56 protein-coding genes and 2 pseudogenes (2 of these 58 only partly in view) are annotated in these 55623 nt (G+C 72.8%); 28 read left to right on the top strand and 30 right to left on the bottom strand.

Annotation, left to right across the window (positions count from 1 at the left end; genetic code table 11):
- The 3 genes from OIU81_RS32905 to OIU81_RS32895 form a co-directional block, all read right to left on the bottom strand.
- On the bottom strand, positions 1-285 hold the 5' end (the start) of the coding sequence (locus OIU81_RS32905; protein WP_329153682.1) for an NHLP family bacteriocin export ABC transporter peptidase/permease/ATPase subunit. 2004 nt of this gene lie to the left of the window's left edge; the window shows 285 of its 2289 coding nt (coding positions 1-285); its start codon is at positions 283-285; the stop codon falls past the left edge of the window.
- Positions 282-1088 carry an HlyD family efflux transporter periplasmic adaptor subunit gene (locus OIU81_RS32900; RefSeq protein WP_329153680.1) on the bottom strand — a complete coding sequence of 269 codons (807 nt, stop codon included), beginning with the start codon at positions 1086-1088 and terminating at the stop codon, positions 282-284. Before OIU81_RS32900 ends, OIU81_RS32905 begins: the two co-directional genes overlap by 4 nt.
- A 172-nt stretch (positions 1089-1260) precedes the next feature.
- Positions 1261-1488, bottom strand: a complete 228-nt coding sequence (locus OIU81_RS32895) for a type A2 lantipeptide (RefSeq protein ID WP_329153679.1) — start codon at positions 1486-1488, stop codon at positions 1261-1263.
- A gap of 792 nt (positions 1489-2280) precedes the next feature.
- On the opposite strand from OIU81_RS32895, the gene OIU81_RS32890 reads away from it, so the two are divergent.
- Both OIU81_RS32890 and OIU81_RS32885 read left to right on the top strand, forming a co-directional pair.
- On the top strand, positions 2281-3312 hold the full coding sequence (locus OIU81_RS32890; protein WP_329153677.1) for a PHP domain-containing protein: 1032 nt from the start codon (positions 2281-2283) through the stop codon (positions 3310-3312).
- A 249-nt stretch (positions 3313-3561) separates the two neighbouring features.
- Positions 3562-4758 carry an IS110 family transposase gene (locus tag OIU81_RS32885; protein WP_329142155.1) on the top strand — a complete coding sequence of 399 codons (1197 nt, stop codon included), beginning with the start codon at positions 3562-3564 and terminating at the stop codon, positions 4756-4758.
- 8 nt (positions 4759-4766) lie between these two features.
- On the opposite strand, the gene OIU81_RS32880 is transcribed toward OIU81_RS32885, so the two are convergent.
- The 4 genes from OIU81_RS32880 to tdh all read right to left on the bottom strand — a co-directional run bounded on the left by OIU81_RS32880 (position 4767) and on the right by tdh (position 9507).
- Entirely contained in the window at positions 4767-6128 is a 1362-nt protein-coding gene (locus tag OIU81_RS32880; protein WP_329153675.1) for a chloride channel protein, read from the bottom strand.
- A 162-nt stretch (positions 6129-6290) separates the two neighbouring features.
- Positions 6291-7199 (bottom strand): LysR family transcriptional regulator, encoded by a 909-nt coding sequence (locus OIU81_RS32875; protein ID WP_329153673.1) that lies wholly within the window; start codon positions 7197-7199, stop codon positions 6291-6293.
- Positions 7200-7234: 35 nt separating this feature from the next.
- A complete protein-coding gene (locus tag OIU81_RS32870) occupies positions 7235-8428 on the bottom strand; it encodes a glycine C-acetyltransferase (RefSeq protein ID WP_329153671.1) in 1194 nt (397 codons plus the stop codon).
- A 50-nt stretch (positions 8429-8478) separates the two neighbouring features.
- On the bottom strand, positions 8479-9507 hold the full coding sequence (gene tdh, locus OIU81_RS32865) for an L-threonine 3-dehydrogenase (protein ID WP_329153669.1): 1029 nt from the start codon (positions 9505-9507) through the stop codon (positions 8479-8481).
- 587 nt (positions 9508-10094) lie between these two features.
- On the opposite strand from tdh, the gene OIU81_RS32860 reads away from it, so the two are divergent.
- Positions 10095-11714 carry a S1 family peptidase gene (locus OIU81_RS32860; RefSeq protein ID WP_329153667.1) on the top strand — a complete coding sequence of 540 codons (1620 nt, stop codon included), beginning with the start codon at positions 10095-10097 and terminating at the stop codon, positions 11712-11714.
- Positions 11715-11802: 88 nt separating this feature from the next.
- Here OIU81_RS32860 and OIU81_RS32855 read toward each other — a convergent pair whose 3' ends face one another.
- Positions 11803-12522 (bottom strand): VOC family protein, encoded by a 720-nt coding sequence (locus OIU81_RS32855; RefSeq protein WP_329153665.1) that lies wholly within the window; start codon positions 12520-12522, stop codon positions 11803-11805.
- Between the two features lie 206 nt (positions 12523-12728).
- Here OIU81_RS32855 and OIU81_RS32850 point away from each other — a divergent pair, with 206 nt between their 5' ends.
- The 3 genes from OIU81_RS32850 (at position 12729) to OIU81_RS32840 (ending at position 16161) form a co-directional block, all read left to right on the top strand.
- Positions 12729-15149 (top strand): SpoIIE family protein phosphatase, encoded by a 2421-nt coding sequence (locus OIU81_RS32850; protein WP_329153663.1) that lies wholly within the window; start codon positions 12729-12731, stop codon positions 15147-15149.
- A 111-nt stretch (positions 15150-15260) separates the two neighbouring features.
- Positions 15261-15449 (top strand): hypothetical protein, encoded by a 189-nt coding sequence (locus OIU81_RS32845; protein ID WP_329153661.1) that lies wholly within the window; start codon positions 15261-15263, stop codon positions 15447-15449.
- Between the two features lie 205 nt (positions 15450-15654).
- Positions 15655-16161 carry a DinB family protein gene (locus tag OIU81_RS32840; RefSeq protein WP_329153660.1) on the top strand — a complete coding sequence of 169 codons (507 nt, stop codon included), beginning with the start codon at positions 15655-15657 and terminating at the stop codon, positions 16159-16161.
- Between the two features lie 25 nt (positions 16162-16186).
- Here OIU81_RS32840 and OIU81_RS32835 read toward each other — a convergent pair whose 3' ends face one another.
- The 3 genes from OIU81_RS32835 to OIU81_RS32825 all read right to left on the bottom strand — a co-directional run bounded on the left by OIU81_RS32835 (position 16187) and on the right by OIU81_RS32825 (position 19186).
- Positions 16187-16393 carry a hypothetical protein gene (locus OIU81_RS32835; protein WP_329153658.1) on the bottom strand — a complete coding sequence of 69 codons (207 nt, stop codon included), beginning with the start codon at positions 16391-16393 and terminating at the stop codon, positions 16187-16189.
- Positions 16394-16569: 176 nt separating this feature from the next.
- Positions 16570-18021 (bottom strand): amino acid permease, encoded by a 1452-nt coding sequence (locus OIU81_RS32830; RefSeq protein WP_329155527.1) that lies wholly within the window; start codon positions 18019-18021, stop codon positions 16570-16572.
- Between the two features lie 208 nt (positions 18022-18229).
- A complete protein-coding gene (locus tag OIU81_RS32825; RefSeq protein ID WP_329153657.1) occupies positions 18230-19186 on the bottom strand; it encodes a hypothetical protein in 957 nt (318 codons plus the stop codon).
- An 866-nt stretch (positions 19187-20052) separates the two neighbouring features.
- On the opposite strand from OIU81_RS32825, the gene OIU81_RS32820 reads away from it, so the two are divergent.
- Positions 20053-20589 (top strand): winged helix-turn-helix domain-containing protein, encoded by a 537-nt coding sequence (locus OIU81_RS32820; RefSeq protein WP_329153656.1) that lies wholly within the window; start codon positions 20053-20055, stop codon positions 20587-20589.
- A gap of 72 nt (positions 20590-20661) precedes the next feature.
- On the opposite strand, the gene OIU81_RS32815 is transcribed toward OIU81_RS32820, so the two are convergent.
- Complete coding sequence (locus OIU81_RS32815; RefSeq protein ID WP_329153654.1) at positions 20662-21096, bottom strand: hypothetical protein; 435 nt, start codon at positions 21094-21096, stop codon at positions 20662-20664.
- Between the two features lie 135 nt (positions 21097-21231).
- On the bottom strand, positions 21232-22941 hold the full coding sequence (locus tag OIU81_RS32810) for a hydrogenase maturation protein (RefSeq protein ID WP_329153652.1): 1710 nt from the start codon (positions 22939-22941) through the stop codon (positions 21232-21234).
- Between the two features lie 381 nt (positions 22942-23322).
- Here OIU81_RS32810 and OIU81_RS32805 point away from each other — a divergent pair, with 381 nt between their 5' ends.
- From OIU81_RS32805 to OIU81_RS32770, 8 genes are all read left to right on the top strand, one after another.
- Positions 23323-23478, top strand: a complete 156-nt coding sequence (locus OIU81_RS32805; RefSeq protein WP_329153650.1) for a hypothetical protein — start codon at positions 23323-23325, stop codon at positions 23476-23478.
- Positions 23479-23622: 144 nt separating this feature from the next.
- The gene (locus OIU81_RS32800) at positions 23623-24894 is read left to right on the top strand and encodes a hypothetical protein (RefSeq protein WP_329153647.1); all 1272 of its coding nucleotides are present in this window, start codon (positions 23623-23625) and stop codon (positions 24892-24894) included.
- Positions 24891-25406 (top strand): hypothetical protein, encoded by a 516-nt coding sequence (locus OIU81_RS32795; protein ID WP_329153645.1) that lies wholly within the window; start codon positions 24891-24893, stop codon positions 25404-25406. Before OIU81_RS32800 ends, OIU81_RS32795 begins: the two co-directional genes overlap by 4 nt.
- Positions 25407-25437: 31 nt before the next feature.
- Positions 25438-26757 (top strand): MFS transporter, encoded by a 1320-nt coding sequence (locus OIU81_RS32790; protein ID WP_329153644.1) that lies wholly within the window; start codon positions 25438-25440, stop codon positions 26755-26757.
- A gap of 121 nt (positions 26758-26878) precedes the next feature.
- Positions 26879-27328, top strand: coding sequence for a hypothetical protein (locus tag OIU81_RS32785; RefSeq protein ID WP_329153643.1), 450 nt, complete (start codon positions 26879-26881; stop codon positions 27326-27328).
- Positions 27329-27425: 97 nt separating this feature from the next.
- Positions 27426-28028 (top strand): carbonic anhydrase, encoded by a 603-nt coding sequence (locus OIU81_RS32780; RefSeq protein WP_329153642.1) that lies wholly within the window; start codon positions 27426-27428, stop codon positions 28026-28028.
- Positions 28029-28045: 17 nt separating this feature from the next.
- Entirely contained in the window at positions 28046-29500 is a 1455-nt protein-coding gene (locus OIU81_RS32775) for a SulP family inorganic anion transporter (protein WP_329153641.1), read from the top strand.
- Positions 29501-29704: 204 nt separating this feature from the next.
- Entirely contained in the window at positions 29705-30151 is a 447-nt protein-coding gene (locus OIU81_RS32770) for a nitroreductase family deazaflavin-dependent oxidoreductase (protein ID WP_329153639.1), read from the top strand.
- A gap of 18 nt (positions 30152-30169) precedes the next feature.
- Here the strand turns inward: OIU81_RS32770 and OIU81_RS32765 are convergent, their stop codons facing one another.
- The 3 genes from OIU81_RS32765 to OIU81_RS32755 form a co-directional block, all read right to left on the bottom strand.
- A complete protein-coding gene (locus OIU81_RS32765; RefSeq protein WP_329153637.1) occupies positions 30170-32149 on the bottom strand; it encodes an ABC transporter permease in 1980 nt (659 codons plus the stop codon).
- Positions 32150-32230: 81 nt separating this feature from the next.
- On the bottom strand, positions 32231-33034 hold the full coding sequence (gene modA / locus OIU81_RS32760) for a molybdate ABC transporter substrate-binding protein (RefSeq protein ID WP_329153635.1): 804 nt from the start codon (positions 33032-33034) through the stop codon (positions 32231-32233).
- A 145-nt stretch (positions 33035-33179) separates the two neighbouring features.
- Complete coding sequence (locus OIU81_RS32755; protein WP_329153633.1) at positions 33180-33575, bottom strand: TOBE domain-containing protein; 396 nt, start codon at positions 33573-33575, stop codon at positions 33180-33182.
- A 294-nt stretch (positions 33576-33869) separates the two neighbouring features.
- Here OIU81_RS32755 and OIU81_RS32750 point away from each other — a divergent pair, with 294 nt between their 5' ends.
- Both OIU81_RS32750 and OIU81_RS32745 read left to right on the top strand, forming a co-directional pair.
- Entirely contained in the window at positions 33870-34289 is a 420-nt protein-coding gene (locus OIU81_RS32750; protein WP_329153631.1) for a TOBE domain-containing protein, read from the top strand.
- 82 nt (positions 34290-34371) lie between these two features.
- Positions 34372-34734, top strand: a complete 363-nt coding sequence (locus OIU81_RS32745; protein WP_329153629.1) for a GNAT family N-acetyltransferase — start codon at positions 34372-34374, stop codon at positions 34732-34734.
- Positions 34735-34757: 23 nt separating this feature from the next.
- Here the strand turns inward: OIU81_RS32745 and OIU81_RS32740 are convergent, their stop codons facing one another.
- On the bottom strand, positions 34758-35276 hold the full coding sequence (locus OIU81_RS32740; protein WP_329153628.1) for a molybdopterin-dependent oxidoreductase: 519 nt from the start codon (positions 35274-35276) through the stop codon (positions 34758-34760).
- A gap of 223 nt (positions 35277-35499) precedes the next feature.
- Positions 35500-35643, bottom strand: a pseudogene (locus OIU81_RS42430) (hypoxanthine oxidase); the annotation flags it as partial.
- A gap of 96 nt (positions 35644-35739) precedes the next feature.
- Between OIU81_RS42430 and OIU81_RS32735 the strand changes: the two are divergent.
- Positions 35740-37260 (top strand): PucR family transcriptional regulator, encoded by a 1521-nt coding sequence (locus OIU81_RS32735; protein WP_329153627.1) that lies wholly within the window; start codon positions 35740-35742, stop codon positions 37258-37260.
- Positions 37261-37293: 33 nt separating this feature from the next.
- Here the strand turns inward: OIU81_RS32735 and OIU81_RS32730 are convergent, their stop codons facing one another.
- The 3 genes from OIU81_RS32730 to OIU81_RS32720 all read right to left on the bottom strand — a co-directional run bounded on the left by OIU81_RS32730 (position 37294) and on the right by OIU81_RS32720 (position 38611).
- The gene (locus OIU81_RS32730) at positions 37294-37701 is read right to left on the bottom strand and encodes a TOBE domain-containing protein (protein ID WP_329153626.1); all 408 of its coding nucleotides are present in this window, start codon (positions 37699-37701) and stop codon (positions 37294-37296) included.
- 71 nt (positions 37702-37772) lie between these two features.
- Positions 37773-38303 carry a MarR family winged helix-turn-helix transcriptional regulator gene (locus OIU81_RS32725; protein ID WP_329153625.1) on the bottom strand — a complete coding sequence of 177 codons (531 nt, stop codon included), beginning with the start codon at positions 38301-38303 and terminating at the stop codon, positions 37773-37775.
- On the bottom strand, positions 38303-38611 hold the full coding sequence (locus OIU81_RS32720) for a hypothetical protein (RefSeq protein ID WP_329153623.1): 309 nt from the start codon (positions 38609-38611) through the stop codon (positions 38303-38305). Before OIU81_RS32720 ends, OIU81_RS32725 begins: the two co-directional genes overlap by 1 nt.
- 461 nt (positions 38612-39072) lie before the next feature.
- Between OIU81_RS32720 and OIU81_RS32715 the strand changes: the two genes are divergently transcribed.
- Genes OIU81_RS32715 through OIU81_RS32695 form a run of 5 tightly spaced genes read left to right on the top strand, consistent with a single transcriptional unit; the run spans position 39073 to position 42913 of the window.
- Positions 39073-39258, top strand: a complete 186-nt coding sequence (locus OIU81_RS32715; RefSeq protein ID WP_006606533.1) for a hypothetical protein — start codon at positions 39073-39075, stop codon at positions 39256-39258.
- 16 nt (positions 39259-39274) lie between these two features.
- Positions 39275-39976, top strand: coding sequence for a hypothetical protein (locus tag OIU81_RS32710; RefSeq protein ID WP_443074080.1), 702 nt, complete (start codon positions 39275-39277; stop codon positions 39974-39976).
- Positions 39973-40956: a DUF6895 family protein gene (locus OIU81_RS32705; protein WP_329153619.1), complete on the top strand. Its 984-nt coding sequence runs from the start codon at positions 39973-39975 to the stop codon at positions 40954-40956. Before OIU81_RS32710 ends, OIU81_RS32705 begins: the two co-directional genes overlap by 4 nt.
- Positions 40953-41876, top strand: a complete 924-nt coding sequence (locus tag OIU81_RS32700; RefSeq protein ID WP_329153617.1) for a DUF6895 family protein — start codon at positions 40953-40955, stop codon at positions 41874-41876. Before OIU81_RS32705 ends, OIU81_RS32700 begins: the two co-directional genes overlap by 4 nt.
- Positions 41873-42913: a serine hydrolase domain-containing protein gene (locus tag OIU81_RS32695; protein ID WP_329153615.1), complete on the top strand. Its 1041-nt coding sequence runs from the start codon at positions 41873-41875 to the stop codon at positions 42911-42913. The genes OIU81_RS32700 and OIU81_RS32695 overlap by 4 nt, the downstream gene beginning before the upstream one ends.
- Before the next feature lie 21 nt (positions 42914-42934).
- Here the strand turns inward: OIU81_RS32695 and OIU81_RS32690 are convergent, their stop codons facing one another.
- Positions 42935-44965, bottom strand: coding sequence for an ATP-binding protein (locus tag OIU81_RS32690; RefSeq protein WP_329153613.1), 2031 nt, complete (start codon positions 44963-44965; stop codon positions 42935-42937).
- A gap of 95 nt (positions 44966-45060) precedes the next feature.
- Positions 45061-46887 carry an alkyl/aryl-sulfatase gene (locus OIU81_RS32685; RefSeq protein WP_329153611.1) on the bottom strand — a complete coding sequence of 609 codons (1827 nt, stop codon included), beginning with the start codon at positions 46885-46887 and terminating at the stop codon, positions 45061-45063.
- Positions 46888-47310: 423 nt separating this feature from the next.
- Between OIU81_RS32685 and OIU81_RS32680 the strand changes: the two genes are divergently transcribed.
- Positions 47311-47604: a hypothetical protein gene (locus tag OIU81_RS32680; RefSeq protein WP_329153610.1), complete on the top strand. Its 294-nt coding sequence runs from the start codon at positions 47311-47313 to the stop codon at positions 47602-47604.
- 87 nt (positions 47605-47691) lie between these two features.
- Here OIU81_RS32680 and OIU81_RS32675 read toward each other — a convergent pair whose 3' ends face one another.
- Both OIU81_RS32675 and OIU81_RS32670 read right to left on the bottom strand, forming a co-directional pair.
- A complete protein-coding gene (locus tag OIU81_RS32675) occupies positions 47692-48132 on the bottom strand; it encodes an SPW repeat protein (protein WP_189100882.1) in 441 nt (146 codons plus the stop codon).
- A gap of 137 nt (positions 48133-48269) precedes the next feature.
- Positions 48270-48842 carry a histidine phosphatase family protein gene (locus OIU81_RS32670; protein WP_329153607.1) on the bottom strand — a complete coding sequence of 191 codons (573 nt, stop codon included), beginning with the start codon at positions 48840-48842 and terminating at the stop codon, positions 48270-48272.
- A 309-nt stretch (positions 48843-49151) separates the two neighbouring features.
- Here OIU81_RS32670 and OIU81_RS32665 point away from each other — a divergent pair, with 309 nt between their 5' ends.
- Both OIU81_RS32665 and OIU81_RS32660 read left to right on the top strand, forming a co-directional pair.
- A complete protein-coding gene (locus OIU81_RS32665; RefSeq protein ID WP_329153605.1) occupies positions 49152-49370 on the top strand; it encodes a CbtB domain-containing protein in 219 nt (72 codons plus the stop codon).
- Positions 49371-49385: 15 nt separating this feature from the next.
- Entirely contained in the window at positions 49386-50138 is a 753-nt protein-coding gene (locus OIU81_RS32660) for a CbtA family protein (protein WP_329153602.1), read from the top strand.
- 105 nt (positions 50139-50243) lie between these two features.
- Here OIU81_RS32660 and ribA read toward each other — a convergent pair whose 3' ends face one another.
- Positions 50244-50924, bottom strand: a complete 681-nt coding sequence (gene ribA / locus OIU81_RS32655; RefSeq protein WP_329155524.1) for a GTP cyclohydrolase II — start codon at positions 50922-50924, stop codon at positions 50244-50246.
- A 114-nt stretch (positions 50925-51038) separates the two neighbouring features.
- Between ribA and OIU81_RS32650 the strand changes: the two genes are divergently transcribed.
- A complete protein-coding gene (locus OIU81_RS32650; protein ID WP_329155522.1) occupies positions 51039-51794 on the top strand; it encodes a creatininase family protein in 756 nt (251 codons plus the stop codon).
- Positions 51754-52425: pseudogene (locus OIU81_RS32645) on the top strand (RibD family protein); the annotation flags it as partial. The gene OIU81_RS32650 and the pseudogene OIU81_RS32645, both read left to right, overlap by 41 nt.
- Before the next feature lie 102 nt (positions 52426-52527).
- On the opposite strand, the gene OIU81_RS32640 reads toward OIU81_RS32645, so the two are convergent.
- The 4 genes in view from OIU81_RS32640 to OIU81_RS32625 are tightly spaced (each overlapping or abutting the next) and all read right to left on the bottom strand, a layout consistent with a single transcriptional unit that may run on beyond the window.
- The gene (locus tag OIU81_RS32640) at positions 52528-53535 is read right to left on the bottom strand and encodes a lysylphosphatidylglycerol synthase transmembrane domain-containing protein (RefSeq protein ID WP_329153600.1); all 1008 of its coding nucleotides are present in this window, start codon (positions 53533-53535) and stop codon (positions 52528-52530) included.
- Positions 53535-54401, bottom strand: a complete 867-nt coding sequence (locus OIU81_RS32635; RefSeq protein ID WP_329153598.1) for an SAM-dependent methyltransferase — start codon at positions 54399-54401, stop codon at positions 53535-53537. Before OIU81_RS32635 ends, OIU81_RS32640 begins: the two co-directional genes overlap by 1 nt.
- The gene (locus OIU81_RS32630; RefSeq protein ID WP_329153596.1) at positions 54398-55519 is read right to left on the bottom strand and encodes a glycosyltransferase family 4 protein; all 1122 of its coding nucleotides are present in this window, start codon (positions 55517-55519) and stop codon (positions 54398-54400) included. The genes OIU81_RS32635 and OIU81_RS32630 overlap by 4 nt, the downstream gene beginning before the upstream one ends.
- Positions 55516-55623 carry the 3' end of a 6-pyruvoyl trahydropterin synthase family protein gene (locus OIU81_RS32625; RefSeq protein ID WP_329153595.1) on the bottom strand. 291 nt of this gene lie beyond the right edge of the window, so the window shows 108 of its 399 coding nt (coding positions 292-399); the start codon falls outside the window, past its right edge; it ends in the stop codon at positions 55516-55518. Before OIU81_RS32625 ends, OIU81_RS32630 begins: the two co-directional genes overlap by 4 nt.

Raw genomic sequence — 55623 nt, 5'->3', positions numbered from 1 at the left:
GCGCGAGCCGTCACGGGAGACGCCGCAGGCGATCCGCAGCTCCTCCAGCGGCACATGCCGTCCGAAGTGGGCCAGCACCATGGCCAGGGACGCGGCGCCGCACTCCACGGCCTCCATCTGGAGGACGGTGGGGGTGCGGACGGTCCGGGTCTTCCTGGGCCTGGGGGCGGGCGGCGCGGCGCGGCGGGTGCGGCGGGGGCCGGGGGCGGGCTCGGGGCGGTGGCGTCCGCGGCCGGGCGGCGGCAGCTGCGGCTGGGGGGCGGCGGAGTCGTGCGGTGCGGTCACGGCAGCAGCCAATCGATCGGGTGCTGTGCGGCCAGGTGGACGGCGCCGTCGGTCAGGGTCATGGAGCCGACGGCGTACGGGGGGCCGTCGGAGGTGGACCAGGCGTAGCCGGACTTGTTGTGCGGGGCGGGGTCGAGCTGTACGAGGACCGCCACCGGCTGGCCGTGCCGGGAGAACTGCTCGCCGAGCTGACTGCTGCCCAGGAAGGTGTTGATCCGCTGGCGGGTCTGCGCGGTCCGGCCGACGGCCTTGACCCGGCCGCGCAGCACGCCGTACTGCTGGCTCGGCACGGACTGGACGGTGAGGTCGACAAAGGCGCCGACGGGCACCGTGGCGCCGCTCTCGGCGGGTACGTAGAGCATGGCCGTCAGCGGGTCGCGGTCATGGGCGACGCGCTCCACGGCGGCCACCTCCGCGCCGGTCGTGACGACGGCGCCGACCGTGGCGGACAGCGAGGTCAGCCGGCCGGCGGCGAGGGCGCGCACGACGGTGGTGCCCCGCGCGGTGCGGACCTTCAGCACAGGGGTGTTGGTGGCCACCCGGGTGCCCTCTTCGGCGAGCACGGCGGTCACCTGGCCGGCGACCGGGCTCTGCAGGACGTAGCTGCCCTGGCCGTGGGTGAGGATTCCGGGGGCGTTCAGGGTGGACGACACGGTGCCGGTCACCGCCCATACGGAGGCGGCGAGCACGAAGAGGACCGTGACCGTCAGCACGAGCCAGCCCTGGGGCCGGGCGAACCGCACCGGCAGATCGATGTCCTCGGGCGACTGCAGCTTGGAAAGGGCCTGTTGGCGGAACTGCACGACACTCTTCCCTCAACTGCAATGGTCTGTCAGACGGTGGCTGCCGGGTACCCCGGGGCCGGGCAGAGCCTGGCGGTTCCGGGGCACCCGTCGCGGCATGTCGGCAAGGAGGGGACGCCGACCTGCCGTTGTCACCTTGAGCCGGCTGTGCCGCTAGCGGCACAGAAGGGGCTCAGAGACCGGCGACCAGGCCGGTCGCGGTGCCCACAACGCCGGAGGTGTTGACGCCGGTGGCGCCGTCGACCAGGCCGGTCGCGGTGCCGACGGCGCCCGAGACCGGGGCGATGTGGTCAACGGTGCTGGTGGCGGTGCCGGCCAGGCCGCCGAGGAGGCCACCGGACACGTTGTCCAGGTCGCTGTCGGAGATTTCCTGAGTCTGGACCTGGGGGGTGGAGTTCATGATGTTTCCCTTCGGATGAATAACTCTAAAAAACTGCGTCCGTACCGTCCGGTGGGGTGGTCCGGGCGCGGCAGCGGCAGTCGGGTACCCGAAATCGGGAACCGATGGTGTGACTCCCGCAGTGCGAAGGATCAAAGCACGCGGGCGCGTTGCGCTGCTAATCGGAGGACCGCAGATCCGGACGCCAACGCTCCGTCGAATTACCTGACGTGCACGCGCGTCCATGACTTGGTGGCAGCTTCTTCACATCCTCGCCGGTTTCCTTTCCGGCGTCCGGACATTCGCCCGTTCGCCGAACGGGACATTCCCGCCCCAACCCGCTTATGCGCAGGTCAGCGTGGTGACGCGGCGCGGGAGAGGCTGTGCCGACTGCGCATTCGCTGTGCAGATTCCTTGAAGACCTATGGTTTTTACGGCACGCGGCCGTGACGGCGCCGCAGAACGCGTGCGCGCGGTGATGGCGAGCGGTTGCAAATGTTGCACAAGCATGAACTGCGCCCGATTCGCCCGGACTTGTTGAGCGATATCGCGCGTACGGAACGCATGGAAGGGAATCATCCGCGCTCTCCCTATCCTATTCGCATGGAAATGGATCGAGTGACCGGAGAACGGACATAACCGCATAACGGCGGGGCTTCGGCCCGGCGGGAACCGGCGGCTGCCCCCGGCCGCCCCGGTCCCACCCCGGTCCCACCCCGGTCCCACCCCGGTCCCACCCCGGTGGCAGCCGCCCACGGGCTGGGGCACCGTGAAAGGACGCTGCGGGGCCGGCGCCCCGGGAAGGAGCCGTGCGTGGAGCCCGTCGAGGCGCTGGAGCGGATCGCCTTCCTGCTGGAACGGCAGGGGGCGGTGCCCTACCGCGTCCAGGCGTTCCGTACGGCCGCTGCCGTCATCGGCGCGCTGCCCCCCGACGAGGTCCGGCGGCGCGCCCGCGACGGCGCGCTGGGGCGGGTCAAGGGGCTGGGCCCCAAGACCACCCGGGTGGTCGAGGAGGCGCTCGCGGGCGTGCGGCCCGAGTATCTGTCAGGCCTCGAGGAGGAGGCCGGCGGTCCGCTGGTCGACGGGGAGCGGGGGCAGCGGCTGCGGCGGGCGCTGCGCGGCGACTGCCATCTGCACTCGGACTGGTCGGACGGCGGCAGCCCGGTCGAAGCGATGGCCCGTACCGCCCGTGACCTCGGCCATGAGTGGTGTGTACTGACCGACCACTCCCCCCGGCTCACGGTCGCCCGCGGACTGACCGCCGAACGGCTGCGCGCGCAGCTGGCGCTGGTGGCGGAGGTGAACGAGCAGCTGGCGCCGTTCCGGCTGCTGACCGGGATCGAGTGCGACATCCTCGACGACGGCTCGCTCGACCAGGAGCCGGAGTTGCTGGCGCAGCTCGACCTCGTGGTCGCCTCGGTGCACTCCAAGCTCCGGATGGACCAGGGCCCGATGACCGAGCGGCTGCTCGCCGCGGTCCGCAATCCCCTCGTGGACGTCCTCGGCCACTGCACCGGGCGGCAGATCACCGGCAAGCTGCGCCCGGAGTCCCGCTTCGACGCCGGGGAGGTCTTCGCGGCCTGCGCCGAGCACCGCACCGCGGTGGAGATCAACTGCCGCCCCGACCGCTTCGATCCCCCGCGCCGGCTGCTCCGCCAGGCGCTGGCGGCGGGCTGCCTGTTCGCGATCGACAGCGACGCCCACGCCCCCGGCCAGCTGGACTGGCAGCTCTACGGCTGCGCCCGCGCCGAGGAGTGCGGCGTCCCGGCGGACCGGATCATCACCACCTGGACGGAGCGCCAACTGGCCACCTGGACCCGGACCGGCCGGGCCCCGCACCGGTGAGCGGACGCGGGGTCAGGCGGCTCTACCTTCTTGATCGGGTTGATCGAGCCATTCGTAGGGTTGGGTCGCCCAGGGGTGCTGGGTGTGGCTGTCAGGCGGCTGCCACCTTGTGGCTTGCGAGGCTTCGCCGCCCGGCACCCCACGACGACTCGGCCGCCGATTAGGAAGTGCGAACAAGTCGCTGCGTAGAGCAATGCCGGCGAAGTCGTCCGTGGCACGAACAGTACGAACACGAACGTCAGGAGCACGATGAGCCGGATATGGGCGGGGATCGACAGCGGCAAGGGCCACCACCACGGCCTCGCCTTGGACACCGACGGCAAAACACTGCTGTCGCGGCGGGTCGCCAACGACGAGCCCGAGCTGCTGAAACTGCTCGGTGACGTCCTCGACCTGGCCGACGGGCGTCAGGTCACCTGGGCCATCGACATGACCGGCGGAGAACCCGCACTGCTGCTGGCCCTGCTGGTCAACCACGGCCAGGAGATCCTGTACATGCCCGGCCGGCTGGTGAACCGGGCCTCCGACGGCTACCGCGGCGAGGGCAAGACCGACGCCCGCGACGCCTACGTGATCGCCGACCAGGCCAGGATGCGCCGCGACCTGCGGCCCATCCGCCCCGGCGACGAAGCCGCCATCGAGCTGAAGCTGCTGACCGGACGCCGCGCCGACCTGGTCGAGGACCGCACCCGCACCGTGAACCGCCTGCGCGGCACCCTGCTGAGCATGTTCCCCGCCCTGGAACGGGCCCTGGACGTGACCAACACCGGCCCGCTCAAGCTGCTGACGGGGTACCAGAGTCCGGCCTCGATCCGCCGCGCCGGGGTCACACGGCTGACCAAGTGGCTGGCCAACCGCACCGTCCGCAACGCAAGATCCCTGGCCGAAGCAGCCGTTGAGGCAGCAGAGCGGCAGCACACCGCCATCCCCGGGGAGAAGACCATAGCCAAGCTGGTCCACACCCTGGCCGGGGAGGTGATGACCCTCAACGAGCAGATCTCCGAGATGGACAAGCTCATCGAGGGCCGGTTTCGCGAGCACGAACTCGCCGACATAGTCCAGAGCGTCCCCGGCATCGGTGCCGTGCTGGGAGCGGAATTCCTCGCCGCTGTCGGCGGCAGCCTGGACGACTTCGACTCTCCGGACGCCCTGGCGGCCTTCGCCGGCGTTGCGCCCGCGCCTCGCGACTCGGGCAAGGTCAGCGGCAACCTCCACCGGCCGGTCGCCTACCACCGAAGACTCCAGCGCGTCTTCTACACCTCCGCGCTCGTCAGCGTCCGCTGCGACCCCAACTCGCGGAAGTTCTACGACCGCAAACGCGCCGAGGGAAAGAAGCACGTCCAAGCCGTGCTCGCCCTCGCCCGCCGCCGCGTCAACGTCCTGTGGGCCCTGATCCGTGACCGACGGTGCTACGAGGTCGCACCCCCAGTGGCTACAGCGGCTTGACAACTTCATTAGGAAGCCCCGGGCGCGGACGCGGGCGGCGCGGACGGCGCGGCGGTGGCCGGCGTGAGCCGCAGCGCCACGACATAGGCGACGACCACGGCGACGATGACCAGCGGCATCACGGTCAGTCCGCTGCCGCCCAGCAGCAGGGTGGCCAGCAGCACCGAGGTCATCGGGAGCCTGAGCATCGCGACGCACATCGCGCCGACACCCATCGCGAAGGCAGCAGTGAGCGACAGGCCGGGCAGGTGGGACAGCACGACACCGCCCGCCGCGCCGAGGAAGAGCGCGGGAAAGATCGGGCCGCCCCGGAAGGCGCTCAGCGACGCGCAGTACGCCAGGCCCTTGCACAGGATCAGCAGCAGCAGTGCCGTCACCGTGTAGCCGGTGCTGTCCCGGAACAGCGAGCCCAGCGCCGACTGGCCCGAATAGAGCATCTCGGTGGCGGACTTGCCGGTGGCCGCGGCGAACGCCACCGCCAGTGCGCCCACCACCAGTCCCGCCAGCATCGTCGCCGGCACACGATGGCGGACGACACGGCCCTTGAGGTACACCGCGAGCCGCCGGACACCGGTCGCCGCGAACGCCGCGAGCACCCCGATGACCAGGGCCCAGCCGAACTCCGGGATCGTCGGCCCGGCGGCCTTGGGGACGTCGTGCAGCGCCAGCGAATACGTCCCCAGGCCGGTCCAGTCCCCCAGCCCGGTGAAGACGAGCGCACCGATGCCGGCCGCGAGCAGCCCGGGCACCAGCACGATCCCCAGCATCGGGCCGCCCAGCCCCGACACCTCCATCAGGAGGAACGCGCCCAGCAGCGGGGAGCCCAGCAGCGCGCTGACCGCGGCGAAGCTGCCGGCGGCACCCACCGCGGCGGCCGCCTGGGCGGGCATCCCCCGGTGCAGCAGCCGCGCGGCGCCCGCGGCCAGGCCGCCGCCGAGGGCGATCAGCGGCGCCTCCGGTCCGAGCACCGCACCGAAGCTGAGGGAGACCAGGGCGGCGAGCACGACGCCGGGGAGCACGGAGAGCGGGGGCGCGCCGTGGAGCGCCAGCCCGTCGGCCGGCTCATGACCACCCTGGCCCGGCAGATGACGGATAGTCAGCCCGACGAGAAGGCCCGCCACCACGAGCAACGGGACCGGCCACCAGATCGGTGTGCCGGCGAAGCCCAGCGCCCGCGGGAGGTCTGTGTAGAGCAGCGGTTCCAGCGCGTGGACCAGCGCGAGAAAGCCGAAGGCGACGGCGCAGACCGGGAAGCCGACCACCGCCGCCACCAGCAGGAGCTTGAGATATCCGCGGTCGCGCACCGGCGCGTACGGATCCTGCGGCACGGTGGCCGCTGGGCCGGTCGGGCCGGCCGGACCGACCGACATGCGCCTCGCCTCCTCGGAACCGGGGCTGCGCCGGCGCCCGCCCGGGCCGCCGCCGTGATGAGCCTGCCACGGCCGGCGGGGGCCGGCATCTTCGGCGCGGCCGGGCGGGTTTCGGGACGGGCGGCGGGCGCGTCGGTGGCGGGCCGGCGCGCGGTGGCTCCGTCACCCCTGCGGCTCCGCCGCCTCCCGCAGGGCGGCCAGGACCGGGCGGAGCAGCGGATGCTCCCCGGCTCCGCGGCGTACCGCGGCGAAGACCCGCCGAGTGGGGGCCACGCCGTCGACGGGCCGGACCACCACGCCCGTGAGGTCCATGTCGCGCAGGGCCGAGCGGGGGACGAGGGCCACCCCGGCGGCGGCCGAGGCGAGCGAGACGACCGCGCGGAAGTCGTCGGAGGAGTGCTCCAGGCGTGGCTCGAACCCGGCGTATTCGCAGGCCAGGACGACCACGTCATGGCAGGGGTTGCCCGGGTAGGGGCCGATCCAGTCATCGCCCGCCAGGTCGGCCACGGCCACCTGTGCCGCGTCGGCGAGTCGGTGGCCGGGCGGCAGGACCGCGTCGAACGGCTCGGCGTAGAGCGGGACGCGGGTCAGCCGCGGGTCGTCGGCGCGGGGCGCGCCCCGGTACTCCACGGCCACCGCCACATCGACCTGCCGGTCGAGGACCATCAGCAGGCTGGCGTCGCCCTCGGCGTCCTGGACGCGGACCCGGATGCCGGGGGCGGTACGGGCCAGCGCGGTCAGGGCGGGCGCGACGACCAGGCCGATGCCGGTGGCGAAGGCCGCGACGGTCACCGTGCCGGCCTCGCCCGAGCCGTAGGCGGCGAGCTCGGACTCGGCGCGCTCCAGCTGGGCCAGGACGGCGTTGGCGTGGGTGAGCAGGATGTCGCCCGCGGCGGTCAGCCGGACGCCGCGGGCGCTGCGCTCCACCAGTCGGTGGCCGGTCTCCTGCTCCAGGGCGGCCAGCTGTTGGGAGACCGCCGAGGGGGTGAGATAGAGCGCGGCGGCCGCGGCGGTGACCGTACGGTGGTCGGCCACCGCACGCAGGATGTGCAGCCGTCGTGCTTCGATCATGCTTCCAGTCTCGCAGGAGCGGCCCGGGGGCCGCCTCAGCCGCCGAGCGCGGCCCTCGCGTCGACGAACGCGTCGACCGCGCGGTGGACGTCCTCGGTGGAGTGGGCGGCGGACAGCTGGACCCGGATCCGTGCCTGGCCCTGCGGGACCACGGGGTAGGAGAAGCCGATGACGTACACCCCGCGCTCCAGGAGCAGCTCCGCCATCCGGGCCGCCTCGGCCGCGTCGCCGATCATGACGGGGGCGATGGCATGGTCGCCGGGGAGGACGTCGAAGCCCTCCGCGGTCATCCGGGAACGGAACAGCGCGGTGTTGTCGCGCAGCCGCTCGCGCAGCTCGCCGGCCGACTCCAGCAGGTCGAGCACCTTCAGCGAGGCGGCGGCGATCACGGGGGCGAGCGAGTTGGAGAAGAGGTAGGGGCGCGAGCGCTGGCGCAGCAGGGCGACGATCTCGGCGCGGGCCGCGACATAGCCGCCGGAGGCACCGCCGAGGGCCTTGCCGAGGGTGCCGGTGATGATGTCGACGCGGTCCATCACGTCGTGGAGTTCGGGGGTGCCGCGGCCGCCGGGGCCGACGAACCCGACGGCGTGCGAGTCGTCGACCATCACCATGGCGCCGTACTGTTCGGCCAGGTCACAGATCTCGCGCAGCGGTGCCACATAGCCGTCCATGGAGAAGACGCCGTCGGTGACGACCAGCTTGCGGCCGGCGCTCCCGGCCTCCTTCAGCTGGCGCTCCAGATCGGCCATGTCGCGGTTGGCGTAGCGGAAGCGGCGGGCCTTGGACAGGCGGATGCCGTCGATGATCGAGGCGTGGTTGAGGGCGTCGGAGATGACCGCGTCGTCCGGGCCGAGCAGGGTCTCGAACACTCCGCCGTTGGCGTCGAAGCAGGAGGAGTAGAGGATCGTGTCCTCCTGGCCGAGGAAGCCGGAGATCCGCTGCTCCAGCTCCTTGTGGACCTCCTGGGTGCCGCAGATGAAGCGGACCGAGGCGAGGCCGTAGCCCCAGCGGTCGAGCGCCTCGTGCGCGGCCGCGACGATCTCGGGGTGGTCGGCGAGGCCGAGGTAGTTGTTGGCGCAGAAGTTGAGGACCTCGCCGGGGTTGCCTCCCGCGGTGACCGCGACGGTGGCGGACTGCGGGGAGCCGATGACGCGCTCGGGCTTGTGCAGTCCGGCGGCGCGGATCTCCTCGAGGGTGCCGCGCAGTTCCTCGCGTACGGAGTCGAACATCAGGGTTTTCTCCTGGAGTTGGGGTGGGACGGACGGGCCGGAGAGGCGGGTCAGCTGGTCCAGTCGAGGATGATCTTGCCGCTCTGGCCGCTGGCGGCGTCGTCGAAGGCGGCGTCGAAGTCCTGGTACGGATAGCGTCCGGTGATCACGGGCGCGAGGTCGAGACCGCCCTCGAGCAGCACGGACATCGCGTACCAGGTCTCGAACATCTCCCGGCCGTAGATGCCCTTGATCGTGATCATGGAGGTGACGATCCGGGCCCAGTCGACCGGGAACTGCTCGGCGGGCAGGCCGAGGACGGCGATCCGGCCGCCGTGCGTCATGTTGGCGATCATGTCGCGCATCGCCTCGGGCCGGCCGGACATCTCCAGTCCGATGTCGAAGCCCTCGCGCAGGCCGAGCGCGCGCTGGCCCTCGGCGATCGTCGTCTCGGCGACATTGAGGGCCAGGCTGACGCCGACCTTGCGGGCCAGGGCGAGGCGCGGCTCACTGACGTCCGTGATCATGACATTGCGGGCGCCGGCGTGCCGGGCGACGGCCGCGGCCATGATGCCGATCGGTCCGGCGCCGGTGATCAGCACGTCCTCGCCGACCAGCGGGAACGACAGCGCGGTGTGCACGGCGTTGCCGAACGGGTCGAAGACGGCGGCGATATCGAGGTCGACGGGGACGCGGTGCACCCAGACATTGCCGGCGGGCAGCGCCACCAGCTCGGCGAAGGCGCCGTCGCGGCCGACGCCGAGGCCGACGGTGGAGCGGCACAGGTGGCGGCGGCCGGCCTGACAGTTGCGGCACTTTCCGCAGACCAGATGGCCCTCGCCGCTGACCAGATCGCCGGTCTTGATGTCGGCCACGTCGCGGCCGGTCTCCACCACCTCGCCGACGAACTCGTGGCCGATCGTCAGCGGGGTGTCGATCGACTGCTGGGCCCAGCCGTCCCAGGCGCGGATGTGCAGATCCGTGCCGCAGATGCCGGTGCGCAGCACCTTTATCAACACATCGCCCGGGCCGATGGCCGGTTCCGGCACGTCCATGAGCCAGAGCCCCGGCTCTGCTTTCTGCTTGACCAGCGCCTTCACGGATCGGCTCCCGTACGTGAGTGTGACCTGCCGGGGGCCCGCCGCGGCCGCCCGATCTTCGTCAGGAAATCTTCCCTACCTCGGCCGCCGGGTCCATCGAGGTTTTCTTAAGCGCGGTCACAGCTGCCCTTTACGCCCCACTGTTTCCGGGGGTCACAGGCGACACAGGGGCTCGGGAAACCGCAGGAAATCGGCCATCGGATTCGCCATGTGCAGGTCAGTGGGTCCGGCGGCGCCGGTGACCGGCCGGCCCGGGGGCGGCCCGGCCGGTCACCGGAACCACTCGGACGGCAGGCGTCGGGCTGCTCCGGACGGGCGGGGTGGACGCCGCGGTGCCGGCACGGCGGGACGGCGGCGCGGATGTCCGGCGGGCGCGCGGCGCCGGTCGGGCGTGCGGGGCCCGGGAGTGTAAACGTTCGCCACCGCAAGCGTCGGAATTCATCACAGGGTGAGTGGCCGTGAGACGGGGGTGCACGGCGCTACGTAGGACTGAGTGCAACCACACGGGCGCCGATGCGACGCACCCCGGCCCCCGTGTGCCTGGTTCCTGTGCGTCCCTGGAGGTCAGTGAATTGAGCCACCGACATGTGAACAAGCGGACCGGTGCCATCGCCGGCGCCGCTGCGGCCGCGATCGCGGGCGCAGCGATCCTGCTCCCCAACGCCCACGCGAGCACGGATCAGCCGGCGGCCCCGAAGACGCTCAGCGCCCACTCGGCCACCCAGCTGGCCGCGTCCCTGAAGGCAGATCTCGGGGACCAGTCCGCCGGGTGGTACCTGGACGGCGCCAATGGCCATCTGGTCATGAACGTCCTGTCGAAGGACGACGCCGCGAGCGTCACGGCCAAGGGCGCGGTCGCCAAGGTCGTGCAGAACAGCATGACCGCGCTGAAGTCCGGCGCGGCGACGCTGCGTACCAACGCCTCGATCCCCGGCACCGCGTGGTCGATCGACCCGAAGACCAACAAGATCGTGGTGGTCGCCGACAGAACGGTCACCGGCGCAAAGATGGCCAAGCTGAGCACGACCACGGACGGCATGGGCGCCGGCATGGTCACCGTGAAGCGGTCGCAGGGTGAGTTCAAGCGATATGACGGAGGGGAGGCCGGGGACGCGGGGAGCGCGGCCGGCGGCGACGCCGGGCAGGCCGCGGGCGGTGCCGGGGACGCGGCAGCCGGCGGGGCGGGCGACGCGGGAGCCGGCGGGGCGGGAGCCGGCGGCGCGGGTAACGCCTCGTCCGGCGGCGCCGCGGCATCCGGTGGTGGCGGCGGCGCGGGCGGTGCCGGCGGCGGACAGGCCGCGGGACCGGTCGGCGGCAGTGCCATCTTCGGCGGCAACGCACGCTGCTCGCTGGGCTTCAACGTCACGGTCAAGGGCGCACCCGCCTTCCTGACGGCGGGTCACTGCGGCAACGACTCCAAGACCTGGACGGCCGACCAGGGCGGCGGGCAGCCGCTGGGCACGGTCGCCGACTCCAAGTTCCCCAAGACCGACTTCGCGCTGGTCAAGTACGACGATGCGAGCGCCAAGCCGGAGAGCTCGGTCGACCTGGGCAACGGCAGCACCCAGAAGATCACCAAGGCGGCGGAGGCCGCCGTGGGCATGAAGGTGCAGCGCTCGGGCAGCACCACCGGCGTCCATGACGGCACCGTCACCGGCCTTGACGCGACGGTGAATTACGGCAACGGCGACATCGTCAACGGCCTGATACAGACGGATGTCTGCGCGGAGCCCGGCGACAGCGGCGGCTCGATGTTCTCCGGTGACTCGGCGGTCGGCCTCACCTCGGGCGGCAGCGGCGACTGCACCCAGGGCGGCGAGACCTTCTTCCAGCCGGTGACCGACGCGCTCAAGGCCACCGGAGCGGAGATCGGCGCCGGCGGCGCCGGAGGCGGCGGTGCCAACGGCGCCGGGGGCGACAACGGCGCGGGCAGTGCCAACGGCGCAGGTGGTGCCAACGGCGCAGGCGGCGCCAACGGCGCGGGCGGTGCAGGCGACGCGGGCGGTGCAGGCGACGCGGGAGCGGGAAACGCCGGTGCCGGAAGCGCCGGCGCGGGATCGCAGGACCCGGGAACCGGTGCGCAGGACCCCGGTACGGGAGCACAGGACCCCGGAGCGGGCGCCCAGGACCCCGGTACCGGTGCCCAGGACCCGGGAGCCGGTGGCAGCAGCGACTCCGGTGCGGGCAGCGGTGATTCCCTGAACTGACCTCCGCACGGCCTGTCGTGTCCCGGCCCCGCCCCCTTCCGTCGCGAAGGGGCGCGGGGCCGGGGCGCGCCGTGGTCCGGCCGGGGTCTCAGGGCGAGGTGATGGTGAAGAAGCCGCCGTCGGGGTCGCGGATGACGGCCTGGCAGCCCCCCTCCTCGGTCGGTGTCACGGGAGTGACCGTCCCGCCGGCCGCCACCGCGGCGGCCGCCACCTTCTCGACGTCACCGACCGGGAAATGAACGTGCCAGCGGGGACGCACCCGCGGGTCCGGGGCGGACTCCACCCCACCGCCGCGCAGCGTGGCGACGGTATGGGTGCCGTCGCGGACGATCACCTGGTCGTGTTCGTAGGTCACATCGCAGCCGCCCGGTTTGCCGGAGGCCCAGTCGAAGACCTCCGCGTAGAAGATGGCGGCGGCGAAGGCGTCGCGGGTGCGCAGTTCCAGGCAGGCGGGCGCATTGCCCTGCCCCACCGACCAGGCCATGGTCTGGCCTTCCCAGAAGCCGAAGGCGGCGCCGTCGCGGTCGGCGGCGAGGGCGGCGCGCCCGGGGCCGAGCTTGAGCGGGCCGACGGCGACCGTCGCCCCGCGCTCGCGGATCCGGCCCGCGGTGTCATCGGCGTTCTCCACCGCGAAATAAGACGTCCAGGCCACCGCGACCTGGAAGTTCTGGGCGAGGGCCCCGATGCCGGCCACCGGCTCCCCGTCGGCTATCGCCACGCAGAACTCCTCACCGAGGCTGGCCGGGCGGAACCGCCAGCCCAGGACCGCGGAGTAGAACTTCTGGGCGGCCTCCAGATCGTGTGTCATCAGGCTGACCCAGCACGGAGCGCCACGTACCGCGGTGACGGGGCCACGGGCCGACCTCACATCTGCCTCCTGTCGCTGACCACCCCTCCACTCTGCCAGCGACGGGGCACAGCCGCACCAAGGGCGCATCCCGGTGCGGCAGCGCAGTTGTGCCGGTCTTCATCCGGCTCGATGCTGTAGATACTGAACCGGGCTGGGCTGATGCCATGAACGCATGGAACGCGGCGGAGAGTGCCGACTTCCGTGGTCCCCTCGACGTCACCAGGGCGGCCACAGCGGTTCTGGATGCCCAGGACACGGTCATCGGGTGGAGTCCGGCCGCCCAGGATCTGCTCGGCTACCTCCCCGAGGAGATTCTCGGGCACCATCTGGAGACGCTGGTGCCGGCCGGGGACGCCTGGGCCGAACAGTCGCCGGACGCCGCACGGCGCAGCAGTCAGTCACGGGCGGTACGGCACCGCGACGGCCGGCTGCTGCGGATGGCCGTGGTCATCTGCCCGCTCGCCAAAGTGCCCGACGGCGCCGGTACGCTGCCGGCCCGGGTGCTGGTGGCGGCCGATCTGGGCGCCCACCGGTGGTGGGAGTCCCGCCAGGCGATGCTGCACGGCCTGGCCACCCAGTCCCCGGTGAGCCTGGGCATCTATGACACGGAGTTGCGGCTGACCTGGGCGAACACCGCGTACATCCGGGAGGTCGGGCTGCCGCTGCGGGAGTTCCTCGGCGCCCGGGCCGACGAGCTGTACCCGGACGCCGAGTTCATGACCGACGGCTACCCGCGCACCCTCGACGCGGTGATGCACCAGGTCATCGACACCGGTGAACCGATCCTCGATCTGCACCTCGTCGGCCAGCTGCCCTCCGACCCGGGCACCGATCACGTCTGGTCCTGCGCCTACTACCGGCTGCAGGACGCCCGCGGCCAGGTGCTGGGCATCTGCGAGGACGCCTTCGACATCACCGACCGCTACCAGGCACAGCGCCGGCTGAACCTGCTGGTGGAGGCCGGTGCCCGGATCGGCACCACGCTCGACATGACCGTCACCGCGCGGGAGATCACCGAGGTGGCGGTCCCGGACTTCGCCTCCATGGTCACCGTCGACCTGGTGGCGTCCGTCCTGGACGGTGAGGAGCCGGGGACGGGCGACGGCGGCGTGCCCACCCTGATGCGGGTCGCCGCCCGCTCCGCCCGCTCCGTCCGTGGCGCCCCGGCCTCCCCGCCCGCCGACCCGCACCGTGTGGAGTACCCGCCCGGTTCGCTCCAGTACCGCAGCCTGTCCTCGGGCGGCATGGTGCGCGAGGAGGGCGCCCTGGTCGTGCCGTTGCGAGCCGGCGGCACCCCGATGGGGCTGGTCACCTTCCTCCGTGACGGCCGGGAGTCGCTCTTCGACACCGAGGAGACCGAACTCGCCGACGAACTGGTCCTCCGCACCGCGGTGTGCCTGGACAACGCCCGCCGCTTCGCCCGGGAGCACAAGGCCGCGCTGACCCTGCAGCGCAATCTGCTGCCGCAGCATCTGCCGGCGCAATCCGCCGTCGAGCTCGCCTACCGCTATCTGCCCAGCGACGACCGGGCCGGGGTCGGCGGCGACTGGTTCGACGTGATCGGTCTGTCGGGCACCCGGGTCGGGCTGGTCGTCGGGGACGTGGTCGGCCACGGTCTCCAGGCCGCGGCGACCATGGGCCGGCTGCGGACGACGGTGCGCGCCCTGGCCCGGCTGGACCTCTCCCCCGACGAGTTGCTGAGCCGGCTGGACGACCTGGTGGGACCGACCACCGAGGACGGGGTCGCCACGGTCGCCGACGAGGACGGCACGGACGATGTGACCATCGGCGTGACCTGCCTGTATGCCGTCTACGACCCGGTGTCACGGCGCTGCACCCTCGCGCGGGCCGGCCATCTGCCGCCGGCCGTCGTCGCCCCGGAGGGCGGCCTGTCCTTCCCCGATCTGCCGGAGGGCCCGCCGCTGGGCCTGGGGGGCCTGCCGTTCGAGTCCCTGGAGATCGAGCTGCCGGCCGGCAGCCTGATGGCCCTGTTCACGGACGGGCTGGTCGAGGCCCGCGACCGGGACGTCGACGAGGGGCTGGAGATCCTGGGGCGGGTGCTGAGCGAGCACGACCGGCCGCTGGACGAGCTCTGCGACCATGCGCTGGCCGAACTGCTGCCGGACGGTCCGGCCGCCGATGACTCGGCGCTGCTGCTGGTGCGCACCCGTGAGCTGGACGCCCGGCAGGTGGCGGCCTGGGAGCTGCCCGCGGAGCCCACCGCGGTGGGCAGGGCCCGCGAACTGGCCACCCGGCAGCTGACCGAGTGGGGCCTGGAGGAGCTGTCCTACACGACCCAGCTCGTGGTCAGCGAGCTGGTCACCAACGCCGTACGGCATGCGTCCGGGCCGCTGCACCTGCGGCTGCTGCGCGACCGGACCCTGCTGACCGAGGTGTCGGACACCGGCCACACCTCGCCCCACCTGCGGTACAGCGCCAGCGACGACGAGGGCGGGCGGGGGCTGTTCATCGTCGCGCAGCTGGTGCAGCGCTGGGGCACGCGCTACACGCCGGACGGCAAGACGATCTGGACCGAGCAGGCGTATCCGCCGCGGTATCCGGGGGCTCCGCGGCCGGACGGGTGACCCGCCGCGCCGGGCCGGCCCGGCGCACATCGTGCGGGTGTTCGGAGGCGGTCCCATGATGGAACCAAGCGAGGTCCCGGCGACCCGGCGGGCGCGGACAGAGGAGGACCTGTGACGACCAATGGCAGGGAGTCGGCCGAGCGGCGGCCGGCCGAGCTGTACACCGGTAGCGAGCGGCCCTACGACCCGGAGGATCTGGTGAAGGTCTCCGGGCGCGAACCCACCCCCGCGAGCCTGGAATGGGCCAGGCGCCTGATCGCCGAGGAAGGCCCCGGCGCCATCGAGCGGTATCTGCCGTGACGGCCGACGGCTGAGAGTTCCGGGAGCGGCCGGGCGGCCCGTTCCGCGGTGGGTGTGCCATGGCGCACCGTCCGGGGAGCGGGCCGCCCGGCCGCTCCTGTCCCGACAGCCCCGGTAAACGCCTTGCGGCGGCGCGCGGCACCCGGAAAGATCCTTTCGCCCGGCGGTGCCCTGCCCGGGAACGCGCCGTGGAAAGGAACCCTCCGTGACCACCGAACGCCTCGCCCCGCCCGTACGCGCCGGCGAGCGGGAGACGCTGCGCTCCTTTCTGGACTTCCACCGGGCCACCCTCGCCATGAAGACCGACGGCCTCGGCGACGAGGACCTCCGGCGCCGGTCGAGCCCGCCGTCCACGCTCTCCCTGCTCGGTCTGGTGCGGCACATGGCGGAGGTGGAGCGCGCCTGGTTCCGGCGGGTGATCAACGGCGAGGACGTCCCGCTCGTCTGGTCGCCGGAGGGGGACTACCAGGTGGCGTACGACGCCCGGACGGCCACCCGCGCCGAGGCCTTCGAGGCCTGGCAGGCCGAGGTGGCGCACGCCCGCCGCATCGAGCGGGAGGCCGCCTCGCTCGATGTCACGGGCTACCAGCCCCGCTGGGGCGAGCATGTCTCCCTGCGTCTGGTGATGCTGCATCTGATCCACGAGTACGCCCGCCACAACGGCCATGCGGACTTCCTGCGGGAGGCCATCGACGGCACGGTGGGCGCCTGACCGGCCGGCCTGTCTGCCTCCGGCCCTACCCGAGTTCCAGGCTGGTGACCGCGACGGTGCGCTCCTGATCCGCCGGCGGGACCGGCCCGTTGTCCCTCCGCACGGTGTGCGACCGCGGGGTCGGGCCGCGGGCGGTGACCAGGGCACGGGCGGCGTCCCGGGGCCCAGGGACGTCGAGGAAGATCTCGACGGCCGGGCCGGCGGGAAAGCAGCGCCGGTCGTGGTCGGCCACCGCGTCGAGGTGCGCTCCGGCGACGGGGACGGTGTCCGGCGTCGGGGTGGTCGGGCCGGTGGGGCGTCCGCCGTAGCGGACGGTGTCGTAGGGGCGAGTGAACGGGGCGGTGCACGAGGCGGGCCGGGGCAGGGGTGCCGCCGGCCCGCCGCTGAAAAACGAGTCTCGGGCGCGGCCTAGATGAGGTCCATCGCGGCGACCTCGTCGGGGCGGCCGTAGCTGACCGGCCCCTGGAAGCGCCGCCGGGCGGTGGCGAACCACCACACGGTGGCGATGAGCAGCACCACGGCCAGCGCGAGTGGCGCGTAGTTGAACGAGACGGGGGTGATCGGGGACGCCTGCGGCAGCATGAACAGCACATTGCTGATCAGGATCCAGGCCACCGCGATCGCCGCGACGGGCTTGCCGTAGCGCCCGAGGTTCCACGGTCCGGCCTGGAAGTCGTCGAGCCGCAGCCGCAGAAATATGGGCACGGCGTAGGCGAGGAACAGCCCGACGACGTTGACGCTCACCACGGCGGTGAAGGCGGTGTGGGACCACCAGCCGGGCAGCACCAGCACCAGGGGGCAGGCCGCGGCGAGCCAGACGGCTTTGACGGGCGTGCGGGTCCGCGCGGACACCGAATGCCACCAGCGGGAGCCGGGCATCGCACCGTCGCGGGAGAAGGCGAAGATCTGCCGGGTATTGCTGGTCATGTTGGCCAGTCCGCAGAACAGCATGGCCCCGATAACGATCAACAGCAGGAACTTCGCGGTGCCCTGCCCCAGCGCGTCGACGAGAATCTGCACCGGCGGCGCCTCGGCGTTCGCGGCGTGCCCGTAGTCACGGATCGCGTACACCAGCGCGAGCATGAGGATCAGTCCGGTGAGCGCGGAGTAGCTGATCGCCCGCATGATGCCCCTGGGCGCGTTGACCGTCGCCTTCACCGTTTCTTCGGACATGTGGAAACTGCCGTCGAATCCCGTGAAGGTCCAGCTGGTGACGAGCAGTCCCAGCATTCCGCCGTAAATCGCATGCGTGAAACCGGTGTTGTTGACGAAGTGCAGCGCGAACGACGGCGGCTGATGGTCGGCGGGTATCACGGTCAGTGCACCGACGATCACCACCATGCCGACCAGCAGCCACCACACGGAAATGCGGTTCACCACCGCGACCAGCTGCACCGTATAGGCGTTGGCCAGTGCCTGGAGAAGAAGGATGGCCGCGGTGATGCCGACCGTTTCCTGCGGCATCGGCCGATAGTCCGGCCACTGCATCGCGAGGAACGCCTGGATGAACGTGGCGGCGGCGAAGTTGGTGGCGGCGGTGCCGCCGACCTGGCCGACGAAGTTCAGCCACCCCGTGTACCAGGACCAGGCTCCCTTGTGGCGTTTGGCCAGCTTGCCGGCCGAGAAGTAGAGCGCGCCGCTGGTCGGGTAGGCGGAGGCGATCTCGCCCATCGCGGCGCCGACGAACAGCACCATGACCGAGACGCCGATCCAGCCGAGGACCAGGACCCGCGGCCCGCCGGCGTTCATCCCGAAGCCGAAGGAGGAGAAGATCCCGGAAATGATGTTGATGATGGTGAAGGAGATCGCGAAATTGTCGAATGCGCGGAATCTGCGGGTGAGTTTCCGCGGATAGCCCATGGCATGGAGCGTGGCGTCATCGTCGAGGGTGACGGAATCGGCCGCGTGGGGGGATTTCGAGCGAGCTGGGGACATACGCTCGGACACAACCGCACCTTTCTGGGAAAGCGGGGGGATGGGGTCGGGGTGAGCTGATCGAACGGATGGAGCAGAATGGGGATGCCCCCGCGCGGCGAGAGACCGGGCGGCGCCGGGACAGCTTTGTGCGTCAGCCGTCGTGCGGCACGGGAAGCCCGCAGGAACGTCTGGCCTTGGTCAATTGCTCCTCGGGATCACCGAATGCGCTCCAGGGCATCCGCGAGGCATACGGCCCCATGGCCGTGAGGACTTCCCGCGCCTCGAATTCGCGATTCGCCATGAACAGCGCATGCGCCAGATACGCCAGATCCAGCACCGGCGTGAAGCGGTAATCGGCGACCCGCGGAAGCCAGTTGCGGTAGATGCCCATTGCGGTCGTGATCCACTGGGGCTGCTCCCAGGTGCGGTCCGCGAGCAGCGCGGACGGGTTGTAGTCCTCGACCAGGGCCACCAGCGGCAGCAGCCGCAGCGGCGAGGCGGCCGGGGCCCGCTGGCTCAGGAACGCGGCGACGTCCCAGCTCGCGCTCGACGAACCGCCGTAGCGGGTGAAGAAGAACGACAGAAAGCGATGGTGCGCCTCGCGGTGCCAGGGGGCCAGCCGGAGGATGTGGGCGAAGAGGTACCAGGGCCCGGCCGGCGCGGTCAGCAGCCCCTGCGGCGCCGGGTCCCGCGGGCGGTCCAGACGGGACAGCGCCAGCTGGGCGACCCACGGGGTGGGATCCTGGGGCAGCAGCTTCGCGGCCCGCTCACACGCCGTCTGCGCTATCCGCGTCAGGGCGCCCTGCCGCCGGTCGCCGGCGTCGGCCATGCGCAGCGCGCGGAGCATCGCCACCCGGGCCCAGAGCAGCGCCGCCTCCGGCCCCGGCTCCTCGGCCAGCCAGCGTTCCGCCAGGTCGGAGTCTGCGGCCACGGACGCCAGTACCAGCGACCGGTGGGCCCGCACCTCGAAATCCTCCCGGGCTTCCTGCAGGACCTCGCCCGCGCTCAGATACCGTCCGGTTCTGACATCCATACACGCGTGCGCCAGCGCCCGGTCATTGGCTGCTGGACTCCACACGTACTGTCCCTCGAATGAGCCGGCCGCCATGGTCCCCTCCCGGTCACGAAGGCGTCATCCCCCATCGCATTCCAGCCGCGCCGAATTCAGCTGGACCGCCGCCACCGGTCAAGTGACAGCGGCCACACCCTACTCACCCTCAACTCCCCGCGAAAACAAGCCGCCTGGAATATCTGGTTCCGCACCTTTTAGTCTGCGATGAAATTGAAAAGAGAACAACTTGCCGGACGGCCTCCCGAACCTCTCCTTTTTGACGCTCCGTTAGACACGAAGCATTTGTTTGGCATATTCGTACCTTCACAGAACCTTCACAACTGAACATCGCTGCCGATTACTCCTCCGTATCCGTTGACGCAAGGCGACACCACGCAGTTCGGCCCCGGTGCGGCCGACTTCACCCCCTCCGACGGGCCCTCCGCGGCCCCCGACGGGCTCGTGGGGCGGCGCGAGCGGAGGGGGTGCGGCAGCCACCCGCAGACCCCGCCCGACCCGTGCCACCCTCCCCACCACGCCGTACGGGGCGGCACGACAGAGCACTCGCACCCAACGCGTCGGCCCGTCACCCGAGTTGACATCGGGCAAACACAAAGTCGGCTCAAGAGCAACCGAATTCGCGGTAGCTACTTTCCGGAACCACTCGATCACATGTAGCGTTCATCCGGACCGGTGGCCGTGACCTCGCACCACGTCACGGCCGGGATACGGGCACGGGCGTGAGCGTTCTCGCGGCACGAACGGAGCGATCGTGCCCGCTGGGCGCGCCCACAGCAGACGCGCCCGGTCGCCGCACCGCCGGACCGCTTCGTGATCGCCGCGTCGCCTCAGCACCCTTGAACGTCGAGCACCGCCATGTGTGTCCGTACACGCCTGCTTTGCAAGAGGAATGGGCCCAGATCATGTTTATGAACTCCTCGACGACCCCGCTTGCGTTAGGACAGGATGCCGGCCCCGGGCAGCCGCCCACGGCCGGGCCGGGCGACCAGCCGCCGCTGGCGGTCGACCGGCTCCCCGACGGCACGTGGCAACTGACCCTGCGCGCCCTGGAACCCGTCTCGGTGCACCGGCTGCCGTCGGACGAGGTCCACATCATCCTGGCGCCGCCGCGCGAGGAGCCGGACCGCGAGACCGAGCCGGCCGCCCGGCCGCGTCCGGAGCCGATCCGGATCGACACCGCGGCCCGGACCGTCTACGCCCGGGGCCGTCAACTGGAGCTGCCACGACTGGAGTTCGACCTGCTGGCCCACCTCGTACGGCACCCCCGGCGCACCTTCACCCGGGAGCAGCTGATGGCCGCCGTGTGGCCCAGCTGCCAGTCCAGCAACCGTACGGTCGATGTCCATATCGCACGGGTGCGCCGGCGGCTGGGGCCCGGCCCGCGCGATGCCATCACCACCGTGTTCGGCATCGGTTACAAGTACCAGCCCACGCCGTAGTCCGGCGGCCGCGCGGCGCACAGCGAGGGGCCGGCGGCCGACGAATGTCGCCCACCGGCCCCCGGGCCGTCGTCAGCAGACCGGCAGTGGATCGGTCTCGCTGGAGATGTCGGTGTCCTTCATCCATCCCCACGCCCCGTTGTCGGCCTGGGTCCACTCCCACCGGTTCGGGTGCGGGCCGCCGACGTGCCCGCCGTTGTCGCTGCGGCAGACGAACCAGGACGGGTTGGAGTTCATGTAGCCGACGACCGTGGTGGTGCCGGGCTGGTAGACGGGCGCCCCGCTCCTGTTGTTGCACCACCAGTGGCTGCCGCTGTACCAGCAGGCGTTGGCCAGGGCCTGCGTACTGTGCGGGGCGCCGGCGGCGTGGCGGGCCGTGGCCGGTCCGTGGGCCGGCGGTGCGAGCGGGCCGTGATCGGCCCGGGTGGCGGCAACGGCCGTGCCGGACAGGGCGAGTGCCGCGGCCGCGGCCCCCATCACGGCGACGGCGGAGATCCTGCGGATCATGTGGAGTCCTTCCCCCGGAGATGTTCCGTTGGTCCGAGCCCGGACTGCTGCCCGCGCTCGGGCTCCACCCTGGCGGGGGCCGGACCCTCCGGCGAGGCATTTCGGTGCTCGCCGAAAAGGTCGGGGAATGTCACCTCATGTCCCGGTGGACGCACCGGAGTTCAGATGCGCGGGGGTGCCGGCCGGCTCCTTGCGCACGAAGGCCCGGCGCAGCGCGTGATAGGGCTGCGCCGGGTCGAAGAAGATGCGGTGCATACGCGCCAGTTCGTCCTCCCGGTAGGCGGCGAGCGGCCGGTCCGCCTCGTCGCGCTCCCGGTCGGCCTTCTTCGCGGCGATCCGGTCCTGGACCGAGGCCGCCGACGCCAGCCGGACGGCGAGGCGGGTGGCCTGCGCGGCGAAGTCCTGTGCGGCACCGTCGAGGATCCGGTCGACCAGCCCGAGCCGCACCCCGGTCGCCGCGGTGAGGGGCAGGGCGCGGGTGGTGAGCTGCTCGGCGACCTCGGGGCCGGTGCGGCGGGGCAGGGTGTAGGTCCAGAACTCCGAGCCGTAGAGCCCCATCAGCCGGTAGTGGGGGTTGAGCACCACGGAGGAGCGGCACCACACCTCGTCGGCGGCGAGGGCCAGCATCGCCCCGCCGGCCGCGGCGTTGCCGCCGAGCGCGGCGACCACCAGCCGGTCGGTGGTGGTCAGGACGGCGTGCACCAGGTCGTCCATGGCGTTGAGGTTGGCCCAGGATTCCCCGGCGGGGTCGTCGGCGGCCTCGATGACATTCAGATGGATGCCGTTGGAGAAGAAGTCCCGGCGGCCGCCGAGGACCAGGACGGACGTCGGCCGGGTGCAGGCGTGGCGGTAGGCGGCGAGCAGGCGCCGGCAGTGGTCGGTGCTCATCGCGCCGCCGGGGAAGGAGAACTCCAGGAAGCCGGCCGGGCCGTCCTCGCGGTAGCGGATGTCGGACCAGGTGCGCCGGCCGTCGCCGGGGCCGGGCGGGGCCGGGATGTCGGGGAGCGGCGGGAGGCGGTCACCCAGTGCCAGTGTGGCGGGCAGTTTGACGGTGCCGGGCTCCCCCGGGGTGCGGGGCGGGCGCAGTTCGGGGATCCACACCGCGCCGTCGGTCGTCGCCCGGCAGATCGCGCCGCACCGGGTGGCGAGCAGCTCGCCCGGCCGGCCGGTCAGGGTGTCCTCGGGGTGACCGCCGTGCAGATACCAGGGCTCGCCGAGCAGTTCGTCCCGTACACCGGGCTGTGAGTCGGCGGCGCGCAGGGTGCGGACGACGGTGTCGGTGGAGTCGCGGCGCCAGTCGATCCGGCGGGAGTCCTGACGCAGGGGCGGCCGGGGGCGGCCGGTTTTCGCGGCGGCGGGCAGGGTGGCCTGCGGCTGGGGGCGGTGGGTGCCGGACGCCACCCGGGCGACGGCCGTCAGGACCGCCTCGAGGGCGGCATCGGCGATCTCGTTGCGGTACAGGTCGCTCTTGCCCACAGGGGGAACGGGACAGTCGGCGGTGGCCCAGATGTCGCCGGCGTCCATCTCGTCGTTGGCCTGCAGGACGGTGACGCCCCACCGGTCCGCGCCCAGCTGCACCGCCCAGTCCACCGAGGACGGCCCCCGGTCACCCACGGGGCCGGGGTGCACGATCAGGCAGGGCAGGGCGGACCACACCTCGCGGGGGACGGCCGTCTTGAGCATCGGCGCCACGATCAGGTCGGGGGAACGGCGGCGGACGACCTCGGCGAGCGGCGTCTCCCGGGTCACCAGCTCCACGCTCACCTGGTGGCCGCGGTCGCCGAGCTCGGCGTACACGCGCTGCGTCAGGCTGTTGAACGCGCCGGCGATGAGCAGGATGCGCACGGCAGACTCCCCTGGAGCTGGAAACGGTGGGCGGGTGGCTGATGGTGAGCGTTCCCCGCCCGCTGCCGTAGGGCTCTGGGTGCGCGCCCGGGTCACCCGATCGACGTGCGCCGTGCGGCGCAATGCACAGGCGGGCACCGGGCGCACCGCCCTGCCCCCTGGCCTGCCCCGGCGCCTCACCTGACGGGCCGTCACTTGGTTCCCGTTGTGATCATCTCGACGCAATCCCGCCAAAGTTGGCGCAGCGAACCCCCCTCCCCGGCCAACGGTATTGCCTTTCATTGACATTCACTTGGTCATACTTTTACCTTCGGTGAGGTCGGCGTCGGCGCAGGTCAGCACCTGCACCGATGCGTCTTCCCACTCACACCGGAGGTTCCCGTGGAGCAGCTCATCAAGAAGATGGCTCAGGACAGCGTCTGGCAGAACTGGCTCGCCGCCAACTCTGCACAGCAGGCGGCGAAGAACGGCTGCATCAGCGCGGCCCCGAAGTCCGGCTGCATCAGCGCCGCCCCCAAGGCCGGCTGTATTTCCTGACCCCCGCACCACCGAGGTGCCCGGGAGCGGGCCGGCGGTAATCCTCCGCCGCCGGCCAAACGGCCGCTCCCGGGCACCGCCGCCGTTTTGGACCCGCCCGAACGCCCTGCGGGGCACCGCATTCCGGAAAGTGACGAGGACTCCATGGATGGGCAGCCGACCACCGAGGTCATCGAGCAGATCCGCGACATACCGATCTACCGCGAATCGCTGGCGAAGGGCCACTTCCCCGTACTCGACAAGCCGGAGATCGCCCGTGGCTTCCCCGACAACTGGATGACTCCCCGGCTGGCCGCGGCGCTGGAATCCGGAGACGCGGAATTCGTGCTGTCCACCGGCACCCATCACGCCCGGATGCAGATCATCCGCCCCCCGTATTTCCTGCTGCACTCCTACTACCGGCTGTGGCGCACCCACCCCGATATCGGCCACACCTGGGACGCGGGCTGCCGACGGGTCTCCCTGACCACGGTGCTGGCCACGGAACACGTGGCCCGGGTCAATGCCGCACGCCGCGGCGCCGGCCCGGAACCGGTGCCCGCCCTCGACGACCGGTGGCTCGACGAACGGACCTGCTACCTCAATCTGCGGCTCGACCCGGCGCTGTGGGAGCGCGCGGAGGTGGTGCGGATGCTCAAGGAGATCCAGGACGCCCGGCAGGCGCATCCGCGCGGCTGGTACCACCTCGACTGCTCCGGTTATCACCTGGCGCATCTGCTGCGGAAGGTCGGAGAATGGGGGCTGTGGGACGACTTCCCGCCGCCCGCCAGCATCATCCACGCCTACGAGTACACCCCGGCGAACGTCCGGCGCTATCTGCACCAGCACTTCGCCTGTCCGGTCATCGATCTGTTCGGCAGCACCGAGCTCGGCTATCTCTACTTCAGCGACCGCCGCGGCACCTACTGGCCGCACCTCGACAAGATGACCGTCGAACTCCACCCGGTGGCCCCCGGCAGCACCCTCTACGAGCTCATCGTCTCCAGTGTCCGCAACCCCTATATGCCGCTGATCCGGTACCGCTCGGGCGACTGCGTACGCACCCTGGACGGCACCCCGGACCCGGGAAAGATCGCCCAATTCAGCGGCCGCCAGAAGGAATTGCTGAGCACCCCGCACGGCCCGGTCGCCCAGGGCGACCTGGACCGGTGCGTCGCCGAGGCGTCACCGCACGTCTTCGTCTACCAATTGCAGCTGACCGGCGGGACGGAGGCACGCCTGGTGTACACGACCTTCCAGGGCACGCCCCTCGACCCCGACGCGGCCGCGGCACTGGAGGAGGCGACCGGCGCCCTGACCGGGCGGCGCTGCCGCGTCGAGCACCGCGGGCACCTCCCCATCGGGAAGTCGGGCAAGTACGCCTGGCTCACCACCACCAGCTCTGACGACGTTCCCACCCGGACAGGAGACGCATGACCGGCCAGCCGCTGACCTCCGCGGACGACCTCAAGGACCTGCTCGGCGGGGCGCTGCACACCGAAGTGGTGCGGTATTTCGACGACAAGACCGGCGCGCCACGGGAGTTCGTGGAGCGCCAGGTCACCGAGTGCCTGCGCTATCTGTATCTCGTCTCCCGGCACCATGACCGGCTCGGCGGCCTGTTCCTGCCGGTCGAGCAGGACATCGACGAGATCTGGCACTACCTCATCCTCCAGACCCGGGAATACCGGGCGCTGTGCGAGGAGCGGCTGCCGGGGCGCTTCTTCATCGAGCACCGCAGCATCGCCTACGAGGACTACCAGCGGGAGCCCGGCCGGGAGCAGGCGGTCGGAGAGGCCCTGCGCTGGATCCCGCTGTACTGCCGGGAATTCGGTCCCTTCGACGAGGGTGCGCTGCCGCACTGGACGATCGTGCGCTTCCTCCACGAGCAGATGGGGCTGTCACTCGATGAGATCGCCGGGCTGGAACCGATGGCGGCGCCGGCCTAGTGTCCCGCGCCGGCGCGAACGGAAAGGAATCATGAGGGCTCCCCACGGTGTTCCGGCCCCCCGCGAGGTGCCGGAACAGCGCCGGATCCTGGCGGTCCTGGTCTTCTCCCAGATCCTCAGCGGCGCGGGTCTCGCCGCGGGCATCACCGTCGGCGCGCTGCTCGCCGAGGACATGCTCGGCTCGACCGGTCTGGCGGGCGTGCCCAGCGCGCTGTTCACCGCCGGGGCCGCGCTGGGCGCCGTCGGCATCGGCCGGCTCTGCCGGAGCCGGGGCCGGCGTCCCGGACTCGCGCTCGGGTACGCCGTCGGGGCGCTCGGCAGCCTCGGGGTCGTGCTGGCGGCCGCCCTCGGCAGCGCGCCGCTGCTGTTCACGGCCCTGGTCGTCTACGGGGCGGGCACCGCAACCAATCTGATGGCCCGCTACGCGGGAGCCGACCTGGCCACGCCCGCTCGGCGCGGGCGGGCGGTGAGCACGGTGCTCTTCGCCACCACCTTCGGCGCGGTGGTCGGACCCAACCTGGTGGCGCTGACGGGAGAGGTGGCCCACTCCTGGGGCATCCCACGGCTCGCCGGGCCGTTTCTGCTGGCGGCCGCCGCCTTCGGGGCGGCCGCGGTGTCCCTGGCCGTGCTGCTGCGGCCCGATCCGCTGCGGCTGGCAGAGCAGTTGGCCGCGGCACGGGACGGCGGCGCGGCCGAGCGCCCCGAAGACCCGGCGGACTCAGCTGCTGGACGGACGGATGCGCCCGGGCACCGGCCCGGGGTGGCCGTCGGCACCGCGGTCATGGTCCTCACCCAGCTCGTGATGATCGCCGTGATGACGATGACGCCCGTCCACATGCAGGCACACGGCCACGGCACCCAGGCGGCGGGGCTGGTCATCGCGCTCCATGTCGGTGCGATGTTCCTGCCCTCCCCGCTCACCGGTCTGCTCGTCGACCGGCTCGGCCGGCACCGGATGGCCGCTGCTGCCGGGGTGACGCTGGCAGCCGCCGGGGGCCTCGCCGCCCTCGCCCCGCCGCAGTCGGTTCCCGCGCTCGCCACGGCGCTGGTGCTGCTCGGCCTCGGCTGGAACTTCGGACTGGTCAGCGGCACCGCCCTGGTCATCGACGCGCTGCCGCCCGCCCGCCGCGCCTCGGGACAGGGCCTGGTGGACGTCGGCATCGCCCTCGCCGGCGCGGTCGGGGGTCTCTCCTCGGGGCTGGTCGTCGTGCTGGGCGGCTACCGGACGCTGGCGCTGGCCGGCGGACTGCTGGCGCTGGCCGTGGTGCCCGTCCTCGGCTGGGCGGCCCGCCGCCCGGCACCCGCCCGCGCCGTCCCCGTGGCACCCCGGACGGAAAGGGAACGGACGTGAACGGCCGCACGGCCCGCGGAGGTGTCCGGCGGCGGATACGGCAGGTCAGGAAACGTGGCGTCATTTCTCGTTATCCCGGGGGAAACCTGGATGAGGCACTGTCAGGGCAGGGTGTAACCGTGTGGACGAACCACGGGGGACGATGATGCGGAAGGACACCGGCACTCCGCGCGGCACACCGCCGCCGCGTCCGCGCCGTATACCCCTGGCCGTCCTGATGATCCTGGCGTTCCTGCTGGGCGCCCTCGCGTCGGCCCCCGGCGCGGCGGCGGACGCGCCCGCCGGCCCCTTGGCCAGGACGTCCACGGGAATCCCGCCGGCCGTCAAGCCCGGCTACGACAGCACCCGGAAGAAGACCAAACGCGAGGCCGAGCGCGGCCAGCCGCGGCGCACCGCCCGTATCTCCGCCGGCGTCCCCCACCACACCGGCCGGCAGCTGCCGCCCCGGGGCGGCGGACCCGTGGCACCCTTCACCGCCCTCCCCTCCGGGGCCGCCGCCCCCGGCAGCTCCGCCAAGGCCGCCGGCAGATCGGTCCAACTCCCCGTCCTGCACTGCGTCTTCCTCTGCTGAGCACGGCCGGTGGTGAACCGCCCCACCCGTCGTGCCCCCCTCGAACGTTCCCGCCACTCCCCCACGGTGGCACCCCTCATCGGCAGGAGACCTCCTCATGGAGACCTTCATCCAGCATGCCCGGGGCCTGACGGCCCGTATTGCCGACCGGCAGGACGAACGGGAGACCTACAGCCGGCTCGCCGCCGGCCAGTCCCCGCTCGCCCTGTTCATCACCTGCTCCGACTCCCGCGTCGTACCGTCCCTGATCACCGGGGCACGGCCCGGCGAACTCTTCGAACTCCGTACCGCCGGCAACGCCGTGCCCGTCTACCAGGAGGACATGCCGGCCTGTGCGGAGGCCGCCACCATCGAGTACGCGATGCGCGTCCTGGGCGTGGCCGACATCATCGTGTGCGGGCACTCGCACTGCGGAGCGGTCGGCGCCCGGGCCCGCGGCGAGGACCTGACCGGCGCGCCCGCCGTACGGGACTGGCTGACCCAGCAGCTGTCCGACGAGCTGCCCCAGGACGGGGAACCCACGGTCGCCGCCGCGGTGCAGCAGCATGTGCGCCAGCAACTCGACCGGCTGCGCGGCTATCCCTGCGTCCAGGAGCGGCTGGCCACCGGCGAGGTGGCGGTGCACGGCTGGTTCTACGAAGTGCACACCGGCCTGGTCGTGGCGCATCACCCCGCCTCCGACCTGTTCCTCCCGCTGTGAAGGCGCAGGTACCTCTCATGAAGCGATTCCCCTCGTTCCGGGCGGACTTCACCGCCTCCCTCGTGGTCTTCCTGGTCGCCGTCCCGCTGTGTGTCGGAGTGGCGGTCGCCTCCGGTGTCCCGGCCGAACTGGGGCTGGTGACCGGAGTGGTCGGCGGACTGCTCACCGGTCTGCTCCCCGGCAGCAGCCTCCAGGTCAGCGGCCCCGCCGCCGGACTGACGGTGCTGGTCTTCGAGGCCGTCAAGGAGTACGGCATCGGCGCCCTCGGCGCGCTGGTACTGGCCGCCGGTGTACTCCAACTCGTCATGGGCGCACTGAAGTTGGGGCGCTGGTTCCGGGCCATCTCGGTCGCCGTCGTCCAGGGCATGCTGGCCGGTATCGGCCTGGTCCTGATCGCCGGGCAGCTCTACGCCCTGACGGACGCCAAGGCACCCGGCACCGGCCTCAGCAACCTCGCCGGGCTGCCCGGCCTGGTCGGCGACACCGTCGGCTCGGCCACCGCGGCCTCCGCGCTCGCCATCGGTGCGGGCACCATCGCCGTGCTGGTGCTGTGGCCGCGCTGGCGGCGCGGCGCGCGCCTCCTCCCCGCGCCGCTGGCCGCGGTGGCGCTCGCCACCCTCACGGTGTGGGCGCTGGATCTGCCGGTCGCACGGGTCGAGGTCAGCGGGCTGCTCGACGCGATCCAGCCGCCGGGCCTCACCGACTTCGGCAAGCTCACGGACGTCGGGGTGCTCGGCACGGTTCTCGCCTTCGCGCTGATCGCCTCCGCGGAGTCCCTCTTCAGCGCCGCCGCCGTCGACCGGCTGCACGACGGGCCGCGTACGGACTACGACAAGGAGCTGATGGCCCAGGGCGCCGGCAACACCGTGTGCGGGCTCCTCGGCGCCCTGCCGATGACGGCCGTCATCGTCCGCAGCGCCGCCAATGTGCAGGCGGGCGCGAGGACCAAGCTGTCGCGGGTGCTGCACGGCGTCTGGCTGCTGGTGTTCGCCGCGGCGTTCCCGGCCGCGCTGGGCGTGGTGCCGCTGGCCGCACTGGCGGGCATCCTGGTCCACGCGGGCTGCAAGCTGATCCCGCTGCGGGAGCTGGGTCCGCTGTGGCGCGAACACCGCGGCGAGGCGGTCGTCCTGCTCGTCACCGCCCTCGCGATCGTGACGGTCAACATGTTCGAGGGCGTCCTCATCGGTCTGCTGCTGGCCGTCGCGAAGACGGCCTGGGAGACCTCCCACGTCCACCTGGAGGTCCACACGCCGGACGAGGTGGCGGCGCCGGTGCAGGTGCGCGCCGTCGGCAACGCCACGTTCCTGCGGCTGCCCAAGCTCCTCGACCAGTTGGAGACGCTGCCGGCCGGCCGGGATGTGGAGCTGGACCTGAGCGGGCTGCGCCATCTCGACCACGCCTGCGGTGCCGCCCTGACGAACTGGGCCGAGCAGCGCCGCCGGAGCCGGCAGACGGTGGAGCTGGTGTCCTGACCCGGGTGCCTGCCCGCTGCGCGAAGGAGCGGGCAGGCATCTCACCGGGGTCCGCCCCGGGGTCGGCGGGGTAGCCGCTGCGGCGCGCCGGACCGGAATGATTGCACCGGTCCGGTGGTTGAGCGAGGGTCAGGACCGACAAGGCCGGCCGGACGCTCCGGCCGCGGCCGGTGCCCCGCCGGCCTTCGTAGATGGGACGCCAGCATGCCTCTTCTCGGTGAGTACGAGCCCAGCCCGACGCAGTGGGTGCGCGATCAGGTCGCGCTGTACGAGAGCTCCGGGGGGACCGAGGGTACGACGATGCGCGGAATGCCGGTCATCGTGCTCACCACCCGGGGCGCCAAGAGCGGCAAGATCCGCAAGAGCCCGCTGATGCGGGTGGAGCACGAGGGGACCTACGCCGCGGTGGCCTCCCTGGGAGGCGCGCCGCAGCACCCCGTCTGGTACCACAATGTGGTGGCCGACCCGCGGGTGGAACTCCAGGACGGCCCGGTGCGCCGGGACATGACGGCCCGTGAGGTCACCGGCGAGGAGAAGGCCCTGTGGTGGGCGCGCGCCGTCGCGGCCTATCCGGACTACGCCGACTACCAGGAGAAGACCGACCGCCGGATCCCGGTGTTCGAGCTGGAGCCGGCGGCCGCCCCGCACTGACCGGGCCGCCGTCGGCGCTCAGAGCGTGACGACGGAGACCTCGGTGGCCTTGACGCTGGTCCATACGGACACCCCGTCGGCGAGGCCGAGTTCGAGGGCGGCCGACGGGGTGATTTCGGCCACCAGATCGGGGACCTGGCCGGAGGTGACCAGGACCCGCAGCCGGCTGCCCGCGGAGGTGATTTCGCGGACGGTGCCCGGCCAGACGTTGCGGGGGCTGCCCGCCGGCCGCTCGAGGTGGACCGATACCGCCTCCGGGGCGATGACCGCCAGCGCGCGGACGCCTTCGGGGAGGCGGTCGGCCAGCACGAGCCGGCCGCCGCCGGTGAGCGCCAGCCCGTCGCCGGCCGCGGTGCCCGGCCATGCGTTACGGCCGAGCATCCGGGCGACCCACGGCGAGCGCGGATGCCGGGTGACCTCGGCGGGCGGGGCGTCCTGGAGGGCGCGGCCGTCGTCGAGGACCAGGACCCGGTCGGCGAGCGAGACCGCCTCGACGGGGTCGTGGGTGACGATCAGACAGACGCCGCCGAAGCCCGCGAGGTGGGCGCGCAGGGTGTGACGGACGTGGGCGCGGGTGGTCTGGTCGAGCGCGGCGAGCGGTTCGTCGAGCAGCAGCAGACGGGGGCGGGCGGCCAGCGCCCGGGCCAGTGCGACGCGTTGGGCCTGGCCCCCGGAGAGCTGGGCGGGCTTGCGGTGCGCGAGCGGGCCGACGCCGAGCCGGTCGAGCCACTGCTGTGCGGTGCGGCGGGCCTCGGCGCGCGGGGTGCCGTGGGCGCGCAGCCCGTAGGCGGTGTTGGTCAGGGCCGTCAGATGGGGGAACAGCGCGCCGTCCTGGGGAACCCAGGCGACGCCGCGGCGGTGCGGGGGCAGCGCGCTGACGTCGGTGTCGCCGAGGCGCAGCGCGGCGCGGGCCCGCGGGGTGAGGCCGAGCAGGGCGCGCAGCAGGGTGGTCTTGCCGGCGCCGTTGGGGCCGACGACGGCGATGGTGGTGCCCGGACCGGCGTCCAGGGTCAGCTGGTTGAAGCCGGTGACCTCGGCGTGCAGCGGCCAGCGTTCCCCGGGCGCCGCGGCGTGGGCCACGGACTCGGCCACGGGCTCCGTGCGGCCGGCGGCGGGCGGCGCCGGGAAATCGGGGTCGCCGGACGGCCGTACGGTGCGGGCCGGGCGGTCGGCGGTGGCGCCGGTCCAGCGGCCCCGTAGGCAGATCAGCACGGCCATGGCGATGACGAGCAGCAGCAGCGAGACCGAGGTGGCGGCTTCCGGGGAGTCCTGCAGCAGCAGATAGACCTCCAGCGGCAGGGTCTGGGTGGTGCCCGGCAGATTGCCGGCGAAGGTGATCGTGGCGCCGAATTCGCCGAGCGCACGGGCCCAGGTCAGTGCGGCGCCGGCGGCGAGGCCGGGGGCGACCATGGGCAGGGTGACGGTGCAGAAGACCCGTACGGGTGAGGCCCCCAGGGAGGCCGCGGTCTCCTCGTAGCTCGTCCGCAGCCCGGAGAGCGTGCCCTCCAGGCTGATGACGAGGAAGGGCATCGACACGAAGGTGGCCGCGATCACGGCGCCCGAGGTGTGGAACGGCAGCACGATGCCGAAGGTGCCCTCCAGCCAGGGGCCGAGCAGTCCGCGGCGGCCGAAGCCGAGCAGCAGCGCGACACCGCCGACGGTCGGCGGCAGCACCATCGGCAGCAGCACCAGCGAGCGGATCAGCGCCTTGCCGCGGAAGCTGACCCGCGCCAGCAGCCAGGCCAGTGGGACACCCAGCAGCAGGGCGATCCCCAGCGCCCAGAAGGACACCAGCAGCGACAGCCGGAGCGCCTCGAGGACGCCGGGCGAGGTCAGATGGGTGCCGAGCTCGCTCCAGCTGGTGCGGGCGAGGATGCCGGCGAGCGGCATCAGCAGGAACGCGATGGCGACCAGCGCGGGCACGGCCAGCGCGAGCGGGGTGCGGCTGCCGGGCGCGCGGGGCCCGCCTGCCGGGGCGGGGGTGCGGAGGCGTCTCATCGAGTTTCCTGGGTTCGGGGCGGGATGCGGGCGCGCACGAGGTCCGCCGCGGGAGCCGGACCCGGGTGCGCGCCCGTCCGGTTACGGCTTCTGGAAGCCCGCCTGCTGCAGGATCTTCTGCGCCTCGGGCGTGCTCAGCCACTTCACGAAAGCGGCCGCGGCGGCGGAGTGGTGGGAGGACTTGAGGGTCGCTGCCGGGTAGGAGGCGACGGCGTTCTGGGCGTCGGGGATGTCGACGGCGTCGACCTTGTCCGGTGCGGTGGCGGCGTCCGTCTTGTAGACGAGGCCGGCGTCGGCCTCGCCGAGTTCGACCTTGCTGAGCACCGCGCGGACGTTGGGCTCCTGCGAGACCGGCTTGACCGTCAGCTTCTGGGCGTCCAGGACCTGCTTGCTGTAGCGGCCGACCGGCACCTCGGAGGCGGCGAGGACGACCTTCAGCTTGCCGGCGGTGAGGTCCTTGAGGTGGGCGATCTTCTTCGGGTTGCCCGCGCCGGTCGCGATCACCAGCCGGTTCTTGGCGATCACGGTGGGCTTGCCGGTGTCGGACGTGAGCCCGCCCATGGTCTTGGTGTCGGCGGTGACCAGGGCGTCTGCGGGGGCGCCGTTCTTGACCTGGGAGGCGAGTTCCTGGGAGCCGGCGAAGGAGAAGTTCACCTTGGTGCCCGGGTGTTCCTTCTCGTAGACCGCACCGGCCTTCTTGAAGACGTCGGTCAGCGACGAGGCGGCGAGCACGGTGAGGTCCGCCTTGGCGGCGCCGCCGCCGGACTTCGTGGCGCCCTCGTCCTTCTTGGCGTCGTCGTTGCCACCGCAGGCGGTGAGCGGGACGAGGAGGGCGGCGGTCACGATCGCGGCGGCGGCGCGGCGCCCGGTGAGGAACTGGGTCATGAGGCGGGACTCCTTGGGACGCGGACGACGGCTGTCGTCCGGGTGGTTGGGAAAAGCCGCGCCGTGGACGGGCGACGCCGCTGAGGTGGGGCAGCCTGCCGGTGGGGGACGGTGGTTAGGGTCCGGCGGGGGCGGCCGCGCCGGGTCAGGTGCGGTCGATGTGCACGCTGGTGGACTTCACGCGGGCGGTGGCCTGCATGCCGACCTCCAGCCCCAGTTCCTCCACCGCTTCCCGGGTCAGCAGGGACACCAGGCGGTGCGGCCCGGCCTGGATCTCGACCTGGGCGGCGACATCGCCGAGCTTGACGGCGGTGACGATGCCCGGGAAGGCGTTGCGCGCGGAGGTGTACGAGGTGTCGTCCTCACCGGTGCCGTTCTGCGCCACCTCGATGGAGAAGGCGGCCAGATCGCGGCCGTCGATGAGGCGGCGGCCGCCGTCGTCGCGATGGGTCGCGACCTTGCCGGCGTCCGCCCAGCGGCGGGCCGTGTCCGGGCTGACGCCCAGGAGCCGCGCCGCCTGCCCGATCGTATAGGACTGCATGTGCAGCAAGATAGGCAACAGCAGCTCGCATATGCAATCCATCAGGCGAAGCTCCATGGCAGATGCCAAGGCCATGGGAGGAACCGACGGCCCCTAGGGCACCCGGCGGTCAGCCGTCCCGAATGCCGGACGAATTCCTGCGTCCTTCGGATGCGCGGGGCCCCTTCGGCCATCCCTCTGGCGCCTGCGAGGTGCGCCCGGGCGACGGGACGGAAGACGACTAGAGTGCGGCCGACAGAACAGGAAATAACGTCAGGAAACCCCCAAGTCTTCCCTCCCGGTGAGGCACTTTCCATGAGCCTGAGCATCCGTAACCAGATTCCCGGCACCGTTCTCTCCGTCACCCCCGGCGAGGTCATGGCCACCGTCAAGGTCCGGCTGGAAGGCGGTCAGGAAATCACCGCCGCGATCACCCTGGAAGCGGTGCGGGAACTCGGTCTCGCGGCGGGTTCCGCGGTGCGCACCCTGATCAAATCCACCGAGGTCGCGCTCGCCACCCGCGCGGTCGACGGCGTCAGCATCCGCAACCAGATTCCCGGCACCGTCACCGATGTCGCGACCGGCGGCGCGATGGCCGGCGTGAAGATCGCCGTCGCGGGCGGCGAGCTGACCGCGGCCATCACCAAGGACGCGGTCGACGACCTGGGCCTCGCGGCCGGTTCGGAGGTCACCGCGCTGATCAAGTCGACGGAGGTCTCGCTCGCGACGGCCTGATACGGGGCCGGTGCTGTGCACGGCCGCTGTCCGTACGGAGAACCGGGTGACAGCGCCGGGCCCGGCACGCGAGACTCGCCTCATGCGCGACCGTGTGGAAACGCCTTCGGGGCTGGTGCTCCGCAGATGGACCGGTGGCGACGCGGCATCCGTACCGGCCGCGTTCGCGGACCCGCTGATGCGGGGTCAGTCCGTCACCCCGGTGGATGCGCTGCCGGCCGCCGAGCAGTGGATCGCGCAGCGTGCGGCCCGGTGGGCCGACGGCTCCGCCTTCGCCTTCGCCGTTGTCAACGGTAAGGAGACCGTGCTGGGCCAGGTGTCGGCCCGGGCCGCCGGCTTCGCCGTGGAGGGTCTCGAGCGGCAGAAGCTGATCCACGACGGGGTGCGGCACGACGTGGAGACACCTGCCCGTCTGGCCACGGACCCGGAGCCCGCGCCTGGGTGACGGTGGCGCGGTCGTTCCCCCGGCTAAGCCGGCTCCGCCCGGTCGCAGGTGCCGACCCAGATGCCGGTGATCGCGCTGATGTAGCGCGCCCCGCAGCGGTCGGAGGGGACCACGAGCTGACTGCCCGCCCCGTCGAGCGGGCACCCGTCCAGGGCGGTGGCCAGCAGGATCGGCGCGTCGCCGAAGTCGGCGTCGATCTCCGCCCATGACAGCACCGCGTGATGACCGTCCCCGCCCGTGACCGACAGCAGAAAGCGGCAGCGGTCCTTGCGCCGGCGGGCGTCGAAGGCCGGGCCCGCCGCGCCGAGGACGTCCCGCAGCAGCGGCCCGTCGAAGGTGTGGTGCCTGGACCCTTCCTTGGCGCAGTCGAAGACCACCTCGGCCCGCCGCTGCGGCCACCGCTCCCGCAGATCCACGACGGTCAGCGCGAGCGGCCGCCGCAGCTGACCGCGGATCAGCAGGCGCCGGGGGCGGGCGGCCACGGCTTCGCCGGGTGCCGGGCGGACGGCGGTGGCGCGGGACGGTGGGACGGGCCGGCTCATGCGAGACCCCCTTGAGGCGCTCCGTGCGGCGGCTGCCTCCCTGTGATGCCCGGCCGGTCCGCCGCTGAATCACGGATGCCGTGGATCCCAGCGCTTTGCCTTGCTGATGTGAGGTGAATGGGGCAGATAGGCGGTATATGCGGACGGTGGGATGGCTCGGGGCGGCGGCGAGTCGGTGTCCGGCCGTCTCACCCCACGCCTTCGCGCGGCGGGCGCCGCCCGGACGGTGTGCCCGGGGCCGGCCGGGCGCCACCGGGTGGAACGGGCTCTCACTCATCGACTTGGCGCCCAGCGGTCCGATCGCGTCGGAGGTCCGCATGAAGTGCGCCTCGGTGCGCGGCACATCCGCGTACGCGGGCAGCCGGTAGGGATCGGCTGGCATTTACCATGCTTGAACTCGTATTCGCCTGGTGAATGTGAGATGCCGGGTCCGGTGCCCGGCAGCCGCCCAAGGAGTCCGTACATGCACGTCCAAGACCTCCTCCAGCTCGACGCGCTCGACCTCACCCTGCTGTGGGGCGAGGGTCCGCTGCTCACCCGGGAAGTCAGTGGTGTCACCGCCACCGACCTGGCGGACCCGGCCCGGTTCCTGCAGCCGGGCGAGCTGGTGCTGAGTGGACTGGTGTGGTGGGCGCCCGGGGACGGCCGCACCAAGGCCGACCGCTTCGTCTCGGCGCTGCGCTCCGCCGGGGCCACCGCGCTGCTGGCGGGCGAGGAGACCCACGGCAGGGTGCCGGACGTGCTGGCCGAGTCCTGCCGTGCGCACGGCATCGTGCTGGTGGCGGTGCCCGCGCACACCAGCTTCCGGGACGTCACGGAGGCGGTGTCTCTGCGCCGGTGGGGCGAGTTGAGCCGGCGCCCGCACGGGCACCACGCGCTGCCGGAGAACGTCCGCGGCGAACTCGCCGGTCTGCTCGCCGGGAACGCGGCCGCCCAGGTCCTGCTGGAGCGCGCCTTCGCCCACCTGGGCGGGCCGCCGTGCCATCTGCTGACGGCGACCGGGCGGGTGATCGCCCGCACCCCCGCCGCCCCGGACCTGACGGCGCGGCAGGCCGTCCGGGAGCCGGCCGGAACGACCGGCACCGGCCTGCGGATCGACGGGGAGGGCGGCCCCTACGACAGCTGGTATCTGCGGCTGCCGGACACGGCCGACGTCCCACCGCGGGTGCTGCACGAGATCGCCGAGGTCATCGCCCGGTACCGCCACCGCGACGAGCGGCGGCACGCGGCCGGCCGGCGGGCGGCGGACGCACTGCTCGCCCTCGCCGGGGCCGGTCCGGCCGAGGCCACGGCGGTCGAGGCCGCGCTGCACGCCTGCGGGCTGCCCCCCACCGGGCCGTTCCGGATGGTGGTGGCGACGGCGGGCGGCGAGGAGGACGGTCTGGCGGTGGGGGCGCTGGCGGAGGCGTTGCGGCACTCCCCCGGTGAGCCGTTCGCGGCCGGCCGGCTGCCCGGCGGTGAGGCGGCCGCCGTCGTCCGGGTGCACCCCGATGAGGGGGACGGCGTCCCGCTCGGTGAGCTGTGGCCGAGGGTGCACGCCTGCGGGCCGCCGGTCCCGCTGCACGCCGGTGTCAGCGGCCGGGTGGCCGGCGCCGAGGGCCTCAACTCCGCCCTGCACCAGGCACGTTACGCCCTGGCGGCGGCCCGCCGCGGGGATCCGGACGGCGCCGGGGTGACCTTTGTCGAGGACCTGAGCACGATGGGCGCGCTGCTGGCCGGGGTCCCCGCCGACGTCCGGACGGCCTTCAGCACCCGGGTGCTGGGCCCGCTGGCGCACGGCGAAAGCACCTCGCACCGGATGCTGCTGGAGACGCTGGAGACCTTCCTCGCGCAGCACGGCTCATGGGCCAGGACGGCCGAGCAACTGCACCTGCACGTGAACACGGTGCACTACCGCATCCAGCGCATCGAGCGGCTCACCGGCCGGGATCTGTCCCGGCTCGATCACAAGCTGGATCTGCAGGCGGCGCTGCTGTGCCGCTGACCGCCTGCGGGTGCGGGCGGGCCGCCCGGCGGCTCATCTCCGCCCGTCGGGCAGGTCGATGTGCACATGGGTGGACTTCACCCGGGCGGTGGCGGTCACCCCGACCTCGATGCCCAGTTCCTCCACCGCCTCGCGGCTGACCACGGAGACCAGCCGGTGCGGCCCGGACTGGATCTCGACCCGGGCGAGCACCTCCTCCAGCGTCACGCGGGTGACGATCCCGGCGAACGCGTTCCGCACCGAGGTCAGCACCTCGCCCGGCACCGGATGCAGCCCCGTGCCGCGCTCCTTGGCGAACGCCGCGAGGCTCACCCCGTCGATCACGCGGTTTCCCGCACCGTCGCGGTCCATGTGGAGCCGGCCGCCGTCGGCCCAGCGGCGGACGGTCTCCGCGCTCACCCCCAGCAGCCCCGCTGCCTGACCAATGCTGTACGTCGGCACCCCCGCACTCTAGAGGGTGCGCCGCGGTCACCCGGCCGGCCCCCTCCCCTCCTGCGGGCCGGCCCCGGGGGTCAGTTCACCGGATCGGCGGCACCCTCGCCCGGCCGAACCGGCCGTCGCGGCGACGGGCCGTCCGGCGGCGTCCATGCGACGAGCTCCTCCAGCGCCGGCAGCGCCTCCTGCACCAGCCGCTGCCGGTCGGGGGCCAGCCGGCCGATCCGCTCGGCGAGCAGGCCGGTGGTCTCCCGGCGTACGGCGTGCAGCAGCGCGAGCCCCTCGTCGCTGAGGCTGATCAGGCTGGCGCGCTGGTCGGCGGGGTCCGGGCGGCGGGCGAGCCAGCCGTGGCCGTCGAGCAGATCCACCATGCGGGAGGTGGTGGACAGCGCGATGTTCATCCGGGCGGCGAGTTCGCTGATGCGCAGCGGGCCATGGGCGGCGAGCGCCGCGAGGGCGGCCGTCCGGCTGGGGGTGAGATCGCGGTTCTGCTGCTGTCCGCGGAGCAGCGGCAGCAGCTGCTGGACGACCGCGCGCAGCCGCCCGGCCAGCTCCGCCGGTTCGGTGCCGGACGACGCCTGCCCGGGCGGCACATCGGGCTGCTTCATCACGGGCTCCTGGGGTGAGGCGGCGGTGGCGCGGGCGGTGCCGGGCCGCTGCCGGCGGGCGTGCCGGGTCCGTTGGCGGGTGCCGGCGGGGGTGTCCCGTCGACGGCCGCCGCGACCGGTGCCGGTGACGGTATCGCCTGTGCGCGGGGCCGGTCGTCGTGGACATAGCGCCCACCGCGCAGCAGCGAGGCGACGGCGGCGATCAGACAGGCGGCGGTGGCGAAGCCGAAGGCGACGGCCAGCCCGTCGGAGAACGGCTGGGAGATCAGCCGGGGGAAGAATTGCAGCGGTTCTTCCCCCCGGGACACCACTTCCCACCGGGATATTCACTTGCTTGACATCAACCAATTCACCTCGCGGTGCGCGTATCCGGCCAGGGGTGGACCGTGGTGAGGCGGGCCGTGCGCGGGGGTCCTCTCGCGACCCCGCGGCCCACCGCCCGGACCCGTGACACGCCTCGGCCCGGCCCCCCGGGAGCCGTCCCGACGCCACTCCCGGCGTGCGGCGCCGCCAGGTGGATGCATCCGAACAGAGCAGCTCGCTCCGCCATCGGTGGGGCATTGTCACCTGGAGCACCACACCGCTCTACTCCGTCGATTTCGCGATCGTGATCATCATCTTCCCGTTCCTGTAAGGGAGTTGGGAACGGGCGAGGGGCTGAGACTCCATCACCCTCGCCCGAAAGATGAGCACTCGTCCGATTTCTCCCGTTGCATCCGATAAATGACGATGTGAATCTGGTGTCCCATTCGTCGAAGGAGTTGATCGCATGGTTACGGATCGCACAGCGCCGGTCGAGACGGCCACCCTGGCCGCCGAGGTCGAGGGACTGCTTGAACCCGCCGAGGCCGACGGTGTTTACCGCGATACGCGCGAGTGCACCTCAGCACTGCTGTTTTTGGGCCTGCTGCTGATCTCGCCGCCCACCCCCCGGCCCAAGACTGACAACCGATAAGGCTGAGGGGAAAGCGTTGGCTGAACAGACGCAGGGAGCAGTCCCGCTCAGCGCTGTGATCGCCGATGCCGCAACCGGGGTCGCCCTCGCCCTGCGGGGTGAGGGCGGCCCTTATGCGTTGTCCGGCATTTTGCGACACGGCGATGCGCTGACCCCGGCGGCGGTCCGGGTGCTCGGCGCCGACGCGCTCGCGCCGTACGCCATGGAGCACCGCGGGGCGCAGGCCGGCCCGGAGGACGAAGCGGTGGTCCGGCAGGCGCTGGCGGCCTACCCACCGGGCGCGGACGCCACGGAAGTATCGGTGTGGACCTACCGGGGCCTGGTCGAGGCCTCGCACGCGTTTCTGCCCGCGGGCGCACAGCCCTGGCCGGCACCGCCCGAGGCCGAGACCGGATGGGTCGGGAACACCCCCTGGCCCCGGCTGTCGCATCGTGTCTCGCAGCTCGCCGCGCTCGCGCTGCCCGGGCTGGCGCCCGGTCTCGCCGAGCAGCTGACCGCCCGCACCGACGATCTGTCCCGCGGCTTCGTCCGGGCGGTACGCCGCAGGGACTGGCTGCAGGCGGCAGGTCTGGGGCGCTGGCTGGCCCGGCTGCCCGACGTGCCACCGACGCTGGGGCTCGACAGCGGGCTGGCGTTCGTCCGCCAGATGGGTGGTGCGGACCCGCGGGTGGCGCTGCACATCGTGGCCGCTCAGCGTTTCCACGGACGGGGTTGGTGACCGGCGGCCGGGGCGACCCCGGGCTGCTGGACCGGATGGTCCGCAGCAGCCTGGGGTGGCTGGACGAGGCACGCGGCTTCTTCCGCCTGCCCCCGAACGTGACGACGGACGCCGATCCGAATCTGACCCTCAAACCGCTCGGCGAACTCGCCGAGCTGACCCAGCTCATCGGGGTACTGCACCCGCGGGACGAGATCCGTCAGTCCGCCCGCGGGCTGTTCGCGTTCGCCTGGAACGAGACCCGCGACGGTGAGCTGTTCGCCGAGCTGATCCGCGGTGAGCCGTTCGCCACCTACCCCGTGGAGCTCTACGGGACCTTCGCCCAGGCCGGGCTGCGGCACGCCGACGCGGACGGGCTGGTGGGGACCACGACCCGGCTGCGCGGCTGGCGGGTGGCCCGCGAGGATCACACCCGTACCCTCAACGTGCTCAACGCGGAGCGCCGGCTCGGGCTCCGCCAGCACGCCGACTTCGCCGCCGTGCTGGCACTGACCGGCCTCGGCCGGCTGCCGGAGCCCTGGACGCTGGACCGCAAAGCGGTCTACGGCGTGACCCATGACGTCTTCCACCTCACCGACTGGGGACGCAACCGGCAGCGGCTGTCCCCCGAGACCGCCGGCTATCTGCGGCTGTGGCTGCCCTCCTGGCTGGACACCTGGCTGGAGGAGGAGATGTGGGACCTGGTGGGTGAGCTGCTGGCCGTGACGGCCTGTCTGCCCGCCGCCCCCTACGATCCACAGGCCTGGCAGCGGCTGGCCGCCGCCCAGGCGGCCGACGGCAGCGTGCCCGAGATCGGCGCCGCGCCGTCCTCGGGCGACCCGGCCGAGACCTTCCTGGCCTGCTACCACTCCACCCTGGTGACCGCGTTCGCCGCCACCCTCGCCCGGATCGCCTGCGACGAGGCCGAGGCCGGTCCCGGGGCCGGGGATCCGGCGCTGGTGGGCGGGCGGACCCCCTGCGAAAGCGAGAGTGCCCCGTGACCGTGACGGCCGCGTCCCCCGCCCTGCTGCACGCTGTCGGCGACCGGGCTCTGACCTGGCTCGACAACCACCGTGAGCACTTCCGGCTGACCCCCGGCGACTTCGCCGACAACGCCACGGTCACCGAGCGGCTCAAGCCCATCGGGGAGCTGGCGCTCAACATGCAGGTGCTGTTCCGGGAGGGCGTGGCCGGCTCCCGGCAGAAGGCGCGCGCCGGGCAGCTGCTGGACTTCGCCTGGCGCGAGCTGCTGGACGGCGGCAACGTGCTGGCCCGTCTCCAGTACGACGAGCCGCTGTCCCCGGTGCCGCTGGAGGTCTATGCGACCTTCCACGAGCTGGGCCGGCGGCATCCGGGGCTGGAGGAGACGCTGGAGGTCTGCCGGCGCACCACCACCTGGACGACGCTGGAGATGGTGCCCAACCGGCGGCTCGGGGTGCTCAACGCCGAACGCAAGCTGGGACTGCCGCCCAGCAGCGACTTCGACCAGGCCATGGCGCGCACCTGGCTGGGGCAGCTGCCCGAACCCTGGACGGTGCAGCTGCACATCGCCTACGACATCACCCACACCGTCTTCCACCTCACCAACTGGGGCGAGGCCCCCGAGCGCATCCCGCCGGCCGTCGCCGAGTATCTGACGCGGTACCTCCCGGCCTGGCTGGAGGACTGGGCGGACCTCGAACACTGGGATCTGCTCGGCGAACTCCTCGTCGTCGACGCCTGTCTGCCGCGGCCTGCCCTGGACGCGGAGCTGTGGGAGCGCTACGCCGCCGCGCAGTCGCCCACCGGCGCGATGCCCATCCACCAGCAGATGCCGCAGGGCGACCCGGCGGAGGTCTTCGACCAGGTGCATCACCCCACCCTGGTCGCCGCGTTCGCCTCCGCGATGGCCACCTCCCGGGCCATGTCCGCGGTCGGATGAGCCCCGTCCTCCCGCGACCGGCGCTCGGTGACCGCCTGGCCGACGCCGTCACCCGGATCGACGCCCCCGACGTGGTGGTGGCCGTCACCCGGCACGGCCGCCGGACCGTGATGACCGGCGGCTCGGCCCTCGCGCCACCCACCCCGCGCCATGCGCTGCACTACGAACTGGGCTCGCTGTCCAAGACGTTCACCGTGCTGCTGCTCGCCGACCTGGCGCGGGCCGGGGCGCTGTCCCTGGACGACCGGCTCGCCGTCCATCTGCCCGAGCTGCCGCTGACGCATCCCCGCTCGCGCCGGATCACCCTGCGGCATCTGGCCACCCACACCTCCGGGCTGCCGCGCGTCCCCGCCGATCTGATCCCCGGCGCGCTGGTCAAGCCGTACGCCAACGGCTATGCCCGCTACGACACCGAGCGGCTGCTGCACGCCTTCGTCCGCACCCGGCCGCGCAGCCGGCCCGGCAGCCGCTGGCGGTACTCCAACTTCGGGCTGGCGCTGCTCGGCCCGGCCATGTCCCGCGCCGCGGGCGACGGCTACCCCGCCCTGCTCAGCGACCGGGTGCTCGGCCCCCTCGGGCTGACCGGCACGACGCTGGCGCCCGGCACCACCGGCACCGATGCCATCGGCCACCGGGCGAACGGGGTGACGCCGGTGCGCAGCACCGAGATGGGTGCCTTCGTCGCCGCCGGCTCGGTCCGTGCCACCCCCGGCGATCTGCTCACGTACCTGGAGGCGCACCTCTCCCCCGACGGCACACCGCTGGCCGGGCCGCTGCGCGACGTCCAGGTGCCACTGCTGCGGCGCGGCTGGCGCAAGCGCCACACCCACACCCTGACGTGGTATCAGCACCCGGCGCCGCGCGGGCCGCTGCTCTTCCACGTCGGTGCGACTTTCGGCCAGCAGGCGTTCCTGGGCTACCACCCGGCGTCGCACACCGGCCTGGTCGCGCTGGCCACCCGCCGTGGCCGGACCTGCCGGATGACCGGTACCGCCTACGACCTGCTGTACGCGCTGGCCGGCGAGTCCGCCGACTGACCGGGGGCCGCCGCCAGGTCCTCACAGATCGCCCGCCAGGATCCGGGCCAGGGAGGTGCCCGGGCACTCCTCGCTGGCCCGGTGGAAGGCGTCCGCGTACGCCTCGTCGCCGATCGCGGCGCGGGCCCGCTGTTCGCACTGCGCACGCACCGCGCGCAGTTCGGGGGTGCCGCGCTGGGGATGCCCGACGGTGCGCCAGACGGCCTGGCCGCTGCCGTAGACGCGGGCCGCGGCCGCACCGTCGCCCTGGGCCGCCACCGCGGCCGCGAGCACGTCCAGGCCGAGCGCGATCCCGAATTTGTCGCCGATGCCCTGCTTGGCCGCGAGCATCGCCCGGGCGTGCTCGGCCGACTCCTCGGGCCGGTCCTGGAACAGTGAGATCAGGGAGAGCTGGTAGTCGGTGTAGGAGCGGGTCCAGAACTCGCCGCGCTGTTCACAGCCGCGGCGCAGTGCGGTCGCCGCGGCACGGGCCTCGTCGAGCCGGCCCAGACCGGTGAGCGCGAAGATCTGCACGAGATGACAGCGCAGCCGCCCGGGTGAGCCGAACGGGGTGTGCGGCGGCGGGCCGAGCACCTGTGTCGCGACGGTGTGCGCGGACATCGGGCGGCCGGCCATCAGATGGGTGAGGCCGATGAGATAGCCGGCCTGGAGCACCGCCTCCGCGTCCCGCGACGCCCGCGCGGCACGGGCACACTCCCGGCCCAGGGCCTCGGCGGTGTCCAGTTCACCCTGCAGCAGCACGGCGACGCCCAGCGTCCACAGCGCCCTGGTGCGGACCGGGCCGGGGCCCTGGTGGGCGGCCAGGGCCCGGGCCACATACTCGCGCGCCTCGTACAGATGGCCGCAGCAGCTCCAGAAGAAGCCGACCGAGGCGCTGAGTTCCTGGGCGTCTTCCGGGTCGGTGGCCAGGAGGTGGTCCAGCGCCGTGCACAGGTCGACATGGGCGTCGGCGATCCGGCCGTACCAGGCGAGCTGGTCGGGGCCCAGCCAACCCTGTTCGGCCCGGCGGCCGAGGGCGGCGAAGTGGGCGGCGTGCCGGTCCGCGAGGGCCGTCGACTCGTCGAGTTCGGCCAGCCACATCCGGCCGTACTCGCGCAGGGTGTCGAGCATGCGGAAGCGGGAGCCCTCACGGGTGAGCACCGACTTGGCGGTCAGGGCGGCCAGCGCGGTGCGCACCTGCGGCCCGGTGAGCGGTCCGCCGGCGCACACGGCGCTCGCGGACTCCTCGTCGAAGGTGCCGCGGAAGACGGACAGCCGGGCCCACAGCAGCCGCTCCAGCGGGGCGCACAGCTCGTGGCTCCAGCCGATGGCGCAGCGCAGGGTGCGGTGCCGCGGCGGCCGCATCGGGCCGTCGCCGTCGAGGGCGTCGAAGCGGGAGGTGAGCCGGGCGGCGATCCGCTCGACGGAGCTGTGGGCCAGCTGCGCGACGGCCAGTTCCAGGGCCAGCGGGATGCCTTCGAGGCGGCGGCAGATGGCGGCAGCGGCCGCGGCACTGCGCGGGGCGGTGAGCCGCAGGCCCGGGGCCGCGGTGCCGGCCCGGTCGGTGAACAGGGCCAGCGCGTCGTTGTCACCCGTGCAGGGCAGCGGTCCGATGCCGGTGGTCCACTCGCCGACGATCTCCAGCGGCTGCCGGCTGGTGACCAGCACGGTCACGCCCGGGGCCGCGGTCAGCAGATCGCCGAGGAGGTCCCGGCAGGCCGCGACGAGATGCTCGCAGGAGTCCAGCACCAGCAGCAGCCGTTTGTCGGCGAGCCATTCGCACAGCGCCGCCACCGGCGTCCGCGCCGAGTGGTCGGCCAGCCCCACGGCATCGCACACGCCGGCCACCAGCAGCCCGTCCCCCTGGAGGGGCCACAGATCGGCCCAGCAGACCCCGTCGGGGAAGCGGGGCGCGGCCGCGCGGGCGGCCCGCATCGCGAGCCGAGTCTTGCCCACACCACCGGGGCCGGTCAGGGTGACCAGCCGGTGCTCCGTCAAGTCGTCGTCGATCCGGCGCAGTTCGGCTCGTCGACCGATGAAGGTGGTCGACTCCTCGGGAATGTTGCTCACCACCGGCCCAGTTTGCCCCAGCCGCGGCGTACGGAGGAGTCCGGTGGTGTCAGCGGGCCGGGGCACGAGGTTGACGGAGCGCCCGGCGGGCGGGTCCGTCAGGGGGTGACGACGGGGAAGGTGGGGTGCGGGGTGCTGAGGAGGCCCAGGAGTTGGTGCAGTGCGCCGGTCTCACCGTCCTGTGCGGCCTCGCCCGGTCCGCGGCCGTCGAGCAGGTCCAGCAGCTGCGGCTTGGTGAGGGCCAGCGTGAGGTCCGGGGTGCGCTCCTTGGACGGGGTGGGCGCGCCGGGTGCGCTGAGGTGCGTGAGGGCGCCGTGGGAGAGCGTCAGCTGCCAGGTCCGGTCCTCGTCGGGGAGGTAGAGGTCGAGGGTGAGCGCGGTGGACCAGGCGCGGGGGCCGTCGATGCGCAGGGCGAGCGAGTCGATGAGCTGGTCGACGGTCAGGGCCTGGGCCAGGTCGGGGGCGACGGTGTCCGGCCGGGTCTCGGCGAGGGTGCCGCGCAGTTCCATCGCACCGGTGAGGTAGAAGTTGCGCGAGGCGCCGTTCTCGGAGCCGTGGCCCAGCCGTTCGTAGACCAGGGCGAGTTCGCGCCGGGCGCGGAGGTTGTGGGGGTCGGCGAAGACGGCGTGGTTGAGCAGGGTGGCGGCGAAGCGCAGATCGCCGTCGGCGGCGTACCGCTTGCCCGCGTCCACGGTGGCCTCGGTGCCGCCCAGGGTGTCGACGTAGCGTCTGGCCTGCTCGACCGGTGGGTGCTCCCACAGATGGGCGGGGTTGCCGTCGAACCAGCCCAGGTAGCGCTGGTAGATCGCCTGGACGTTGTGGGCCAGCGAGCCGTAGTAGCCGTGGTGGGCCCAGACCCGCTCCAGCTCCGGCGGCAGCCGCAGTTCCTCGGCGATCTCGGTCGCGGTGAGCCCCTCGTTGAGCAGCCGCACCGTCTGGTCGTGCAGATAGGCGTAGAGATCGCGCTGCCCGGCCAGCAGGGTCCGCACGCGTTCCTTGCCCCAGGTCGGCCAGTGGTGGGAGGCGAAGGCAACCTCCGCCTCGTCGCCGAACAGGGCCAGCGTCTCGCCCAGGTAGCGGGCCCAGGCCCGGGTGTCACGGACGGCGCCGCCGCGCAGGGGCAGTCCGGTGTGCAGGGTGTGGGTGGCGTTCTCGGCCAGGCACAGCGCCTGGTGCGCCGGGAAGCCGAAGTTCATCTCGGCGGGCGCCTCGGTGCCGGGGGTGAGCTGGAAGACGAGGCGGATGCCGTCGACGATCTCCTCCTGGCCGGTGCTGGTGATGTCCACGGTCGGCGGGATGAGGGTCATGGTGCCGGTGGAGGGCAGGGTGCCCAGGCCGCAGCCGATCTGGCCGTCCGGCCCCTTGGGGAGCCCGGTTCCGTACAGGTAGACGGCGCGCCGGTTCCTCGCGACGCCGGCGTGGACGTTCTCGCCGACCGCGTGCGCGAGAAAGCCGGCCGGCGCGAGCACCGGCACGGGGTGGTGGCCGTGCGGCAGGACGCCGCGGGCCCCGCCGAAGTGATTTCCGTGCGAGTGGGTGTAGATCAGGCCGGTGACCGGCCGGTCCCCGCGGTACTTGCGGTAGAGCTCCAGGGCCGCGGCGGCGGTCTCGGCGGAGCGCAGCGGGTCGATGACGATGACGCCGTGGTCGCCCTCGACCAGCGTCATATTGGCCAGGTCCAGACCGCGCGCCTGGTAGATGCCGTCGGTGACCTCGTACAGCCCCTGCCGGCTCACCAGCCGGCCCTGCCGCCACAGGCTCTCGTGCGCGGTGTCGGGGCAGTTGCCGGCCAGGAATCCGTAGGCTTCGGCGTCCCAGACGACCCGGCCGTCGTCCATGGTGACCTCGGGCGGATCGAGCGCCGCGATGAAGCCGCGGTCGGCGTCGGCGAAGTCTTCGTGATCATCCACGGGCACAGCGGTCACGGGACGCCACCTCTCCGGGGCGAGGGGCCACAGTCGGAGGACCCATGCCACCGATTTAACCGAATTTACCCGGTTGTCGCATGCCTGGGGCCCTCGGCGGGCAGGCCCGGAGCCGTCGGACGCCCGCGGCAGGTCCCGGGCCCGGCCCCTGGCTGAATTTCGTGCGGAAGGGCGCGGCACCTGGCGTCAACGGCGTTACGCGCGGGGCCCGGCAGGGCACCACACCACCGACAGCCACAGACGGCACCCCCGCCCCGGGTCCGCGATCCGGCACGCCGGCGCCGCGCGACGACCGGAGCACCGCCCTCGCCCGCCCCGCCCCGCCGCCCTGCGCGGCCGACCGCACGCCCCGGAGGAGGGAATCCGCTGTCCCCGTATGACGACCGCCCTTTCGGCGAGCTCACCGAGCCCTTCCGGCACGAGGTGGCGCACCGCGCCCGTCCCCGCACCCCGTCCGCCCGCCGCCCGCTCCTGGCGCGGCCGCTGCGCCGCGGCCCGGCCTGGCTGCTGCCCGCCGCCGCGGCCGCCGGCCTGGTCGCCGGTGTCGCCCTGGCACACGGTCTGCTGCTCGCGTGCGGGCTGGTACTGGCCGGGCTGCTGGGACGCTTCCTCACCGGCGGCGGTGCCGGCATCGGCGCCGGCAGCGGTGACCACCGCGGCCGGGTGCGACGTCGGGGGCGTCCCGGCCGGCCCGTGCGCCGTGGCGCCGCGCCGTGAGGGCCCGCACGCACCGCCGCCGGCCGGCTCGCCCCGAGGGGACGTACGGTCGGCGGCGTGTCACTCGCCCCCCGTGGGGAGCGCGTCTCAGGTGACGCGGCGGCTCTTCGAGGCCGCGGCGACACACATGGCACCCAGCAGGAACGTCAGGGCACCGATCACGACGTTGTTCCAGATGACGCCGGCGTCCGGAGCACTGCCGACGATCCAGGGCGAGATGATCATCCACACGCCGATCGCACACATCGCGCCGCTCAGGCCGTACATCCGCTCAGGCGTCACGGTGAACCCGACCGCCAGCAGGGCGATCGCGATACCGAGGATCAGGTTGTGCGTCACGAGCGCCGGCTGTGCGGCCGTGAAGTGGAGGATCCACGGCGAGACGGCGCAGTACAGGCCGACCAGGAACACCGGTCCGTCGACGAGTACCACGTCCCGCCCGCCGAGTACCCGGTCGTACCGGGCCTGCATCTCCGATGCATCGGGGTGACCGGCGAGATCTCCCCTGTGGTGTGAGACGTCGGCCATGCGACTCGCCTCCTTCGTTCGCAAACTGGCCGTTCCCGCGTGGCATCGGGCCGCGCATTCTTTATTCTGCGCTTATGTCGCCTTTATGTGTAGATGAGGGGACAGATCAATTGTGGTTCCGTGCCGCCGCACCGCCCTCACCTGCGGTCGAGCGGACGGCCGAGCCGCAGATTCCAGCGGCCGCCGCGACCGCTCAGCTCGGTCACGGTCAGCGGGGGGACGTCCAGCCGCCAGAACGCCTCCTCGGGGACGCCGAGGGCGCACACCGCCGCGGCCCGCACGACATCCGGCTCGACAACGGCCAGCACCCGTCCCGCCTCCTGGGCCTCCCCCGCCAGCCAGCCCGCGATCCGCGCGCACAGCTGCCGCAGCGACTCCCCGCCGTGCGCCGCGAAGTCCGGGTCCGCGAGCCAGGCGGACACCGCGGCCGGATCGCCGTCGGCGACCTCGGCCAGGGTCCGGCCGCGCCAGGCGCCCATCGCACAGCCCGCCAGCTCCGGCGCGGTCCGGACCGGCAGCCCGAGCTCCTCGGCGGTGTGCCGGCACCGGACGGAGGGCGTAACGAGGCTCCGGCCGGCGGCCGGCAGTGCCCCGGCGGCGGCCCGCGCCCGGCGCCGCCCGGCCTCGCTCAGCGGGCCGTCGTCGTCGAAGCGCACCTCGCGCTGCGCCTGACCCGCGGCCGCTGAGACCAACATCACCCGAGTTGTCATGTCTCCTTCTCCCGCTTGCCGTCCGCGAGGGCAACAGCTCTCCCCCACAAGGGAGTTGCCCCTCCGGTGCGCCCTGCCCTGCACCACTCCGCCCCCTCGGCGGCCTTGGCCCGGGGGTCGGTTCGCGGTACCTTCCCGATGATATTGACGACGACATGACGGAAGCCGGTGGGATCCCGGCGCGGTCGCGCCACTGTATGTCCGGTCTTTACCAGCCCAGCAGGGCCGGGACCGGGCGAGCCAGACCCGGCATGTTGTTACGCACTCCACCGACAAGGGACGCGAGTTCCCCGCACAGGAGGTACTGCCATGGCTCAGACCATCGCACCCCCGGCCACCGGCGCCGTCACCCCCACCCCGATCCCCCTCAAGGCCATCGCCCCCTGGGCCCTGTTCTTCGGCGTCCTGATGCTCGTCCTGCTGTACTTCATCGGCGCGGAACAAGGCGCGACCTCGCTGCTCTCCGGCACCGGGGTCCACGAGTGGGTCCACGACGGACGCCACCTCCTCGGCTTCCCCTGCCACTGATCGGACGCCGCACCCATGAACTCCGTCACCATCAGAGCCCTTCTGATGCGCGGGATGCTCGCCGGTCTGGCAGCCGGCGTCCTGGCCCTCGTCGTCGCCTATCTGCTGGGCGAACCGCGGGTGGACGCCGCCATCGCGTTCGAGGAAGCACACCGCCACGAACACGAGATGGCGGTCGTCAGCCGCGGACTGCAGTCCACCGCGGGGCTGGCGACCGGCGTCCTGGTCTACGGCGTGGCACTGGGCGGTATCGCCGCACTGGCCTTCTGCTTCGTGCTGGGGCGGATCGGCCGCTTCGGTGCCCGTGCCACGGCCGTGCTGCTCTCCGGAGCGGCGATGCTGGCCGTCTACCTCGTCCCGTTCCTGAAGTACCCGGCCAGCCCGCCGTCCGTCGGTGACCCCGACACCATCGGCAAGCGCACCGCGCTGTATTTCCTGATGATGCTGCTCGGCATCCTGCTGGCCGTCGCCGCCACGATCCTCGGACGGCGGCTGGCTCCGAAGCTGGGCAACTGGTACGCCACGATCGCGGCCGGCGCCGCGTTCGTGGTCGCCGTGGGCCTCGCGTATGCGTTCCTGCCCGCCATCAACGAGGTACCGTCCGCCTTCTCCGCCACCCTGCTCTGGCAGTTCCGGCTGTCGGCGATCGCCATCCAGCTGGTGCTGTGGACGGCTTTCGGGCTGGTCTTCGGTCACCTCGCGGAGCGAGTCCTGCCGGCGCGGCAGGAAGCCGCCGCGGCCGAACGGGCGACAGCCGCCGTCTCCTGATCCGGCGGCCCCCGGCCGGCCGGTCACCGAGGGAGGGTCAGCGACCGCGAGGTCGTGGACCCTCCCTCGTCGCATGCCTGCCGCCCGAGGGGGCCTCCTGCCGTGTCAGGACAGGCCGGTGATGCCGTCCAGATGCGGCAGATCGTGGTCGAGGCGCTCGCGTTTGGCGCGGAGGTAGCGGATGTTCTCCGCACGGGGCGGCATCAGCAGCGGGACCTGTTCGGCGACGGGGATGCCGTGCCGCACCAGCGCCTCGCGCTTGCGCGGATTGTTCGACATCAGCCGCACCGACCGCACGCCCAGGTCCCGCAGGATCTCCGCCGCGGCGCCGTAGTCGCGGGCGTCGACGGGCAGCCCGAGGGCGATGTTCGCCTCCACCGTGTCGAGCCCGCCCTCCTGCAGCCGCATCGCCTGGAGCTTGGCCAGCAGCCCGATACCCCGGCCCTCGTGGCCCTGGAGATAGACCAGAATGCCGCGGCCTTCCGCCACGATCGCGCGCAGCGCCGCGGACAATTGGTCGCCGCATTCGCAGTGGGTGGACGCAAAGGCGTCGCCGGTCAGGCATTCCGAATGCATCCGGGTCAGCGTCAGCTCGCCGGCTACATCGCCGTGGACCAGCGCCACTTGCTCGATGCCGGTGCGGTGGTCGAGATAACCGACGGCGAGAAATTCGCCGTATGTGGTGGGCAGCCTGACCTCCACCACCCGTTCCACGCCCGGTTTTTGGCCGGGGCCATCGTCGAAAGCGACACGGAGGTTGCGCACGGCATCGTCGTCGGGGTCCATCATGGCGTGATCGTACCCGCGCGGGGAAATGATCGGCAGGACTCGCTCAGAACACAACAAGTATGCTGCGAAGACCATGACTCGGTGAGTCAGCGACGAAAGGCCGCAGCACCCATGACCGCTTCGGGATCCCCGACTTCGCCACCCGGCCCGTGGCCGGCCGACACCACCGAGGACGTACGGGCGCGGCAGCCGGCGATGGCCGTGCTGCCCATCGGCAGCTTCGAACAGCACGGTGCCTTTCTGCCGCTGGCCACCGACACGGTGATCGCCTGCACCATCGCCCGGGAGCTGGCGGCCGCCCATCCCGTCCAGCTGCTGCCGCCGCTGACGGTGTCCTGTTCCCACGAACACGCCGCCTGGCCGGGGACCGTCAGCATTTCGGCGCGCACCCTGCACGCGGTCGTCACGGACATCGCCGATTCGCTCCGCCGGTCGGGTATCGGCACCCTCATTCTTGTCAACGGGCACGGCGGGAATTACGTCCTGCGCAATGTCGTTCAGGAATCCGCCGGGAGCGGTGTGCGGATGGCACTGTTCCCCGGATCGGCCGACTGGGACCGGGCACGCACCCGGGCCGGGGTGGAGACGTCCGGGCACACCGATATGCATGCCGGAGAGGCCGAGACGTCCATTCTGCTGCATGCCCATCCCGAATTGGTCAAGGACGGCTACGAATCGGCGGATTGCGTCGCCGATGACCGGAAGCACCTCCTGACGCTGGGCATGTCGGCCTATACCCAATCCGGTGTCATCGGACGGCCTTCCCTGGCATCCGCCCACAAGGGGCAGGAATTGCTGGCCGGGCTGACCGAGACATTCGGCGAATATGCCGCACTCTTCGGCGCGGGGGCGGCGGACAATGGCTGAGACTCTCGACGCGGCAGCCGCCTGGGACCGGCTGCGGGAGATCCGTACGACAGCGGGGGCGCGGGCCGCCGGACTGGTGCCCGGCGACGACGGCGCGCTGCGGTGGGGACCGCCCGCCACACCGGAGGCGGTGGAACTCGCCGCCCGCTATCTGCCCCTGTGCCTGGCCGGTCCGCGCTTCGCCTTCGCCCAGCTCGGGCAGAGCCTGGACGGCTTCATCGCGACGCGTACGGGCGACGCCGACTTCGTCACCGGCCCGGAGGACCGCTGCCATCTGCACCGGCTGCGTGCGCTCGCCGATGCGGTGGTCGTGGGCGCGGGCACCGCGGTGGCGGACGATCCGCGGCTGACCGTGCGCGCGTGCACGGGCGACAACCCGGTGCGGGTGGTGCTCGATCCGCGGGGGCGGGTGCCAGTGCACAGCGGGGTGTTCACCGACGGGGCGGCACCGACACTCTGGGTGGTGGGCCCGGGCATCGCCCCCGTGTCCCCGCCCTCCGGGGTCGAGGTCCTGGTCCTGCCGGACGCGGCGGCGTTCGCCCCGGGGCGGCTGCTGGACACGCTGGCCCGGCGTGGTCTGGGCCGGGTGCTGATAGAGGGCGGCGGGGTCACCGTGTCGCGGTTCCTGCAGGACGGTGCGCTGCACCGGCTGTACGTCACGGTCGCGCCGGTGCTGCTCGGTGACGGCGTGCCCGGTCTGCGGTTTCCCGGCACGCCGGTGATGCGGGAGGCGCTACGCCCGCCGCTGCGCCGCGCCCTGCTCGGCGAGGACACGCTCTTCGAGCTCGACCTGCGGCCGCTCGCCGTGACGGGTGACGGAGCGTCGGACGAGGAGGACCGCGGCGCCGGGCAGGCTCGCCACGAAGGCCAGCACGCCGTAGATGACGGCGGTGGTGAGCCCCTGCGACGCGCCTAGTCCGGCGGCGCCGAAGGCCCACGCGGCGACGCCTTCGCGTGGGCCCCAGCCGCCGACGTTCAGCGGCAGCGCCATCGCCAGCAGCGCCAGCACCACCAGCGGCACCAGTTCGGCGACCGGCGCGGTGGCGCCGGCCACCCGGGCCGCCAGCACGAACATCCCGAGGTAGCCCGTCAGAACCGCCACGGACGAGAGCGCGACACCGGGCCACACCTCGCGGGCGAGCAGGCCCTGGCGTACCTCGGCCAGCGTGCGGCGGACGGCGCGTTCGGCCCGTGAGGCACCCCGGCGCGCCCGCAGCCGGAGCGCGGCCACCGTCAGCAGCACGGCCACCGCGGCCGCGGACAGCGCGACGGCGGGCGAGGTGAGGAAACGGGCGACCGGTGCCAGGACCGGGGAGGGCCGGGCGAGCAGCACCGCCGCCCCCGCGACGAGCAGGACGAGCTGGCCCGCGGTGCGCTCCAGGACCACCGCACGGACGCCGCGGCCCAGGTCACCGGAGGTCTGCCCGTGGCGTACCGCGCGGTGCACATCGCCCAGCACACCGCCGGGCAGGGCCGCGTTGAGGAACAGCGCCCGGTAGTAGTCCGCGACGGCCCGGCCCAGCGGCAGCCGCAGCCCCAGGCCGCGGGCCACCAGCGACCAGCGCCAGGCGCTGCACACCGTGGTCAGCACGCCGATGCCGAGCCCGGCCAGCAGTGTGCCGGCGTCGATCCGGCGCAGGCCCGACACGAAGGCACCGGATCCCAGATGCCACACCAACGCCACCAGGATCGCCAGCCCCGCGAGCATCCTGAGCCATGCCGCCCAGCGGGACCGGTCCATCACACGCTCCCGGACACGGGCCGGGGCAGCGCCAGCAGATCGGTGTGGTGCACCTCGATGTTCAGCTCCCCCGCCGCGCACTCCTCCAGCCGGCGGCGCAGATAGGCCACGGCGTCGGGCGCCAGCTCCGGGCGCTGGGCGTGCGCGGCGCCGACCCAGCCGCGCAGCCATTCGGCGATCAGCGCCGACTCGGCGCTGCCGAGCCGCCAGGGGCTGGACCGCACCAGGACCGTCGCACCGCGCCGCTCGAACGCCGCGACGGCCGCCACGATGGCGTCCGGACCGAGCAGGCCGCGGCCCCGGTCCGTGCGGCGCTGATGGTCGTTGAAGGCCTCGGCGAACTCGGTGTCGAGGGGATCGGAGGGGGACAGCTCGACCCGCCCGGCGACGGAGAGCGCCAGCAGCGCCGGGCAGCCCGCGCCGACACAGGCCTCGGCGAGCTCCTCCACCTCGTCGCGGGTGAGCAGATCGAGCAGCGCGGAGGCGGTCACCAACGAGGTGCCGGCGAGGTCGCCGGCGCCGAGGTCGGCCAGATCGCCGCGCGCGGTCGTGGCCCGAACGGGCGTGCCGTCGGCGGCGGTCTCCGGCATCCGCGCCCCGGCGTGCGCGAGCAGCAGCGGGTCGTGGTCGTGCAGGATCCAGTGCTGCGGCCCGGGCAGCCGGACGGCGAGCCAGCGCCCCATCGAGCCGGTGCCACAGCCGAGGTCACGGATCACCAGGCCCCGGGTGCCGCCGTCCGGAGCCGGCTGCGCGGCCAGCCGTTCGCGCAGCGGACGCAGCAGTTCCGGCGCACGGGCCGCGGCATCGGCGCGCTCCCGCAACTCCAGCCAGTCAGGGGCGAATCGGGGCCGGTCGGGGTCGCTCATCGTGCGCTCCGTGGCTCGTGCCGAAGCCGTTCGAGTGTGCCGGCCAGACTGTGCGACGTCATCTCCCACCCCTCCAGCATGGCACGCCGCCCGCGCGCCGCTTCCTTCAGCCGGCCGCGGAGTTGCGGCTCCCCGAGCCAGTCACGGAGTGCGCCGGCGAGCGCCGCCGGCTCTCCGGGCGGTACCAGAAGTCCGGGCACCGCGCCGTCCGCGGCCCGGCCGACCGCTTCCGGTACGCCGTCCACGTCCGTGGCCAGTACCGGAATCCCGCGCCCCAGCGCCTCGGTGACGACCATGCCATAGGTCTCGGCGTACGAGGCGAGCAGCAGCAGATCGGCGGCGGCGTAGCACGCGTCCAGCTCGGCGCCGGCCCGCGGCCCGGTGAAAGTGATCCGGTCGCCGAGCCCCAACTCGTCCAATCGGCGGCGCAGTTGGCCGGCGTAGCCGGGATCGCGGGCGAGCCCTCCGACGAAGGTGCAGCGCCAGGGCAGTTCGGCGACCTCCGCCAGCGCCTCCACCAGGAGGTGCTGGCCCTTGCGGGGGGTGACCGAGGCGACGCACAGCAGGCCGGTGGCGCCGTCGGTGCCGGCCGCGACGGGTGCCGGGTCGGCCCCCGGCCGGGCGACATGGACGCGCGCGGCCGGCAGTCCGTGGTGTGCGACGAGCCGGCGGGCGGCCCAGTCGCTGGTGGCCACCACGGCCTCCACGGCGTGCAGGGTACGGCGTTCGCGGGCATCCAGTTCGGCCGCCACCGCGGAGTCGAGCCCGGTCTCGTCGCCCAGCGGCAGATGGACCAGGACGGCGAGCCGCAACCGGTCCGCCTCGGGGAGGATCACCTCCGGGACGCCGCAGGCGACGAGTCCGTCGAGCAGGACAACGCTGTCGTCCGGCAGTTGTGCCAGTTGCCGCGCCAGCCCCGCGCGGGCGGCGTCGTCCGGCCGCGGCCAGCCACCGGGCGCGGCGTACGGGTGCACCCGCCACCCCGCCGCCGGGAGGTCGCGGCACACCCGGCGGTCGTAGATGTTGCCGCCGCTGGGTGCCGCCGGATCGTCGACATCGCCGGGCAGAACCATGTGCACCACGCGCTCCGCCGTCGCCGTGGCGCCGGTGCGGGTCACAGAGTGCGCTCGTAGGTCGCCCAGGCGATGTGGGATTCATGGAGGGTGACCGCGATACCGGCCAGCTCACGGGCGCCCTCGCCGAGATTGCCCGCCTGGATGCG

The organism is Streptomyces sp. NBC_01454 (assembly GCF_036227565.1).
Classification (GTDB): domain Bacteria; phylum Actinomycetota; class Actinomycetes; order Streptomycetales; family Streptomycetaceae; genus Streptomyces.
The sequence above is the reverse complement of the archived record's forward strand: the minus strand, read 5'-3'. Positions and strand labels throughout refer to the sequence as shown.

Excerpts from the sequence above, each read along its gene's own strand:
- OIU81_RS32895 (WP_329153679.1), bottom strand. The coding sequence starts at position 1,488 with ATGAACTCCACCCCCCAGGTCCAGACTCAGGAAATCTCCGACAGCGAC.
- OIU81_RS32885 (WP_329142155.1), top strand. The coding sequence starts at position 3,562 with ATGAGCCGGATATGGGCGGGGATCGACAGCGGCAAGGGCCACCACCAC.
- OIU81_RS32880 (WP_329153675.1), bottom strand. The coding sequence starts at position 6,128 with ATGTCGGTCGGTCCGGCCGGCCCGACCGGCCCAGCGGCCACCGTGCCG.
- OIU81_RS32875 (WP_329153673.1), bottom strand. The coding sequence starts at position 7,199 with ATGATCGAAGCACGACGGCTGCACATCCTGCGTGCGGTGGCCGACCAC.
- OIU81_RS32870 (WP_329153671.1), bottom strand. The coding sequence starts at position 8,428 with ATGTTCGACTCCGTACGCGAGGAACTGCGCGGCACCCTCGAGGAGATC.
- OIU81_RS32855 (WP_329153665.1), bottom strand. The coding sequence starts at position 12,522 with ATGACACACGATCTGGAGGCCGCCCAGAAGTTCTACTCCGCGGTCCTG.
- OIU81_RS32850 (WP_329153663.1), top strand. The coding sequence starts at position 12,729 with ATGAACGCATGGAACGCGGCGGAGAGTGCCGACTTCCGTGGTCCCCTC.
- OIU81_RS32830 (WP_329155527.1), bottom strand. The coding sequence starts at position 18,021 with ATGGGCTATCCGCGGAAACTCACCCGCAGATTCCGCGCATTCGACAAT.
- OIU81_RS32825 (WP_329153657.1), bottom strand. The coding sequence starts at position 19,186 with ATGGCGGCCGGCTCATTCGAGGGACAGTACGTGTGGAGTCCAGCAGCC.
- OIU81_RS32820 (WP_329153656.1), top strand. The coding sequence starts at position 20,053 with ATGTTTATGAACTCCTCGACGACCCCGCTTGCGTTAGGACAGGATGCC.
- OIU81_RS32815 (WP_329153654.1), bottom strand. The coding sequence starts at position 21,096 with ATGATCCGCAGGATCTCCGCCGTCGCCGTGATGGGGGCCGCGGCCGCG.
- OIU81_RS32800 (WP_329153647.1), top strand. The coding sequence starts at position 23,623 with ATGGATGGGCAGCCGACCACCGAGGTCATCGAGCAGATCCGCGACATA.
- OIU81_RS32795 (WP_329153645.1), top strand. The coding sequence starts at position 24,891 with ATGACCGGCCAGCCGCTGACCTCCGCGGACGACCTCAAGGACCTGCTC.
- OIU81_RS32790 (WP_329153644.1), top strand. The coding sequence starts at position 25,438 with ATGAGGGCTCCCCACGGTGTTCCGGCCCCCCGCGAGGTGCCGGAACAG.
- OIU81_RS32780 (WP_329153642.1), top strand. The coding sequence starts at position 27,426 with ATGGAGACCTTCATCCAGCATGCCCGGGGCCTGACGGCCCGTATTGCC.
- OIU81_RS32775 (WP_329153641.1), top strand. The coding sequence starts at position 28,046 with ATGAAGCGATTCCCCTCGTTCCGGGCGGACTTCACCGCCTCCCTCGTG.
- OIU81_RS32770 (WP_329153639.1), top strand. The coding sequence starts at position 29,705 with ATGCCTCTTCTCGGTGAGTACGAGCCCAGCCCGACGCAGTGGGTGCGC.
- OIU81_RS32765 (WP_329153637.1), bottom strand. The coding sequence starts at position 32,149 with ATGAGACGCCTCCGCACCCCCGCCCCGGCAGGCGGGCCCCGCGCGCCC.
- modA (WP_329153635.1), bottom strand. The coding sequence starts at position 33,034 with ATGACCCAGTTCCTCACCGGGCGCCGCGCCGCCGCCGCGATCGTGACC.
- OIU81_RS32755 (WP_329153633.1), bottom strand. The coding sequence starts at position 33,575 with ATGCAGTCCTATACGATCGGGCAGGCGGCGCGGCTCCTGGGCGTCAGC.
- OIU81_RS32750 (WP_329153631.1), top strand. The coding sequence starts at position 33,870 with ATGAGCCTGAGCATCCGTAACCAGATTCCCGGCACCGTTCTCTCCGTC.
- OIU81_RS32745 (WP_329153629.1), top strand. The coding sequence starts at position 34,372 with ATGCGCGACCGTGTGGAAACGCCTTCGGGGCTGGTGCTCCGCAGATGG.
- OIU81_RS32740 (WP_329153628.1), bottom strand. The coding sequence starts at position 35,276 with ATGAGCCGGCCCGTCCCACCGTCCCGCGCCACCGCCGTCCGCCCGGCA.
- OIU81_RS32735 (WP_329153627.1), top strand. The coding sequence starts at position 35,740 with ATGCACGTCCAAGACCTCCTCCAGCTCGACGCGCTCGACCTCACCCTG.
- OIU81_RS32725 (WP_329153625.1), bottom strand. The coding sequence starts at position 38,303 with ATGAAGCAGCCCGATGTGCCGCCCGGGCAGGCGTCGTCCGGCACCGAA.
- OIU81_RS32715 (WP_006606533.1), top strand. The coding sequence starts at position 39,073 with ATGGTTACGGATCGCACAGCGCCGGTCGAGACGGCCACCCTGGCCGCC.
- OIU81_RS32695 (WP_329153615.1), top strand. The coding sequence starts at position 41,873 with ATGAGCCCCGTCCTCCCGCGACCGGCGCTCGGTGACCGCCTGGCCGAC.
- OIU81_RS32675 (WP_189100882.1), bottom strand. The coding sequence starts at position 48,132 with ATGGCCGACGTCTCACACCACAGGGGAGATCTCGCCGGTCACCCCGAT.
- OIU81_RS32670 (WP_329153607.1), bottom strand. The coding sequence starts at position 48,842 with ATGACAACTCGGGTGATGTTGGTCTCAGCGGCCGCGGGTCAGGCGCAG.
- OIU81_RS32665 (WP_329153605.1), top strand. The coding sequence starts at position 49,152 with ATGGCTCAGACCATCGCACCCCCGGCCACCGGCGCCGTCACCCCCACC.
- OIU81_RS32660 (WP_329153602.1), top strand. The coding sequence starts at position 49,386 with ATGAACTCCGTCACCATCAGAGCCCTTCTGATGCGCGGGATGCTCGCC.
- ribA (WP_329155524.1), bottom strand. The coding sequence starts at position 50,924 with ATGGACCCCGACGACGATGCCGTGCGCAACCTCCGTGTCGCTTTCGAC.
- OIU81_RS32650 (WP_329155522.1), top strand. The coding sequence starts at position 51,039 with ATGACCGCTTCGGGATCCCCGACTTCGCCACCCGGCCCGTGGCCGGCC.
- OIU81_RS32640 (WP_329153600.1), bottom strand. The coding sequence starts at position 53,535 with ATGGACCGGTCCCGCTGGGCGGCATGGCTCAGGATGCTCGCGGGGCTG.
- OIU81_RS32635 (WP_329153598.1), bottom strand. The coding sequence starts at position 54,401 with ATGAGCGACCCCGACCGGCCCCGATTCGCCCCTGACTGGCTGGAGTTG.